Annotated in this window: 42 protein-coding genes and 3 pseudogenes; 15 read left to right on the top strand and 30 right to left on the bottom strand. The window is 54.3% G+C overall.

Annotated elements, in window-relative coordinates; all coding sequences use genetic code 11:
• Window positions 1–301: 301 nt before the first annotated feature.
• Entirely contained in the window at window positions 302–532 is a 231-nt protein-coding gene (locus NFS22_RS17035) for a hypothetical protein (RefSeq protein ID WP_251318909.1), read from the bottom strand.
• 2 nt (window positions 533–534) lie between these two features.
• Window positions 535–1,059: a hypothetical protein gene (locus NFS22_RS17040; protein ID WP_251318910.1), complete on the bottom strand. Its 525-nt coding sequence runs from the start codon at window positions 1,057–1,059 to the stop codon at window positions 535–537.
• Between the two features lie 626 nt (window positions 1,060–1,685).
• Here NFS22_RS17040 and NFS22_RS17045 point away from each other — a divergent pair.
• From NFS22_RS17045 to NFS22_RS17090, 9 genes and pseudogenes are all read left to right on the top strand, one after another.
• Window positions 1,686–2,036 (top strand): DUF2200 domain-containing protein, encoded by a 351-nt coding sequence (locus NFS22_RS17045; protein WP_023346912.1) that lies wholly within the window; start codon window positions 1,686–1,688, stop codon window positions 2,034–2,036.
• A 12-nt stretch (window positions 2,037–2,048) separates the two neighbouring features.
• Window positions 2,049–2,450 (top strand): annotated as a pseudogene (locus NFS22_RS17050) (iron chaperone).
• A 159-nt stretch (window positions 2,451–2,609) separates the two neighbouring features.
• Window positions 2,610–2,771, top strand: a complete 162-nt coding sequence (locus NFS22_RS17055) for a hypothetical protein (RefSeq protein ID WP_251318911.1) — start codon at window positions 2,610–2,612, stop codon at window positions 2,769–2,771.
• Between the two features lie 76 nt (window positions 2,772–2,847).
• A complete protein-coding gene (locus NFS22_RS17060; RefSeq protein ID WP_251318912.1) occupies window positions 2,848–3,351 on the top strand; it encodes an RNA polymerase sigma factor in 504 nt (167 codons plus the stop codon).
• Window positions 3,344–4,306 carry a zf-HC2 domain-containing protein gene (locus NFS22_RS17065; protein ID WP_251318913.1) on the top strand — a complete coding sequence of 321 codons (963 nt, stop codon included), beginning with the start codon at window positions 3,344–3,346 and terminating at the stop codon, window positions 4,304–4,306. The genes NFS22_RS17060 and NFS22_RS17065 overlap by 8 nt, the downstream gene beginning before the upstream one ends.
• A gap of 405 nt (window positions 4,307–4,711) precedes the next feature.
• A complete protein-coding gene (locus NFS22_RS17075; protein WP_251318944.1) occupies window positions 4,712–5,146 on the top strand; it encodes a helix-turn-helix domain-containing protein in 435 nt (144 codons plus the stop codon).
• 181 nt (window positions 5,147–5,327) lie between these two features.
• Window positions 5,328–5,858: pseudogene (locus NFS22_RS17080) on the top strand (site-specific integrase); the annotation flags it as partial.
• Window positions 5,816–7,237 (top strand): tyrosine-type recombinase/integrase, encoded by a 1,422-nt coding sequence (locus tag NFS22_RS17085; protein ID WP_251318914.1) that lies wholly within the window; start codon window positions 5,816–5,818, stop codon window positions 7,235–7,237. The pseudogene NFS22_RS17080 and the gene NFS22_RS17085, both read left to right, overlap by 43 nt.
• Before the next feature lie 350 nt (window positions 7,238–7,587).
• Complete coding sequence (locus tag NFS22_RS17090; protein WP_251318915.1) at window positions 7,588–9,648, top strand: hypothetical protein; 2,061 nt, start codon at window positions 7,588–7,590, stop codon at window positions 9,646–9,648.
• A gap of 381 nt (window positions 9,649–10,029) precedes the next feature.
• Here NFS22_RS17090 and NFS22_RS17095 read toward each other — a convergent pair whose 3' ends face one another.
• The 3 genes and pseudogenes from NFS22_RS17095 to NFS22_RS24140 all read right to left on the bottom strand — a co-directional run.
• Window positions 10,030–11,043, bottom strand: a complete 1,014-nt coding sequence (locus NFS22_RS17095; RefSeq protein WP_251318916.1) for a PDDEXK nuclease domain-containing protein — start codon at window positions 11,041–11,043, stop codon at window positions 10,030–10,032.
• Window positions 11,040–11,522: a low molecular weight protein-tyrosine-phosphatase gene (locus NFS22_RS17100; protein WP_251318917.1), complete on the bottom strand. Its 483-nt coding sequence runs from the start codon at window positions 11,520–11,522 to the stop codon at window positions 11,040–11,042. Before NFS22_RS17100 ends, NFS22_RS17095 begins: the two co-directional genes overlap by 4 nt.
• A 136-nt stretch (window positions 11,523–11,658) precedes the next feature.
• A pseudogene (locus NFS22_RS24140) lies at window positions 11,659–11,898 on the bottom strand (DUF1016 N-terminal domain-containing protein); the annotation flags it as partial.
• Between NFS22_RS24140 and NFS22_RS17105 the strand changes: the two are divergent.
• Entirely contained in the window at window positions 11,825–11,980 is a 156-nt protein-coding gene (locus NFS22_RS17105) for a hypothetical protein (RefSeq protein ID WP_251318918.1), read from the top strand. The pseudogene NFS22_RS24140 and the gene NFS22_RS17105 overlap by 74 nt on opposite strands.
• Window positions 11,981–12,126: 146 nt before the next feature.
• Here NFS22_RS17105 and NFS22_RS17110 read toward each other — a convergent pair whose 3' ends face one another.
• The 21 genes from NFS22_RS17110 to NFS22_RS17210 form a co-directional block, all read right to left on the bottom strand.
• Window positions 12,127–12,879 (bottom strand): metallophosphoesterase family protein, encoded by a 753-nt coding sequence (locus NFS22_RS17110; protein ID WP_251318945.1) that lies wholly within the window; start codon window positions 12,877–12,879, stop codon window positions 12,127–12,129.
• Window positions 12,876–14,531: a recombinase family protein gene (locus tag NFS22_RS17115; RefSeq protein WP_251318919.1), complete on the bottom strand. Its 1,656-nt coding sequence runs from the start codon at window positions 14,529–14,531 to the stop codon at window positions 12,876–12,878. Before NFS22_RS17115 ends, NFS22_RS17110 begins: the two co-directional genes overlap by 4 nt.
• A complete protein-coding gene (locus tag NFS22_RS17120; protein WP_251318920.1) occupies window positions 14,528–15,382 on the bottom strand; it encodes a recombinase family protein in 855 nt (284 codons plus the stop codon). Before NFS22_RS17120 ends, NFS22_RS17115 begins: the two co-directional genes overlap by 4 nt.
• Window positions 15,382–16,971, bottom strand: a complete 1,590-nt coding sequence (locus NFS22_RS17125) for a recombinase family protein (RefSeq protein ID WP_251318921.1) — start codon at window positions 16,969–16,971, stop codon at window positions 15,382–15,384. The genes NFS22_RS17120 and NFS22_RS17125 overlap by 1 nt, the downstream gene beginning before the upstream one ends.
• Window positions 16,972–17,083: 112 nt before the next feature.
• A complete protein-coding gene (locus NFS22_RS17130) occupies window positions 17,084–17,239 on the bottom strand; it encodes an SHOCT domain-containing protein (RefSeq protein WP_251318922.1) in 156 nt (51 codons plus the stop codon).
• A 601-nt stretch (window positions 17,240–17,840) separates the two neighbouring features.
• Window positions 17,841–18,410 (bottom strand): hypothetical protein, encoded by a 570-nt coding sequence (locus NFS22_RS17135; protein ID WP_251318923.1) that lies wholly within the window; start codon window positions 18,408–18,410, stop codon window positions 17,841–17,843.
• 438 nt (window positions 18,411–18,848) lie between these two features.
• On the bottom strand, window positions 18,849–19,580 hold the full coding sequence (locus NFS22_RS17140; protein ID WP_251318924.1) for an ImmA/IrrE family metallo-endopeptidase: 732 nt from the start codon (window positions 19,578–19,580) through the stop codon (window positions 18,849–18,851).
• A gap of 39 nt (window positions 19,581–19,619) precedes the next feature.
• On the bottom strand, window positions 19,620–20,219 hold the full coding sequence (locus tag NFS22_RS17145; protein WP_251318925.1) for a LexA family protein: 600 nt from the start codon (window positions 20,217–20,219) through the stop codon (window positions 19,620–19,622).
• A 138-nt stretch (window positions 20,220–20,357) separates the two neighbouring features.
• Complete coding sequence (locus tag NFS22_RS17150; protein ID WP_251318926.1) at window positions 20,358–21,320, bottom strand: helix-turn-helix transcriptional regulator; 963 nt, start codon at window positions 21,318–21,320, stop codon at window positions 20,358–20,360.
• Between the two features lie 292 nt (window positions 21,321–21,612).
• On the bottom strand, window positions 21,613–21,828 hold the full coding sequence (locus tag NFS22_RS17155) for a hypothetical protein (protein ID WP_251318927.1): 216 nt from the start codon (window positions 21,826–21,828) through the stop codon (window positions 21,613–21,615).
• Between the two features lie 236 nt (window positions 21,829–22,064).
• Window positions 22,065–23,093, bottom strand: coding sequence for a sugar kinase (locus NFS22_RS17160; RefSeq protein WP_251318928.1), 1,029 nt, complete (start codon window positions 23,091–23,093; stop codon window positions 22,065–22,067).
• 13 nt (window positions 23,094–23,106) lie between these two features.
• Window positions 23,107–24,051, bottom strand: a complete 945-nt coding sequence (gene eda, locus NFS22_RS17165) for a bifunctional 4-hydroxy-2-oxoglutarate aldolase/2-dehydro-3-deoxy-phosphogluconate aldolase (protein ID WP_251318929.1) — start codon at window positions 24,049–24,051, stop codon at window positions 23,107–23,109.
• A gap of 155 nt (window positions 24,052–24,206) precedes the next feature.
• Window positions 24,207–25,583 carry an MATE family efflux transporter gene (locus tag NFS22_RS17170; RefSeq protein ID WP_251318930.1) on the bottom strand — a complete coding sequence of 459 codons (1,377 nt, stop codon included), beginning with the start codon at window positions 25,581–25,583 and terminating at the stop codon, window positions 24,207–24,209.
• 83 nt (window positions 25,584–25,666) lie between these two features.
• A complete protein-coding gene (locus NFS22_RS17175; RefSeq protein ID WP_251318931.1) occupies window positions 25,667–27,091 on the bottom strand; it encodes an amidohydrolase family protein in 1,425 nt (474 codons plus the stop codon).
• A 36-nt stretch (window positions 27,092–27,127) separates the two neighbouring features.
• Window positions 27,128–28,657, bottom strand: coding sequence for a Na+/H+ antiporter NhaC family protein (locus NFS22_RS17180; RefSeq protein WP_251318932.1), 1,530 nt, complete (start codon window positions 28,655–28,657; stop codon window positions 27,128–27,130).
• Between the two features lie 134 nt (window positions 28,658–28,791).
• A complete protein-coding gene (gene hydA, locus NFS22_RS17185; RefSeq protein WP_251318933.1) occupies window positions 28,792–30,198 on the bottom strand; it encodes a dihydropyrimidinase in 1,407 nt (468 codons plus the stop codon).
• A gap of 3 nt (window positions 30,199–30,201) precedes the next feature.
• A complete protein-coding gene (locus tag NFS22_RS17190) occupies window positions 30,202–30,957 on the bottom strand; it encodes an aspartate/glutamate racemase family protein (RefSeq protein ID WP_251318934.1) in 756 nt (251 codons plus the stop codon).
• Between the two features lie 15 nt (window positions 30,958–30,972).
• On the bottom strand, window positions 30,973–32,139 hold the full coding sequence (locus NFS22_RS17195) for a Zn-dependent hydrolase (RefSeq protein WP_251318935.1): 1,167 nt from the start codon (window positions 32,137–32,139) through the stop codon (window positions 30,973–30,975).
• On the bottom strand, window positions 32,132–33,298 hold the full coding sequence (locus tag NFS22_RS17200; RefSeq protein WP_251318936.1) for a pyridoxal phosphate-dependent aminotransferase: 1,167 nt from the start codon (window positions 33,296–33,298) through the stop codon (window positions 32,132–32,134). The genes NFS22_RS17195 and NFS22_RS17200 overlap by 8 nt, the downstream gene beginning before the upstream one ends.
• On the bottom strand, window positions 33,295–33,975 hold the full coding sequence (locus NFS22_RS17205) for a hypothetical protein (protein WP_251318937.1): 681 nt from the start codon (window positions 33,973–33,975) through the stop codon (window positions 33,295–33,297). The genes NFS22_RS17200 and NFS22_RS17205 overlap by 4 nt, the downstream gene beginning before the upstream one ends.
• Window positions 33,976–34,169: 194 nt before the next feature.
• Window positions 34,170–34,973, bottom strand: coding sequence for a helix-turn-helix domain-containing protein (locus NFS22_RS17210; protein ID WP_251318938.1), 804 nt, complete (start codon window positions 34,971–34,973; stop codon window positions 34,170–34,172).
• Between the two features lie 448 nt (window positions 34,974–35,421).
• Here NFS22_RS17210 and NFS22_RS17220 point away from each other — a divergent pair, with 448 nt between their 5' ends.
• Window positions 35,422–35,697 carry a hypothetical protein gene (locus tag NFS22_RS17220; protein WP_148336512.1) on the top strand — a complete coding sequence of 92 codons (276 nt, stop codon included), beginning with the start codon at window positions 35,422–35,424 and terminating at the stop codon, window positions 35,695–35,697.
• Between the two features lie 7 nt (window positions 35,698–35,704).
• On the opposite strand, the gene NFS22_RS17225 is transcribed toward NFS22_RS17220, so the two are convergent.
• Window positions 35,705–36,856 carry a sensor histidine kinase gene (locus NFS22_RS17225; RefSeq protein WP_251318939.1) on the bottom strand — a complete coding sequence of 384 codons (1,152 nt, stop codon included), beginning with the start codon at window positions 36,854–36,856 and terminating at the stop codon, window positions 35,705–35,707.
• Window positions 36,853–37,530: a response regulator transcription factor gene (locus NFS22_RS17230; protein ID WP_251318940.1), complete on the bottom strand. Its 678-nt coding sequence runs from the start codon at window positions 37,528–37,530 to the stop codon at window positions 36,853–36,855. The genes NFS22_RS17225 and NFS22_RS17230 overlap by 4 nt, the downstream gene beginning before the upstream one ends.
• Window positions 37,531–37,677: 147 nt before the next feature.
• On the opposite strand from NFS22_RS17230, the gene NFS22_RS17235 reads away from it, so the two are divergent.
• Genes NFS22_RS17235 through NFS22_RS17245 form a run of 3 tightly spaced genes read left to right on the top strand, consistent with a single transcriptional unit; the run spans window position 37,678 to window position 39,681 of the window.
• Window positions 37,678–37,824: a CD1871A family CXXC motif-containing protein gene (locus tag NFS22_RS17235; protein WP_181357199.1), complete on the top strand. Its 147-nt coding sequence runs from the start codon at window positions 37,678–37,680 to the stop codon at window positions 37,822–37,824.
• Between the two features lie 25 nt (window positions 37,825–37,849).
• Window positions 37,850–38,725, top strand: coding sequence for a 4Fe-4S binding protein (locus NFS22_RS17240; protein ID WP_251318946.1), 876 nt, complete (start codon window positions 37,850–37,852; stop codon window positions 38,723–38,725).
• The gene (locus NFS22_RS17245; RefSeq protein ID WP_251318941.1) at window positions 38,722–39,681 is read left to right on the top strand and encodes a TlpA disulfide reductase family protein; all 960 of its coding nucleotides are present in this window, start codon (window positions 38,722–38,724) and stop codon (window positions 39,679–39,681) included. The genes NFS22_RS17240 and NFS22_RS17245 overlap by 4 nt, the downstream gene beginning before the upstream one ends.
• A 121-nt stretch (window positions 39,682–39,802) precedes the next feature.
• Here the strand turns inward: NFS22_RS17245 and NFS22_RS17250 are convergent, their stop codons facing one another.
• Together NFS22_RS17250 and NFS22_RS17255 are read right to left on the bottom strand one after the other, a co-directional pair.
• Window positions 39,803–40,120 carry a plasmid mobilization protein gene (locus tag NFS22_RS17250; RefSeq protein ID WP_251318942.1) on the bottom strand — a complete coding sequence of 106 codons (318 nt, stop codon included), beginning with the start codon at window positions 40,118–40,120 and terminating at the stop codon, window positions 39,803–39,805.
• Window positions 40,121–40,302: 182 nt separating this feature from the next.
• Window positions 40,303–40,518: a helix-turn-helix domain-containing protein gene (locus NFS22_RS17255; RefSeq protein WP_136890929.1), complete on the bottom strand. Its 216-nt coding sequence runs from the start codon at window positions 40,516–40,518 to the stop codon at window positions 40,303–40,305.
• 173 nt (window positions 40,519–40,691) lie between these two features.
• Between NFS22_RS17255 and NFS22_RS17260 the strand changes: the two genes are divergently transcribed.
• On the top strand, window positions 40,692–41,378 hold the full coding sequence (locus NFS22_RS17260) for a helix-turn-helix domain-containing protein (protein WP_420908887.1): 687 nt from the start codon (window positions 40,692–40,694) through the stop codon (window positions 41,376–41,378).
• The last annotated feature ends 209 nt before the right edge of the window (window positions 41,379–41,587 follow it).

Genomic DNA, 41,587 nt, shown 5'->3' on the forward strand with positions numbered 1-41,587 from the left:
TGGGCCGATTTTTCTGTCTGTGGGCAGATATGTGGTCAGGCCAAAAATGCCAAATTGAAAACGGCAGGAAAAGTGCTGATTTGCAAAAAGAATCCGGGTTTTGCAGAAGATTCTTCCCCGTTTTTGACAGTATTATTTCGACATGGGCACGTCTCTCCGTCCTTACCAACTGATTGCCAACCTCGGGAGTACCGCTTTCCGGTACTTTTGGGGCATTTTTGTTACGGAGAGCCATGGTCTTTGGCACTTTCCTGTCCATTAACTCCACCCGCTTTTTTCCGCGTGTGGGTCACGGTGTGGGTCAAGCGGATATCTCCGTGTCAAAAAAGCCACGGATGGGCTGCGCCACAGCACTTTTCTTTGCCGTCTCCCGCTCAAAATTGATGCGGGTCAGTTCCTCAATAAAGGCTTTTTGCATTTCGCTAGCCTTGAACCAGGACACCCCAAATTTCCGACACATGGAAAAAAAGATTCGATACCACAGTCTGTCCTCATCGCTCTCGTGCGTGAAATACCACTTTGCGTCATCCATAATCAGCCCTCCTCCAAGTAGGATGTGAAAATGTTTATGGCAGCCTCATCACAAATCAAGTACCGTGGAGCCGCGCCGCTCTTACGCCCCGGAATCAAGAGCGCACCAAAGTTCTGCTCGTAATGCTTCGCCAACTCCGGCGTTTTTGCGTCCAGTGTCACATCTCCATTGAAACCGGCATCCACAGATAGCTTGATACCGTAGGCAACCAGCGCCCGTCCGATCCCCCGGTACTTCGGCTCTTTACAAAGGGTTGGATTACTTTGAGCTTGGCTCTCCATGTAAACGATATGGACAGCAACAACATTTTCCTCAATCCCATAAGCACCCAGGGCCACCAATTCACCCTGCTTGGTTTTTAACGCATAGATTTCAAATCCGCTATCTACAATATACTCAGTTGTCCAGTCCGTTTGCCATACGGGTGCGGCAACAGTAAATTCCAAGTCTTCTCTTGTCGCTCTAAGCGCCTTGGCAGGGACTTTCTTTCCCAACCGGTCCCAAACAAAAAGTTCAAATCTCGCCACATTAACCGCCCCACTTTTCTTTTTTAGTATACCATAGAAAACCGAGAGATACAAGTCCCGCACCCACACAGAATTTGCTATGCTGTAAACAATATAGGGGCTACTGCTGTATGTTCGTCGGAATCCCCAACAGCGTCAACTTCTATGCGTAAGCGAATAGTACTCAAAGAGGGCCATCCAGGAAGCTGGATGGCCCTCTTTCATGGCGGCAGAAACAGAGTGCAGACAGGAAAATATAGCACCGGGAAGTACAGATTTTCTACTCAGATATTGTGTAGCAGTAAACAAGGAATTAAACCCCTTTATCAGTCCCAAAGGACTGTTCAGGGAACTACCGGCCCGGCATGAGCTTTGCCGCCAAGCGGGATTACCAACGTGCTTCTAACATAGCCGGAGGATGATATTAGCCCTATGGCTTTGACGATAACCTCCTCGTGACGGCAGAAAGCAGAGCACAGGCAGAAAAATATAACGCCGAAGGCCACAGATTTACTGCTCAGATATTGCGTAACCGAAAACAAAGAATGAAACCCTTTCCGTTGACCCACGCAAGATTCAGGCCGACTCTTGGCAAAACAATATAGGATGTGGTAAAATAGTATATCATTATCTGGAGCGCATGCATTATGAATAACGACAAAGTGTTTCAAATGAATTTCGGGAAAGTTTACGGGCTTCTGCTGGACAAGGCCACCAGGAAGGGCAGGACGAAGGCCGAGGTGGATGAAGTCATCTGCTGGCTGACGGGGTACAGCCCGGAGCAGCTGGAGGCGTTCCGCCCCGCCGGCCTCTGCTACGGGGACTTTTTCCGCAAGGCACCCCAGCCCAATCCGAACCGGGTGCTGATCAAGGGCGTGGTCTGCGGCGTCCGGGTGGAGGAGGTAGAGGACCCGCTCATGCGGGAAATCCGTTACCTGGATAAGCTGATCGACGAGTTGGCGAAGGGAAAGACGATGGAGAAGATTCTGCGGAAATAGGAGGAAGCAGCCATGTGGGTATGTCCCAAGTGCGGGCGATCATTCAAAAATGTGGACCAGAGCCACTACTGCGGGAAACCTCCGGCGACGATTGAGGAGTATATCGCCGCCCAGCCGGAAGAGGCGCAGGACTATCTGCGGCAGATCAACGCCGCCATCAAGGCCAGCATCCCGGAGGCCAGGTAGAAAATCTCCTGGAGTATGCCCACCTACTGGAAGGGCAGGAACCTGATCCAGTTCGCAGCCTCCAAGCGGCACATCGGCCTGTACCCCGGCCCGGAGGCTGTGGAGGCGTTCGCTGGGCGGCTGACGGAGTACAAGACCAGCAAGGGTGCCATCCAGCTCCCCTACAGCAAGCCCCTCCCGCTGGAGCTGATTGGGGAGATTGCGAGGTGGTGCGAGGATAACATCTGAGTACAGACGAATCATTGTGAAGCCTGAAAGAACGCCTGCCCGCCTTCCCCAGAGCGCGGGCAGGCGTTTGTTGTGCTCATAATTTCTAAAAAATATTTTGTGGGATTTTGCCATCTCCGGTGTATAGTAGGACATACGAAGAAAAAGGAGGGGGACATTGTGGAGGATGTGCAGCCGGTCCACGTCCTGCAAACCCGTCAGGACGGCGCGATGGAGCAATTCCAGACAGCGTACACCCCCTCTGCTGCGGTACATCATTTATCAGTTCTCCATATCCAGGAAGACGGACATATCGGAGGGCCTGATTCTGGAAACCTTTAAGATTTATTTTTTGGTATCATAGTGTAACGAACGGTTCCCAACAAGAACTAACAGACAGAACGAGGAGGTGAGGCACATGGCGCGCAGGGGGGAGGACCTCTACGAAAAGCACGCGCGGAGCGTATACCGCTATCTGTTTTCCCTGTCCGGGGAGCCGGACACGGCGGAGGACCTGACGCAGGAAACCTTCTGCCAGGCGCTGAAAAGCCTGGATACCTTCCGTGGGGATTGCACACCCCAGGTGTGGCTGTGCGCCATTGCCAAGCGGCTGTGGTACAAGGAACTGGAGCGCCGGAGCCGAACTGCGCCACTGGAGGAGGAACACCTGTCCAGTCTGACCGCCCCCGATAACCCGGAAGGGGAGGCCGAGCGGCGGGAGGACCGTATGGCCCTCTACCGAAGCCTGCGGCAGCTGGACCCGGAGACCCGGGAGGTCATCTACCTGCGTTTGGCGGGAGAGTTCTCTTTCCGGGAGGTTGGGGAATTGATGGGGCAGAGCGAGGTATGGGCCCGGGTGTGGTTTTACCGGGGCAAGGAGAAATTGGCGAAACTGCTGACAGGAGGGAGACCGAATGGATAAGAAATTGGACTGCTGCGTGGTGCGGGACCTGCTGCCCGCCTACATTGAGGATTTGACGGAGGAAGAGACCGCCGCCCAGGTGCGGGAGCACCTGGAGGACTGCGGGGCGTGTCAGGACCTGGAGCGAGATATGCGTTCCCAGGTGCCAGTAGAAAAGGCCCCCAAAGGTGCGCTGAACTTCCTCAAACGGGTCAAGCGCACCCGGCTCATCGCTGCCGGAGTAACGCTGGTGCTCACCCTGTGGTGCATCTGGTGGCTGTACGATGCGGAGTTCCACTACCCCAATACCGAGTCCGGGCATCTGGCGGCGGTGGAGAACTATATTGCCAAGCCGGAGGGCAGCAGTGTAAACGACAACGAAATGCAGAGTGCCACTCCTTTGGCCTGGCAGGAATCCCACGGAAAGCTGTTTATCTTTTATAAAGCGGACAACCAGGACAATGTCCACGGGATCATCCAACTCACCCGGGGGATCAACGGCAAGTACCGGACGGACCATGCCAGCATGGACCCCTTCCCCTATACCGCCGGGGTGATTGCCGAAAGGATAAATGTGAGGAAGAGTGACTGGTCCCCCATTGTAATCGCCGGGCATGACTGCCGGGAGATTTATTCCGTCGCCGTGGAGTACACCTGGTTCGATGGGACGGAGGGGCGGCAGATCACAGGACATGAGCTGATTTACCCGCTGTCAGAAGTCAACTTTTTCTGGCTGCTGGAGGAGGAGGAGGACGTTCGGGAACAGCTGGGAGCCTCCTATGAGGTACGGCCGAGGAACGTCCGGTTCCTGGACAAGGACGGGAACGATATTACCGAGCAGTACCGGGATGACAGCGTCCGGCAGAACTGGGGAGGCGGCAAGAGCACGGCGGAGCAGTTTTTGCTCTACGTGTATATTGGGATCGTAGCCGTCCTGGGGTTGGTATTCATCCGGTATTTCCTACGAAGAGATTAAAAAGAGCCTCATGTGGAAGACAGTAAAAAGACATTCCGAGGACTTGAACTGAACTGCCGAAAATGCCCTGATGATCCGCTCTGCTACAGAATGGCTTATCATCAGCCTCAACATCTTCCGTTACGATCACCCGTCAGACTTAGTTCTGGCGGGTGAGTTTTTATACATCAAAAATTTTTTCGGCACATGAAAAATAAAATGTCGTTTTTGGACTCTGGAGATTGTGGTAGATGGATGAGGGAGTCAGCGCATAAGGGCAGAGGAAAAACTGACTCAACAGAAAGGATGGGCAAGTACAACATGAAAGAATCCAGCTACAAGAGCTACGATGAACTGCCGCTGTTCCTGAATGCGGCAACGGTAGCGAAGGTGCTGGGCGTCTCGGCACACCCAAGGAGGTGCGGATTGAAGTACAAGCAGTGGCCCAAGCGTGATCCAATCAAGAACTACTTCCAACTACCCAACGAGATATTCCTGCTGGGTCTGTCACCCGGTGCGCTGACTGTCTACTCCTATCTGCTCTGCTGTGAGAACCGAAACACCTACCAGTGCTGGCCTAGCTACAGGACCATCGGAAGAGCGGTGAGGATGAGCGCCAACACCGTTCGCAAGTACGTGTGCGAGCTGGAGGAGAGGCAGTTCATCAGTATAGAGAGCACAACGGTCACCACCAGGGATGGTCTAAAGCGCAACGGCAACCTGCTCTACACCATCCGTCCGATCCAACTGGCCCTTGACCAGTTCTACGACCAACAGCTGGCGCAGATGGATGTGGCAGCTGAGCGCCAGCGAGTCGCAACGGCACTCGCACTCCGCAGTGATAGCGTGCACTCATCGTGACGACCCGTGTGCCGCTGTGTGGCCTCGCTGATGCTCGGAGGGTAACAAGCCGCAGTCCATCGCAGACGCAGCCGTGTCAAAAGTGTGTGGCCGGTGTGCACCATCCGGTGAATTCAGCACAACCGAAAGTGGCAGGTGAACCGGGGGGTCGAAAAAAGTGCAGGATAAAGGCCGGGGGTCGCTTATGTGGATCGACTTTGATGAGCGTGGCGGCGCCCTGAAAGTCTGCCGCACTCTTCACCGGGAAACGGGCGGCAGGCTGGTGGCTGGGGATACCAAAACCTACGCTGGCACCCGGAAAATTGTCCTGCCACCCAGTACAGTGGAACTGCTGAGAGAGCGAAAGTGTAAATCCTTCTCTCCCTGGATATTCCATGATCCGCTCCGGCCAGAGGCCCCTATGAATCCTGACAGTGCCTACCGGCAGCTGAAAAAATTTCTGACAGAGGCTGGATTGCCCGATATTCGATTCCATGATCTTCGTCACACATTCGCGACCCACGCTCTGGCCGGAGGAGTGGATGCCAAAACTCTGGCTGGAATCCTTGGCCACACTAAAGCGTCCTTCACTCTGGATACCTACACCCATACCACTGGCGATATGCAGAGGCGGGCTGCTGATATCGTTGGCGGTTTCCTGACTGACTATCTTGGAGAGGAGATGAAACCATGGCAAAACGCAGGAAGCGGGGAGACGGCGGCGTCAGCCTGAGGAAAGACGGTCGCTGGGAAGGACGGGTAGTTGTCGGCTACGACGATAAAGGTCTACCAGTCACCAAGAATGTTCTGGCAAAGACAAAGTCGGACTGCATCGCAAAACTCAAGGCACTGAGGGACAGCATCCAGGCTCCTGCTCCCGAACAGCCTAAACCTGGAATCCTCCTGGGGGACTGGCTGGATCGCTGGTATCAGACCTATAAGAAATCCAATCTTCGACCCAACACCCAAATGTCCTATGAGCGGCGCATCTACCAGCACATCATCCCAGCCCTGGGAAACATCCAAATGGACAAGCTGACCACCAACGACATCCAGCAGTTCTACGCTAAACTCAAGCAGGGCGGCAGACTCCTCCGCACAGAGTTATACGGGGAGGGGCTGTCCGACCAGACCGTTCGGGGCATCCACACCACCCTCCACGCCGCACTGGACAAGGCGGTTTCCGAAAAGCTCCTATTCCGCAATCCCGCTGATGGCTGTCGTCTCCCCTCCGCCAAGGCCAGGGAGATGCAGGTGCTGACCCCGGAAGAAATCCAGCGGTTGCTAATCCAAGCCAAGGAAGATAACTGCTTCGAGCTTCTCCTCCTGGAACTCTCAACCGGTCTGCGGCGAGGCGAGATATGCGCCCTCCAATGGGATGACTTCAACCTCCGCACCGGAGAACTCCGCGTACGGCGGCAGATCCATCGGATCAAAGGCAAGCTGGTGGCCTCTCCGCCCAAAACCAAGGCTGGTAACCGTAGCGTGATCCTCCCAGCTCCTGTGCTGAATGTCCTTAAGACTTACAAGGGAACCGTGAACTCCCGGTGGATGTTTCCCTCTCCAATTAGCAAGGACTCGCCCAGGGACCCAGCTGCAGTTCGTAAAAGACTGCAGACCATTCTGGAACGGGCAGAATGTAAGAAAATCAGATTTCACGATCTCAGGCACACATTTTCTACCGCCGCTCTGGAGCATGGGATGGACATCAAAACTCTGTCCACTATTATCGGTCATGTCTCCAGCAGCACCACACTGAACATCTACGCTCACGTCACCGATGAGATGCGCCGTACAGCGGCGGTAAAGATCGACCATGGTATCGGCAAGACTGAGGCACAAACGGAGAATCTATCAGCACCTCGGAAGCCTGCTCCCAGTACATTCCAGGCCCACAAAGGCCAGCGGCGCAAAGCCGGTAGAGGATGCATTACCCAGATTAACGAAAATCTCTGGGAAGGACGCTACTCTCCTATCTGGCTGGATGGCAAAAAGCACCCTCGGAACATCTACGCTCACAGTGAGGAAGAGTGCGAAAAACTGCTGGCAGAGATGATAGCAGAAATGAAAACGGAAATTGCCGTCGAGAGGAAACTGAAAAAAGCACTTTAAGAAAAACATCCCTTCGTTTGTTACTAGAAAATATTGCATATCAGAATGATACTCAACAGCTATAAGTTCTATATTAATCTTACCCCTAATTGTGGAGCTAGATTTAGTCGAATATACAGATGGAGCATGAGATTCAATCCATAGGGCTTATTGCCGCATTCTTTTTTGCGATAGTATAGCTTGACTATGATTTTCTATTTTATCTACGGTGTAATCTGTTCGATTTGCATCAGAAATTCTTTGCACACTTCAATTTTTCTCCAAGAAAACTCTAATTTCATATATAACATGGCGAGAAAAGTGATATAATGGAGGCACAGTATTAGACACAAATAACTGGAGGCTATTTAATGGATATGCTGTTGCATTACTATGTGCTGTTTCCAACGGAATACTTCGACAACAATTATAGGCCGATTGTGCCACCGGGCAGCTATGACACATCTGGAACAACGTACATCTGGGATTCTGAGTTAACCGGCGTACTTCCTGCAATCTTGTATCTCCTGCATCTGCCGCGCATCGGCTACGACGTAATCAGTTGTGATATTGATTTGCTGCTCCATACAACGGATGAAGCGCATGATATTTTGCCAATTCCCTTTCCATTACACGATATTTCCCAACGGAAACAGCTGTACAATTTCCTCTTTGATCCTACGCTGATTATCTGCCCGGATGAAATATATGAAGAGGTAGTTCAGGACCCGGACATCCCGTGTCCGCTGTTGGGAATTTGCCGGATGTCCTCCCTCAACGTTGAGCTACTGCACAAGCATTGGAAACGAATCAGCGAGTTCGTTTTGAGCCATGAAAAAGAGGAATCGGTGTGCGTGCCGGAGGCTGACTTTCCTCTCGTGGGAAAGGATGAGTGGCAGCTCCTCCCACTACTGCCGTTGGCCAATCAGTTTGGATATACGAAGCAACTCATAGATGATCGGAACTCGCTTCTTGAAGATGACAACGCAAACAAGTTCAATGTAGCAATGCATAAGCGGTTTCTTCATATCTGCCGATTATATTTTGAAAAGGAACCGGAGTTGCGAAAAAAATGCGAGTCGGAATTAATAGAAAATCGAAATTTTAATGGCGTTCCCCTTGTGCTTACGATACCCGGTGGCCCAAACGCACAGAGGAAGCTGATGAAAACTTCAAAAGAGACGCCCACCGTGGAGCACGAGGTCATCGACTTACTTGGGGTGCATCGTGCTGCGGCAAAGTGTGCGCTTTATCTCCCGTTGGATGACCTACCGTCGAAGATTTTCTCATCCTTGTCGCAACTAGAGAGGCATTGCCGTGGCAAAATCGATAATCGCTATGTTTGGAATACGCTGAAAAGTTTTGGCGAAACTTTAGCGCAACAGCTTACACCGTATCAACTCGAGTTATTGCGTAACGCCTCACAACTGACGGTATTTTCTAACTTCCCTGTTGGGCTTGCAATTCTCCCGGAAGCTTCCGCGCCGCTTTGCTGTATGAAACCTATTTCCTATCAGCCGTTGACACCGCTCACACGCGCATTTCAGAACGAACTGCCAAAACATCCAAGTATTTATTTGGGAGGCCCCTTCAAAATTGCGGTTGCAGAGTGTGTAGAGAAGGATGATCCCGTTCGCAAGTATTGTGATAGGTTTACATGCCAATTGCGGAACATGGTGCAATCAGAAACAGACGTTTTCTTCGCAAGTGAAGAGATTTGCTCGCTTGAACAATTTAAAACTTTTCTATCCCGTCACAGAGATGCGCAAATTTTGCTCATTTCCGCCCACGGGGTGTACAACGAGCGCAATAATATGGCAGGGATCAGTATTGGTAACGAAATATGGATGGCGGATGACAATGACATTCATGTGCCGCCGGTCGTGCTACTCAGCACATGCCATAATATGCCGCGTGGATATGGTGCCGTCAGCGTAGGGGATTTGTTTTTGCGCGCTGGGGCGCTGGCAGTTTTGGGCACGTTTATTCCTGTAGGCGTGTATCGAAATGCAATACTATTTACACGTCTGTTTGCAAACATGTTTGAGGTAAGGCACGGCTGGAGTCATATGCGCACGCTGGATGAGATTTGGCAGCATACCGTGGCATCAAACGCTGTTCACGAAATTATAAATAGTTCCCCGCTACTTGATCGGTGGTTTAATACCCCCAGAAATGGCGTGACGCCAAATGAGGAATTCAAGATGCATCGCTCAATCGGCCGATTGAGGATAACATGCGTTTATAAAGATACTGAACAGCTTCTGCGCGAGATGGCCTATAAGGATCATATAGGCCACCAGTTTGACGCTGTCATCAATTCGAGTAGTTATTTCCCTGAATCAGTATTTTATCAGCTGATTGGTACGCCAGAAAATGTGTTTTTGCGCAACGCCACCTTTGAAAAAGTGTTTCAACAACATGGCAGATAAGCAATGCAGGCAGTCGCACAATAAGACAATATGAATTGCGAATTTATGGGCGGAATATTCAATAGTCCCCTCAGAGAGTGGGATAGAGATTTTGATTTCTAAGACTTGTTTGAAAAATCGGTAAGAATAATACAGGCTAAGAAAACTCATGGCCCATCAAGGCAATATGCCCAGTGATCTGACGTTTTCTGTCTGTGGCTTGTTCTGTGGTCAGCACCAGGCTACGAAAATCAAAACGGCCAAAAATATACTGAAACGCAAAAAATCCAGCCTTTTCCGCAGAAAAGGCTGGATTTTTTGGAATAAGCGGTCAAAATCGATTTTTATGACCACTACATATTGTCACCGCCATAGATAAAGGTGAGCTCCCGGATTCGGCGTTTATTCTGCATCCTCATGTTCGGTGTCCAAGACAACTTCTGTTAATTCGCGCAGCTTGCCTTGAAGAATCTTTTTGTCCGGAAGATAGAGAGTATAGTCTGAAACCAGCATTGGAGACATTGTTCTGCTCAATGCGTATTCTACTACTGCATCGTCCTTGCTTGCACATAGAATCAATCCAACGCTTGGATTCTCGTTTGGCTTTTTCACATCGCGGTCAAGGGCTTCTAAATAGAAGTTGATTTGCCCGATGTGCTCTGGCTTAAACTTTCCAATTTTCAGCTCTATCGCTACGAGACAGGATAGAGTGCGGTTATAAAATAGCAGATCAACATAAAAATCGGTATTCCCTACCTGCACCCGGTATTCTTCACCGACAAAGGAAAAGTCTCTGCCGAATTCCAGAATAAACTGCTTGAGATTTTCAATGATTGCTTTTTTGAAGCTCCGCTCAGAGAACTGCTCCGGCAAGTCAAGGAACTCCAAGACATAGGTGTCTAAAATACTATTGCGTACATTCTGAGGTGCAGCTTCCGGGATTGGCTTCTGCGCAGACAGCTTGCAGCGTTCATAGTATGCGCTGTCGATCTGCCGTTCCAATTCGCGTTTGGAATAATGCTCTTTTGCGCAAAGCTGCAAATAAAAATGCCGCTCATCCATGGATTTGGCGCTGGACATGATTTGCAGGTGATTGGTCCAACTGATTTGTGTCACCAGTGGTGTCACAAATTCATCGCCCTTATAAGTTTCGTAGAATTGTTTCATGCGGTATAGTCCACGGCGATTAAAACCTTTTATATTTGTGCCGCTGCCAGCGATATAAGAGGCTACTTCATCAATAACCTTATCCCCGAAAGCCGCGTTTGCACAAAGATCAGACAGGTATTCTCCCACGTTCCAATACATTTGGATCAATTCCGCATTAACTGCCCGGAGTGCTCGGCTGCGGGATTCCTCAATAATGGAAATGATTTGATTAAAGTCATGGTTCTGAGGAGTCAACTGTCTGCTCATGATGTACCCTCCCCAATTTTTTGCTGCTGAGTATGCCATTCCAGCAATCCAGTACAGCCCTCCAGCACATCTTGCCAGGTGGTTTCAAAGTCATCCGTGTACCACGGATCGGCTACCTCGGCTTCGGGATCGCCGGCGTATTCCATCAGCAGATGTATCTTACCATCGAAATCACCGCCACAGATCCAATATATATTCCGCAGGTTGGCCTTGTCCATCCCAATCAGGAGGTCGAAGCGGTCGTAGTCCTCGTTCCTCAACTGACGGGCGGCGTGGCCGTCGGAGTCGGTCCCATGCTCGGCCAGTTTGCGGCGGGCAGGAGGATAGACCGGATTGCCTGTCTCCTCGGTACTGGTGGCGGCGGATTCGATGTGGAATTGGCTCTCCATCTTCGCCTTTTTGACCAGATCGTTCATCACAAACTCGGCCATCGGGCTGCGGCAGATGTTCCCGTGGCACACAAATAGGGTTTTCGTCATTGGCGGCACACTCAATGTTGGCAGTGTTTTCTTCAGTATAACACACATCATCCGCAAAGTCGAGAACGATTTCCAGATGAGCATTATCCGCAATTCTCTGCTGGAGTTCCAGCTTCGACCAGCCGAGCTGCCCAGCCGCTTTGATGTACCATGCTCGCTCCTGGAGAGTCAGCTCCACCTCCAGAATGACCACATTTTGCGTCCAGCCGATAGTCATGGCCTCGGCCAATATCGCAGGGGCAGCTTCATAGGTGCGGTAAAACATCCGCATCCGGCGCAGGTTCCGTGGGGAGAAGCCGGAGGTGTCAGGATACGCGGCGCACAGATACTCCGCAGCGGCAGCAGCGGCGCCTTTCTCCGACCTGCCGCTGACCAACCGGCCCATTTCGCAGTACAGTTCCATCTGCGGCAAATCTGCCGCCATCAGGGTGTCCAGCGCCTCGAACATGGCGCTGTAGTCTACAGGTTTTCTGACGTTCATCCAACTTCTCCTTTCCGGCGCGGGTGCGCCTGTTTTTATTCTCTGGGATTTGAAATCGCCAACGAGCAAGCCCTCGGATCGTTCCGAGGGCTTGCGCCTTAGCGGTATTGGGTCATTCTGTTGTTACTCCCATTGCAGTTCCACCATCTGCTCCCATTGAACGATGAAGCGGTCATCTGCCACACAGTTCCGGTGGTAGTGGCCCAGGAACCAGCAATCGAATTGGCACCGCCGCTTGACCATCTGGAGGAAATCCGTCAGCCGGTCCGGGGTGTAGCTTCGATCCAGTTTCTGCTGGATGCTGGTGGGGGCGCAGTGAGTCAGAATGCAGTCTACCCTCCAGTTGACCCTTTCCAGGTTCCTGACAGCCTCCTCATATTCCCCCTCAGACGGCAGTTCCTGGGGCCACCAGGAGACTCCCTTCACCCGGAACATCTGCCGTGTCCGGCGCTTGAACCAATATTCCTGCTCAAAGTCTGGGGATTCCGGATCGAGGATGCCGTCCTGGATGTCGTGGGAGGCAGCGCCGCCCATGGTGAAGAAGGTCACCCCGCCGATCTCGAAGACCTGCCCGCGCATCAGGTGAAGCACATGGGGCCGGATATAGTGGACTTTTCCGCCCTGACACTGATGGACAGGAAGTTCACCGAGCCTGTCGAAGTTTTCGTGGTTCCCGTCCACAAAGAGGGTGGTAAACGGTTTTTCCTCCAGCCAATCGAGCCAGTATGTCTCCCTGGGGGAATTGTCCCACACGCCCCCGAAATCGCCGGTGATGATCACATAGTCGCCGCGGCCCATCTGCTTCTGCTGGGGAAAGTTATCGGTGGCGAACCGCTGGAAGCCGCCGTGGGTGTCGCCGGTGATATAGATGCTTATGCGCTTACCCTCCCGATGTTCTCCATGGTCTGGGTGATCTCCGTCCCGTCCTTGAAGCAGATGAGCAGGGTGTCCTTGCTGACCACCTTGATGTTGCTGACCAGCTGGCGGACAGTGATCTCGTCAAACTCCGTGATCGCTCCAGCGGTCTGCTCCAGCTCTCTGGTGATCTCCTCCATCCTTTGGTCGAATGCGGCAGCGGTGCGGCCCTCACGCTCCAGCTCCGCCTTCTTTGCCATCAGGGAGGTCTTTGCTACGTTGACCCGCTGGATCTCCTCGTCATAGTCCAGGCAGTCGGGGCCGGCGCTCACCGCCAGCTGGAACAGCTCCAGCTGACGCTCCTGCAGGCTGCGGATCTTCGCCTCCAGTGCCGGCAGGGACAGCTCTCCGTCCTCCCCGGCGAGAGCGGCGGTGATGCTGGCCTCCAGCGCCTCTCTTGCGGTCTGGGCGTGGAACAGCTCGTTCATGGCGGCGATGACGGCGGCGTGGATGTCCGCCTCGTTCCAGGTGGGGGACTTCTTGCAGACTTTCTTCCCATGCTCCAGCCGGTTGATGCACCGCCAGACGATCCGCTTGCCTTCGGGCCGGCTCCACACTACCCGGCGGTAGGGGCTGCCGCACTCGCCGCAGACCAGCAGTTCGCTGAGGACATACTTGCCGCAGTATTTGCCCAGCTCCGTCTTGGTCTTGGATGAGGTCTTTCGCAGGCTGGAGCGCCGCGCCAGCTCCTCCTGTACCCGCTGGAAGGTGTCCCGGTCGATGATGGCGGGGTGGCACTCATGGACGTAGTATTGGGGCAGCTCCCCCATGTTCTTCCTCTGTTCATGGGTGAAGAGGTCCGCCATAAAGGTCTTCTGGAGCAGGGCATCGCCAATATACTTCTCATTTTGCAGCATCTTCCGCACCACACTGTCGTGCCAGGAATCGCTTCCCTGGGCGGTCTTGACGCCGTCCGCCATCAGGTCCCGGCAGATCTGGCGGACGCTCTGGCCCAGCAGGTATCGGGAGAAGATCCTGCGGACGATAGCCGCCTCATCGGGATCGATCTCCGGCAGACCGTCCGGCCCCTTGCGGTAGCCGAGGAAGCTGGCGTAGTGGTAGTAGACCTTGCCGTCCTTGAAATTCTTCCGGTGGCCCCACTTCACGTTACCGCTGAGGGACTCGCTCTCCGCCTGAGCCTGGCTCATCATAAAGGTGAGGATCATCTCGTTGTCCATGTAGAGGGTGTTGACATTTTCCTTCTCGAAGAAGACGCCGATCCCTTTCCGCTTCAGCTTCCGGACGGTATCCAGGCCGTCCAGGGTGTTGCGCCCGAAGCGGGACACGGATTTGGTGATGACCAGGTCAATCTTGCCACGGTCGCAGTCCCGGAGCATCTTCAAAAACTCCTTGCGCCGCTTCATGGACGTGCCGGTAGTGCCCTCGTCGGCGTACAGGCGGACCATGGTCCACTCCGGGGTAGCGGCGATCTTCTCGGTATAGTAGGCGATCTGGGCGTTGTAGCTGTTGAGCTGCTCCTCGCTGTCGGTGGACACCCGGCAGTAGGGGGCCACCCGGAGATGCTTCTTGCGGATATCACGCTCTGTGAGCTGGGGATTGGCGGGGATCACGGTGACCCGCCGCTGAGGGGGCTGTTGAACGGCTGTATTCATACACGTTGTTCCTTTCCTATCATCGTTCCATTGGTCAGCTCCAGTTCTATGTAATCCTGTCCGCCAATTCGGATAGCCTTTACCGCTTTCGCCAGCAGTTCCTGAAGGTCGCTGTCATTGACACAGCCGGTCTTCAGCCGCTCCCGAAGCACTTCCATGTCATGGACCGGCGTGAGATCCGGCAGGACGGCGTACTGTTCCGCAGCGGCGGCGAAAATCAGCGTTTTCATGTAGTCGGGGTTGATGTCCTGGCGGTTGAAGCACAGGTTCAGCTCATTCTGAATGCGCAGGGCGTCTGCGGAGGGGGCAGCCTCCGGGGTGGGGGGCGGCATCAGCAGGTCGGGGGTGTCTGCCAGCTGGCGGAGCTGCTGGGATACCAGCCTCTGGACGGTTTCATCGCTAATACGGACGATGGCTCCGCAATCCGGGCAGACCCAGCGGGATTGGCCATGGGACTTGGTGTCCCGTTTGATCCCGCCACCGCATACTGCACATACAGCTTTTTCACGGATTGGTTTTAGTCCAGCGGGGCAGGGGGCGAAGTCAGTCCTGTCTTTTTTCTGGAGCTGAACCGCAAGGAACTCGTCATCGCTGATGATCCGGGAGTAGATGTCCGTCCCCAGGTATTTCCCATTCTCTAAAATCCGTTTGATCATGTGCTTGTTCCACTGGCTGGTATGCTGATGATAGGGGGTGTTCCCTCTGCTCATCCTTTCTGCAATCTCGTTATAGGTAGCCCCTGCCAGGTAGCGGGTGAAGATGTCCTGAACCGCGTCAGCCTCCGCAGGGCAGGGGACTGTCTCGCCGTCCCGCACCATGTAGCCGAAGGGCGTTTTTCGCTGCCATGCCATTACCGCACCGCCTTTCCGATCCGCTCTGTCAGCTCCAGGCCGTTGAGCAGGGTGAATTTCAGGGTGTCCGCTGAGACTATCACGATCCGCCGGACCAGCGACTCGAACAGCTCAGGGCTGGGGCCGTCCAGCCACCGGGGGCCATCCTCCAGACAGTCCAGCATGATCTCGGTGTTCTGGATCTGGGCGTCCTCACTGGTGGAGTCCAGGATACGCCGGCGCAGCCTTCTCAGCGTCCTCAGCTTCTGCTCGATCTCGCCCTGCTGGGATAAATAAAGAGCAGGATCAACGTACCCCTTCGACTTCAGTCGAACCAGTACGAGATTCTGCTCAGACAGATGGGCGATTTCTTTGTCAATATCTCTGATTTTCCGGTTGGAGCGGAGTTCCCGCTCCCGCAGTTCCCGGAGCTGCTCCAGGACGGTGGCCAGGATTTTGCCGCCGTCTCTTTTCAGCTTGTGGTAGAGCCGAAGCAGGGCCGCTGTGATCTCCTCCTCCGGCACCTGGGGGACGGGGCAGTTGGATTTGGCGGCATCATGATTCCAACAGACCCAGTAGGTTTTGCTATTGGTGACCTTCCTGCGGCAGATGGAACCGCAGTCCCCGCAGACGATGTGCTTGCTGTAGACCGACGCCTCCGGCGTGGGAGCATCCCCGACAAACTGTTCCCGGCGAAGGGACATCAGGTTCTGAACTCGCTGGAAGTCCTCTCGGGACACGATGGGCAGGTGGCAGTTCTCGGCAAAGTATTTTGGCTTCTGCCCCCGGTTCAGCACCTGCCGGAAGGGGATGGTGTCGGTTGCAAAGCTCTTTTGCCAGAGCATATTGCCGGTGTAGGAGATGTTGGTCAGAATGTACTGCACTGTGTTGGGATGCCACCCCTCCCGGCCATGGCCCCTGATGGCGCCCAGTTCATTCAGCTCATGGGCGATATCCGCCGTCCCCTGGCCTTTGAGGTAGGCGCTGTAGATGTACCGGACAACTTCCGCCTCCTCGGGGATGATCTCCAGATCCCGCCCCGCCAGCCGGTACCCGTAGGGTGAGGTCGGCGGGACAAAGATCCCTTTTTCCATCCGCATCCGGACACTGACCCGCATATTGTTGGAGTGGTTGGTGGACTCCATCTGGGAGAAGGCACCGTAGATCTGGGCGATCTGCTCGGTGGTCATCTTCCCGGTGTCGATGTTCTCCTTCTCGAAACAGATGGAGATACCCAGCCGGAGCAGTTCCCGCACATACCGGATGTAGTCCGTGGTGTTCCGGGCGAAGCGGGAGGTGGACTTGACCAGCACCCGGTCGATTTTCCCATCCCGGCAGTCCGCGATCATGCGGTTGAACTCCTCCCGTTTCCGAGCCTCCAGTCCGGACAGGCCCTCGTCGGCGTAGATATCCACCAGCTCCCACTCCTTCTTGGAAGCGATGAACTTGGTGTAAAAATCCACCTGGGCCATGTAGGAGTTGAGCTGATCCGCCGAGTCACTGCTGACTCTGGCGTATGCCGCGACCCGGAGTTTTGCTGTCTCGGGCTTTCTGGGGTCAATGACGGTGATCCTCGGACGCATTTCGGCTGCTGTGTTTGTCTGTGCCATATCTTTTTTGACCTCCTTTCCGAGACACACGATATCACAAGTTTTTTGAAACAGCTATTCACCAATACCAACCAAAAACAGCCGGTCAAACCAAGCATATTAGATGGCGGTTTCAGGCGGCGATCAGGGTGGGCCGAAACCGCCGTTTCAGCTCGTCCTTGGCCCGTTCCGCCTCCGCTGGAGTCAGGAGCTCCCGCTCCGTCATGCGTTCCAGCATCCGCAGGGCAGAGAGAAACGTGACGTTATCCCGTAGTTCCTTTGTTGTCATGGTATACCCTCCTCGTCGTAATCAATTTGAGTCCAGAAACACGGAGACCGACTTTGATCAAAGCCGATCCCCGTGGCTTCCGAAATCAAAAATGGGGCCGTACTCCCCGATACGAAAAAGCATACTTGTGCTGTCTGTTTTGAAAGTACGGCTCCCACCGTTTCTGACATTTATCTTCAATTGGCTCTATTCGACACTACTTCCCGAGCCCTGGGCGGCAGTCTGGAACTGTGCTGGCGCACATCACGGGAATCTCACCCCTCCGAGGATCTCTCCGAGCTGCCCCCATTGCGTGATCCTGCGTAGCAGGGCTGTGGCTGGGCAGGAGTATCAGTTCTGACGGGGTCATTGCGAAACAGCTTGCCAGGGCTGTTTTGGGATGGATGGGAACCGCTGGGCACCTTATTTGGCCGTCTTTTATAACAGATAAGAAAATTCACTGCAATTCCTTGTCGCTACAGGTGGTCTTGGCGCATCCTCCACATCGCTTTCCGTTTCTCACACGGACCGTCAGGGAACGTATTCCAGTTGCCGGATATTTAATTTTCAAAATACACGAGAGAATTTATTCCCTCACCTCTCTTACTGGATAAATCAGAGGTCAAAACGAAACATCTCTCCAAAAAATTTTTATAAATTTCTCGAACTGACGTTTGTACTTGCGAATTATCTGGGATGAGACACCATACTTTCGGGCAAGAATATCCGTGCAGGCCCGTTTTTGACCGTTTAAATACATTTCTAGCATGTCGTTTGCCCAAGGCTTCCAGTCCGCCAGCGTTTTTTTTAATTCGTCTATCATGATCGAGTCACAGACCATAGATTCGACCTGTTCGTCTGCCGAAATCATATCCAACAAGGTTTCAGAATTCTCAGAGTCGTTCAGGGGAGTATTGAGGGAGAGATGCTGGAATTTCTGTTTAGCACACCGGTTTCTTTTTTCTGCGGATCTGCTTCTATCCCAACTCCGATACTCCTCCAAAGATGTTTCGATAACCATGCAGTCCAAATTATCTCCATCCGCTATGTAGTCCAGAATAAAATATCGCCGTTGCTCTGTTGGAATCTTCTTGTTTCCCTTCACAATAGCCATCCACTCAGCAGAGGATGCAACGCAAAGGCGCACACTGCCGTCCGGCTGTATTTTGTTTATCAAATATGTGGTTTTCATCAGTAATCTCCTTGAATTTTCGGATTTTTAAGAGCTAAAAATTCAGGTGATTACGGATAGTGGCAAAGTGCCGCCTGCCAAGCAAACAGATCCATTCCTTACTCCATTTCTGGAGCGGCAACAAAAAAGACCGGGCATTAGGAATAAGAGGGGTGTCACCCCTCGCATTCCTAATGTCCGGCCATTTGGTGACTATCGGCCTTATGGCACGATGACCCGTTGCTCGGTACTCTTAGACCTTATTCTGTTGTCACTTTATCCTTTGTGTTTGTGATATCTGAAGCTAACCGACTCGCCGGTATAATACCTTCCGGCGAAGAGCCAGATCGACCTCCACAATCTTATGACAGTGAGGGCACTTAATTTCGATTTTTCCTGTTGTAGGCGATATTTTGTCCATCACACGCCAGTTACATTCGGGGCACCTGACGGCAATATTCATAGATTCAGCCATCCTTCATCATCCTCCTTCTCAACGTCAACCAGCACATAGGGATTTTGCAAATAGTCCTTTTTCAGCAGGCTAAGTCTTTTCAGCCTGATAGACATTGCTTGTTTCGAAACACCAAGGAACTCCGCCATTTCGCAGAACTGCCCGTATTCCTTGGGCCGGTATACTTTGCTCAATATGTCGATGCCATGCTCTAAGTCAAATCTATGGAGTGCCCCATATACGATCTCAATGGGGAGCAGAAGTGCAGATGCCAGATTATCGGCCTGCCATTCACTCCAATCGCGGATGGGATGTTGTGGACTATGCCCCCGGTAATGGATAACACGATTTTGGGTCACCCTATCGGTCGGATATAGGCCAGCTAAGATTTGATGCGCTGTTTCGTGCGCCATGGTGAAATGATATCTTCCATATAGAGTCGGATTATTCTTTAGATCCGTTTCTATCAGGAGAGTTTTTACGTCAAGGTAGTATAAGCAGGGTTGCTTACTATCGTTGTAGATTTCAACAGCAACCTCCTTAAATGCGGTCATTCTAAGGGTTAGTCCGTCTTTTGACAAATGAAAATAGTCAATATGGAAGCCGAAAAGCCCGCAGGCCAGGATTTCCGGGTCAACGTAATCAACCTGCTGACTCATAAGGCCGGGTAAATGTTTATAATCATTGAAAATACGAGTTGCTATTCTTTCAAGGTCATTCCGAGACAAGTAGCCCATTTTAGGTCGCCTCCTGTTCATCTTTTCAGGCAAAGCGACTCACAGCGCTTTGATGATAAACTTTGCCACACCCTGGATGACAACATCCCTGACATAGATCGGCTCCATTCTGTCGTTTTCCGGAATGAGCTTGCAGTACTTCCAATTTTTGTCATAGCCCAGCCGTTTCAGTGTGTTAGCATTTTCGTGGAGTGCAACTATAATTTCGCCCGGTTTTGCATCGCACCGCTTCTCTACCACTACTAGATCGCCAGACTCTATCCCCGCGTTTATCATAGAGTCTCCAGTAGTACGAATGATATAGAAGTCACCGAAACCAAAAATAGTGGTTGGCAGTTTCGCGTATTCGTCGGCGGACGCCTCCACCGTTTCTAAGGAGCCGCAAGGGATAGCGCCAGTAAATATCTTTGCGCAAGAAGTAGGCGACAGACGGCGGATTTTATCGGTCTCAATGCTTTTCCCATCATAGTCGATATGGCCCTTCTCGCTCATCTCGACAAGATAGCGGTGGGCGGTCCCCTTGGCAATACCTATGGCCTTGCCGATCTCCGATGTACTAGGGGAGCGCCCCTTCTCAAAGTAGAAATCCTCCGCAAATGTCAGTATTCGTTTCATCAATTCCGGGTCTTTGTGACGCATAGAGTTCCCTCCGTTCTATCCGATACAATCTGTCCTTGATAGAAAAAGTATAGCATGGCTGGATACGAAAGGCAATAGAGCAGAAGGGAGGTGAGCATCTGAGTGTCCACCTCCCGAAAAGTTTGCTGATATACGAGTTTATATCGAGAAATTATCAATGATGGCCCTGAAATCTTCCACCGCCTTTTCTGGGCTTAGTATCCGCATCTTCCCACCAGAGGCAAACACCCAGCCATAGAAGTTGTTGCTCAAAGCGACGGTGGCATTTACCTTGAAATGCTCTCCATCCACCACCTGAACGGCAACATCCTCTCCGAAACGATCAATAATACTGCCCATCAGGGCGTTCTTGCACAGTAGCTCTACCTCGGCTTCCTCACCGAGATACATGGAAAAGGTCTGTCCGAAGTAGTCGGAGACGGTGAAATCTGCTGGACGCTCCTGCGTCGGCTCGTCCGTCACGGTCAGGTGACTAATCCTGTCCACCCGATAGGTGGCGACCAGCCCTCTCGCCTCGGAGTAACCCACCATGTAATATTGGTCGTTGTTCCAGAGCATAGCATAGGGGGATACTGTATAGAACTGCCCGCCATGTCGGTGGACTTTCTTTTTCTCCGGCGTGTAGTCGAAGTATTGGAATGTGACCTTTTTTCGCTCGATAATGGCAGTATAGAGGTGATCCACGATTAGAATCACAGATTCGTTGGTCGACTTAGTTCGATGATCTATGTAAAGCTGGCGTTTCAAGAGCTTTTTTTGCTGCGGCTCTATGAACATGCCCAGTTTGTGGATCAAAACCTTGCTTTTTTGGGGCGTGATAAATCGGGAGGACTGAACGGCATCAATCAGCAGTTTGACCTCTGCTGTGTCAAAGTGACGGGAACCGATAAAATATTGATTTTGCACTTTACGGTCAATGATGATGTCCAAACCGAACTCGATAAGCTGGTCTATGTCGGCCTTAATAGTGCGGGAATCAGGACGGGGCAAGCTATAGGTTTCCAAAAAGTCTTTGATCTGTTCCAAAGATACTGTATATTCCTCGCCCGTATACATCCACAGGTACTGGAAAATCAGGAGTGTTCTGTTTTTTCGTGTCATAGCCGGTTACCTACATTTCATAGGGTGTTTTTTGTTCGCAAAGACACGGTCAGTGGATTATGGGTACTCAACCTTCATTATCCTGCAAAAGCCCGATAGAGAAAGATTATAATCTGTCCTTTGGGGCAGATTTGCTCTGGGTCAAAGGTGTCCGTGGACATGCTGTAGACAACCTTTTCCTCGTTGTTGTATAGCCGTGTCGTTGGAACAGAAATCCAACATCGTAATTCTTCTGCGCCAGGGCTGTCCAGAGAGAAAGGTCTCCCAGCGGTTCTTGATGGGCGTAGAAGTCCTAGGGATTTGCGCCGCCGCCGGCGCGGCCGTAGGGGGTCCACGCAGTGCCCTGGGCGCTGGTAAACCGAACCCGGTCGCCATAGCAATAGTTCAATTTGCTGAGACAGATATCATAGCCTATCTCCAGAAAGTAGATGCCCAAGCGGTGGGTGGGAGTTTCCTCCCGGATGGAGAGAATTGCCAGAGTGCAGTGGACATCGTTGAAACGGAGCATCCGCACGACGCTTTTGCTCAGTGAGTTTTGGAGATGACGCTACTACCTCTAGGTTGGCCAGGGCAATGTTGGCCACTCGAATCTTGTCGTAATTGAGGGGCGTCAGGCGGAGCATGATCTCCGAAGGTAATAAACCGGGGGGCGAAGCTGGAGGTCAGAAGCGGGTTGGAATGTTCCATAAGGTGCCTCCTTTTTAAAGATTCCCGCCCCGAAGGGGGCGGGAATTAGTTAAAATGTTACCGCTGGATTCTGCCGGAGCCGTCGCCGCCGGCCAGCTTCTCCACCTCGGCCACGGTGACCATGTTGTAGTCCCCCTCGATGGAGTGCTTCAGGGCGGAGGCCGCCACGGCGAACTCCACCGCCGCCTGGGTGTCCTTGCCGTTCATCAGGGAGTAGATCAGACCGCCGCCGAAGGAGTCGCCGCCGCCTACCCGGTCGATGATGTGCAGGTCGTACTTCTTGGAGAAGCAGTACTCGTCCTTGGCCACGTTGTACAGCATGGCGGACCAGCCGTTGTCAAAGGCGGAGTGGGACTCCCGCAGGGTGATGGCCACCATCTCAAACCCGAACTTGTCGGCCAGCTGCTTGGCCACGGACTTGTAGCCCTCATGGTTCAGGGAGCCGCCGGTGATGTCGGTGGCCTCGGCCTCAATGCCGAACACGTCCTTGGCGTCCTCCTCGTTGGAGATGCACACATCCACGTACTGGCACAGGTCGGTCATGGCCTCACGGGCCTGGGCCCGGGTCCACAGCTTGCCCCGGTAGTTCAGGTCGCAGCTGATCTTGATGCCCTTGGCCTTGGCGGCCTGGCAGGCCTCCCGGCAGATGTCCACCACGTTGGGGCCCAGGGCCGGGGTGATGCCGGTGAAGTGGAACCACTCCACGCCGTCGAAGATCTTGTCCCAGTCGAAGTCGGCGGTGGAAGCCTCCTGGATGGCGGAGTGGGCCCGGTCGTAGATGCAGACGCTGCCCCGCTGGGAGGCGCCCTTCTCGTTGAAGTAGATGCCCACGCGGTCACCGCCCCGGACGATCATAGAGGTGTCCACGCCGTAGCGCCGCAGGGAGTTGACCGCCGCCTGGCCGATGGCGTGGGCGGGGAGCTTGGTGACGTAGGCCACGTCCATGCCGTAGTTGGCCAGGGAGACGGCCACGTTGGCCTCGCCGCCGCCAAAGGTGAACTCTACGTGGTCGCACTGGACAAACCGCTCGTAGTTGTAGGGCTGGAGCCGGAGCATCAGCTCACCGAAGGTTACTACTTTAGCCATAAATTTTTCCTCCTTACTTCTCTACCAGATGGATGGCGAAGCCGCCCACCTCGCCCTTGAGGTAGATGGCCTTGGGCTTGCGGGTGGACTCGTCGAACTCCACGCCCTGGCGGCCCAGGTGGTAGACGGCCCGGTCCAGGTTGTTGGTGCCGATGGCGATGTGGCCGTTTTTGCCCAGGTAGGGGGCCTTCATGCACTCCACGGCGTTGCCGGCGAAAATGGAGCTGTTGCCCGGCTTGTAGTCGAAGCCAAAGAAGGTGCATAGGGTCTTGGCGGCCCGCTGGGCCTCCACCTCGTTCTCGCAGTTGATGCCCACATGGGCCAGGGAGAAGCCCAGCATGGTTTTGACGGCCTCCTTGCACAGAGCGGTGATCTTGTCCCACTCGCCGGCCTTGATCATGTCGCTCTTGCACATCCAGGTGCCGCCCACAGCCACGATCTGGGGGTAGCCCAGGTAGTCGTTGACGTTTTTGGAATTGACGCCGCCGGTGCACATCCACTTGCAGGTCTTCAGGGCCGCACCGATGTTCTTCAGCATGGCCACGCCGCCGTTGGCCTCGGCGGGGAAGTACTTCACGATCTCGCAGCCCTGGTTCATGGCCTGCTGCATCTCGCCGGCGGTGGCGGTGCCGGGCATCATGATGCCGCCCTTGTCGATGACGTGCTGGGTGACCTTGGGGTCGTAGCCGGGGGCCACGATGAACTTGGCGCCGGCGGCCATGGCCTGGTCGGCCTGGTCGATGGTGAGCACGGTGCCCGCGCCCAGCAGCATCTCGGGGACCTCCCTGGCGATGGTGCGGATGCACTCCTCGGCGCAGGCGGTGCGGAAGGTGACCTCGGCGGCGGGCAGGCCCCCGGCCACCAGGGCTTTGCACAGGGGAACCGCCTCCTCCGTGCTGTTGAAAGCGATGACGGGGATAATGCCGATGTTGGAGACAGTCTGCAAAACTTTACTCATAATTGTTTTTCCTCCCCAAATTAGTCATATTATTGTTTTCGCATCCTTTTTGAAAATAATAGCGCTTTATAGATGCTCTATAATTAAGGGATATGGTCCGAATAATTTCGCTGAAGCGGAGCCAATACTATCTTTCTGTAGGTCATGAATTACAGCTATACCAATTTTTTTAGAAGTTGTTTTGTGAGATTTTCACACAAAACGCCGCGGAACATCAGGTCAGCGACCATAGCCACCCATACGCCGGCCAGCTCCATATGGGCATAAAACAGTAGGACAGATGTTAGGATGACCCGCACGCCCCACATGCCGCTCAGCACCACCAGGAAGGGCAGCTGGGTATTGCCCGCACCCCGCATTACACCGGACAATACGATAGAGAGGCCGAACAATGGCTCAGAGACAGCTACGATCCGCAGCATATCAGCTGCTAGTTTTATGACATCAGAATCTGGAGAAAAGATACCAGCAAGGGGATTGGCGCACAAAAACAAAATTATTCCCGCTGCTCCCCCTGACAGCAGGCCAATCCAACCGGAGATTTTACCAAATTGCCGGGCCAGAGGATACTCCCCGGCCCCGTAAGCCTGCCCTACCAGGGTAGTAGCAGCAAAAGACACCCCCGTAGCGGGCAGATAGCTGATAGCCTCCGCCGTCACCGCCACATGGTTGGCGGCCAGAGCCACATTCCCCAGGGAAGCCACCATTCTGGTAATTAGCAGTTGGCCACTGCAAATGGCCCCCCGCTCCAGTGCTGCCGGGATTCCCAAATGGACAGCCTGTCGAATAATGGCAAAATCCGGGCGATAAGGGGTTTTCAGTTCCAGATTCACTGGACCCGAGCGGCGGAACAGCAGCAAAATGCAGCAGAATCCCATCAGACTGGCAGAAAAAGCGGTTGCCCCTGCCGCCCCTGCTGCGCCCCATCCCGCCCCCCAGATATGCAGGGTACGCTCTCCAATTTGGACCGTGCGGTTTGGAAAAATCAGAAAGAAGTTTAGGATAACATTGAGTATATTGGCACCTGCGTTCAGCTGTAAGGGGGTTTTGGTATCTCCTGCGCACCGGAGCACCGCAGAAAAAACCGCCAAGGCAGTCTGGAACGGAATGCCCAGGGCATAGAAAAACAGATATTTTTGGGCATCGCCTAAGATAACCGAATCTGCACCCAGCAACCTTGGAACCCAAGGCGCCAGTATAAGGGTGACCAGCATAATAACAGTCCCTGATATCAACGAACCCAGCAGGGCCTGCCGGGTAATATTACGGGCCAGCTGTTCCTGTCGAGCCCCCAGACTGTGGGCAATCTGAACGGAGTACCCCACCCCCACTGCGGTCAAAAGTCCCACAATAAAGAAGACCGGCGTGGAATTGATGGCTACGGCAGCGGTGGCGTCAGTGCTCAAGGCTCCGATCATGGCCGTATCCACATAGTTGGTCATGGTCAGTAGCAGCTGCTCTGTGATGGCGGGCCAGGCCAGTACCAACAACAGTCGTACGTTGGATTTTAGAGTTTCAGAGGGGCGCCCCATAAGTATCACCTACATTATTTGGGACGCCCCGGGGCCTTGTCGGTTCCCGGAGCGCCCCATGTGAAGAAAGGTTGGCAGTAAGGTTATAGTTTCCCTTCCCGCATAAAACGGGCGTTGGTGCCGTCAATTTGGAAAAATTCCTCTGCGGCCCTGTGGCCGATTTCATCCGGATACTGGGGAATGGCGGAGAGGTATTCCTGCTGATCCACCTTTGTAAATACGCCATCACGCATGATAATCTCGCCGTCCACTGCCACCAGCGCGACCTCGGGACCTCTGGCACTGTAGACCAGATTGGGGATCATGTTGCGCATGGGATAGGTATAGACCGGCAGCATGGAGGGACAATTCAGGTCAATCGCGATAAAGTCCGCCTGCTTGCCTGGCTCCAGAGAGCCCACGCTGTCCCCCAAACCGATAGCCTGGGCTCCCTCAATGGTGGCCATCCGCAGGGCCCGCCAGGCGGGCATGACTTCTGGATTGCCATACTTGATTTTGTTGAACAGCGCCACATTTTTCATCTCGTTGATGATATTGTGGCAGTTGTTGCCCGGGGCCTGGTCGGAGCCCAAAGCCACATAGCCGCCCGCCTCTTGGAAGGCCACGCTGGGACAAACGATGCCGTCAATGATGCCGATGGAGCCGGGGTTGACGATCATGGAGGCACCTTTACGGGCAATGTGGGCGGCCTCCTCGTCGGTGCAGTCGGTGAGATGGACAGCAATCAGGGAGGAGTCCAGATAGCCCAACTCATCCAAAAACGCGGTGGGCCGCTTCCCGTAGCGCTTTTCGATCTGATAGGTCTCCCGGTCGCCCTGCTGAACGTGCATATGGATTTTGGTCCTGCGCTCTTTGACGATTTTCTGAATCTTCAGGAGCATTTCGGGACTGACAAAATCCGCTCCCTGGGGCCCGAACAGAATCTTGATCCGGCCCCCCGCTTGGTTGTGCCACTTGTCGTAGAGCTGGATGTTGCGCTGGAGGCTCTCCTCGCCCATCTCGTCGTCGAACTCATAGAGCTCGCCCGGCTGATAGACCCGCCGTTTGGCGGCTCGGATGGTCTGGGCAATATTGCCTCTGGCCCCCACCTTTTCGATGAAGCTGCACACATTATCCATCTTTGACTCATAGTCGCCCAGGGTGGTGGTGCCCGCCCGGATGGCCTCCAGAACGGCCACCCGGCTGCCCGCGTCCCGCTCCTCGTCAGTGACGGCGTTGTCAAAGGGCTGCAGGCCGAACATCATCCAGTTGTTGGTGTCCTGAGCCAAACCGCGCATGATGTTGCAGGCGGTGTGCATATGGCCATCGATCAAACCGGGCAGGACCATGTGGTGGGGCAGGTCGATGATTTCCTGGGGGGCGTACTCCTTCAGCATGTACTCCACAGGGCCGACCTCTAAAATCTTGCCGCAGTTGATAGCCATGGCAGAGGCGGTGCGATAGCCGACCCCTTCTCCTTCCATGGTATAAAAATGAGGGGCAGTAACCAGCTTGTCAATTTTTTTCATATCAATCTCCCGCTTGTGCAAAATAAGTCCGTAACATCAGACCGCTTTCACGGCCCGGGCACTGTCCACCTTCGTCATAACGAACATAGCCGCATAGAGGACTACAGCGGTCACGGCAATGGAAAGCATGTATTGGCCGGTCAGTCCTCCGAACAGGAAACCTACGAAAGCGGATGCGCCTACTGTAAGTCCGTAAGGCAACTGCGTCATAACGTGGACAATGTGGTTGCAGGAGCCGCCGGTGGAGGAGAGAACGGTGGTATCGGAGATGGGGGAGCACTGGTCGCCGAACATGCCGCCGGCGATGACGGAGCCCACCACATAGGCCATGGGCAACTTGAAGGCAACGGCCATGGGGAAGGCGATAGGCATCATGATGGACCACACGCCCCAGGAGGAACCGGTAGCGAAGGAGATGAAGGCGCCGAACAGGAACACCAGGGCGGGAACCAGACCGGGAGTAAGGTACTGCTGCACAATTCCCACCATGAAGTCGCCTGTGCCCATGGATTTGACGATGGTGCCCAGAGACCAGGCGGCAATCAAAATGAAAGGGACGTTAATCAGCTCAATCATACCATCAATGAAGGTATCAAAGGCTTTGAGGAGCTTAAACAATCCGGTGGCAATGCCCATGATGCCGGCGCCGATACCGCCGCCCAGGAAGGCCATGCAGATTGCCAGAGTGATGTTAGCAGAACGGAAACAGCCCACCAAGCCGTTGTTAGCCAAATCGCCGCTCCAGAAGATGGTGGCAAACAGAGAGATGAACAGGGCGGCCATGGGGACGATGAAGTTCCAGATGGACAGCTCGTAGCCCTCGGGCAGCACATTCTTTACCTCGGGGACCAGGGGGTCCACACCGTCGCCCAGCAGCTTGCCAGTTTTCAGAGCCCGCTCCTCCTCGGTGCGCATGGGACCGAAGTTCAGGCCAAACGCGGCGACCACAACCACTGTGACCATGGCAAAGAGGCTGTACAAATTGAAGGGCAGCATATTCAGCCAGATGCCCCACTCGCTGGCCTCCACCCCGGCAGCCAGAAGCTCCGCAGCAATCAGGCCGGTAATAAAAGGACCGTAGCTGCTGATGGGGGAAAAGCAGGCCAGGTTACAGCCCATGGAGTCCAGAATGTAGGACAGCTTAGCCCGGGACACCCGCACAGTGTCGGTAACGGGGCGCATAATGGTGCCCAGCATCAGGCAGGGCTCTGTGTAGCAGAAGATAAACGCGCTCAAGCAGGTGACGATCTGGCCCTTCTTGGCCGTATTGATCACCTTGGTCACCCGGTTGGCAAATGCCTCAGCCGCGCCGGTATTGCGTAGCATGGCGATCAGTCCGCCGGACAGGGTGACCAGCACCAGAAGGGAGGCGTTTCCGCTGATAGAAGGCATGACATAATCAGAGATAATTTTCACAAAGCCCACCAGCGGATTCCATCCGTTAATGATGGTGGAGCCCACCCAGGTGGCAATCAGCAGGGAGAGGATGGTCTGTTTGGTGATCAGGGCGAGGACGATGGCCAAAATAGGCGGTATTAAACATAATACTCCAAATGTGGTTTCCATGCAATAGTTCCTCCTTTACTTGATACACTTTTTGTAAGACTCTGATGTTTTGCAGCGCGGACAAGCCTCTAGTTTTTCCCTCCTCTGCTGCATCAATTTGATCCACACCACTGAAAGAGTCAATACGAACTACGTCAGCCTCTGTTTTCGTAGCAGGAGCCGTACATCTTTGCAGGGATGAACTGCCCCTGGCCGTACTCTCCCACAAATTGAGCGTCCCGGACCACCACTCGGCCCCGGAGCAGCACCGTCTCCACCCGGCCCAGCTGTTCCCGGCCCTCGTAGATGTTATAGTCCACCCCGTTGGGATTGTCCTCCAGATGGATCACTCCCCGGTAATCCGGGTCCAGGATGACCAGGTCAGCGTCACAGCCCACGGCGATGTGGCCCTTCCGGGGGTAGATACCGTTGATCTTGGCAGGCTGGGTGGCCGTGATCTCCACAAACTTCTGCCGGGAGATGCGGCCCTTGGCCACACCCTCTGTCCAAATCATATGCATCCGGTCTGCCGCGCCGGGGGCGCCGTTGGGAATCTGAGTAAAATCGTTCCGCCCCACCTGCTTCAGATTGGCCACATCGATCCCGCAGTGATCGGAGACTACTGCATTGAGCAACCCGCTGTTCAGCGCTGCCCACAGTGCGTCGCAGTCCTCCTGGTCCCGCAGGGCAGGGGAACAGACAAACTTTGCCGCTTCATCGAAGTCTGGGTTGTCCAGCACCTCTTTGGTGGTAGTCAGATAGTGGGTACAGGTCTCTCCGTATACCCGCTGTCCCGTCCCCTTGGCCTGGAGCAGCGCTTCCAGAGCCGGGCGGCAGGTCATGTGAGCGATGTACAGAGGGGTATCCGTCTGCCCCGCCAGGTAGATAGCCCGGCGTACCGCCTCCGCCTCAGTGAAGGGCGGGCGGGAGACATAGTGATAGTGAGGGGTGGTCTGCCCGTTCTTCACGCACTGACGACGCAGGAAATCCAGGATCTCACCATTTTCCGCATGGACGAACACGGTGACCCCCGCCTTGCGGCTGCACTCCAGAATACGGAAGAAGGTCCCATCATCTACAAGGAGAGGAGAGCCGTTGTAGGCCATAAAAATCTTGATGCTGGAAATCCCCTTCTCGGGAAATTGGGCGATCTCGTCAAACATGCTGTCCATGATCTCCGTTACCATGCCGTGCAGGGCAAAGTCCACACAGGCTTTGTCCTTGGCCCGGACGTTGATGCGGTAGTCGATGGAGTCCAGCAATCCCGTCTTGGGGTCCTGGGGGGCATAGTCCACAACGGTGGTGGTCCCGCCCACCACAACGGCGTCGGTGGTCTCATAGCCTGCGGTGTCCTGGTCCCCCACGTTGCACAGAGCGGAGAAGTGGGTGTGCTGGTCCACGCCGCCGGGCAGCACATACTTGCCCGCAGCATCAATTACCTGATCGGCGGGGAGGTTCAGGTGCTGCCCTACGGCCCGAATGGTCTCTCCCTCCACCAGAACATCACCCTGAAATTCTTCGCTGGCGGTTACAATGGTCCCGCCCTTGATTAAAATACGCACAGCCTAGTCCTCCTCAAAAATTAAATCAGTTTCAGAAAAGAGTGGATATCCCAAAAACTGTTTTTTCTCCGGCCAGCTCCAGGTAGACACCTTGCTGGTTCCCAGGCCCATATCCACCAGGGCTTCGGCCAGCTTGACCGCGGGGGTGACCCCCTCCAGTACCGGCACGCCCAGCCGTCGCTCCAGGTCCTGGGCAAAGTCTACAAAGCCGGCGCAGCCCAGCAGAATGCACTCCGCTCCGTCCTCTCGGACGGCCTTCTCTCCCTCCAGGGCCAGGGCCCCCATCCCTCGCTCCGGGTCCCGGCCAAAATCCAGCACGCTCAGTCCGGTGGAGCGGATGGACCGGCAGAACTTCTCCGCACCGTAGGCGGACACCACATCCTCGGTGACCTTGCGGGCCCGGTCCAGCACAGAGACAATAGAGAAATAGGGCGCCAAAAACTTGGCTGTGGTGATGGCGCTCTCGCAGATACCCAGCACCGGTTTGCGGGTGGCCTCCCGAGCCGCCTGGAGCCCCGGGTCGCCGAAGCAGGCGATGACAAAGGCGTCTGCCCCCTCCTCCCGATCTCCTTTGATGACCTCCTTGAGTACACCGGGAACTGCCAAATACTCGTCTACATAGCACTCAATGCTCTCCGGTCCCCACTGGGGGCTGACGGAGTAGACTTGGGTGCCCGGTCGGGCGGCCCGGGTCGCGGCCTCCTGGATACTCTGGGTCATGGATAAAGTAGTGTTGGGGTTGATCAGCTTGATTTTCATAGTCCGCATCCCCTCCTAATTCATTTGATCCGTCTTTTGGATCAGCTCCATGAGTACGCGGTTCCCACGTTCCAAATCTTCGGGAGCGCTATACTCGTCAATCCGGTGGCTGATGCCGTCCTTGCTGGGGATGAACACCAGAAGGGACGGAGCCAGCAGGGCTATATTGATCAGGTCGTGTCCTGCACCGCTGAACATATCCCTTCGGGTATAGCCCAGGCTGTCGCAGCAGTCCCGAGCCAGTTGCAGCAGGGCGGGGTCGCATAGGGTAGGGGGCTGACGGATCATCTCCTCCATAGTTAGCCCCTCCGGGCCGAAACACTCCAGCAAAAGGGCCGCGATCTGCTCCATCTCCTCCATAGAGCGGTTTCTCAGCTCAATGACAAACTCTGTTTCGCCTGGGATCACGTTCACCGCGCCGGGAGATACCTTCAATGTCCCCACAGTACACACCATTTCAGGGTAAGATGTACGCACCTGCTCCATCAGCCATGCAATGAGCCGACTGGTTTTTTCCAGCGCATCGTCCCGCAAAGACATAGGCGTACTGCCCGCGTGGTTGGCCGCTCCCCGCATCACTGCCTGGTAGCGCAGGATGCCTACGATTCCGCCTACCACGCCAATCTGTTTTTGCTCCGCCTCTAAAATGCCGCCTTGTTCAATGTGCAGTTCCAGATAACAGAGGTAATCCTCCGGGTTTTGCTGACAGGCGGCAACATCCGCCAGACTCAGACCGTATTGGGGCAGCTTGGCCTCTATGGCCGAATCTATGGAGGCGCCTGCAAAGGCTTTGCTCCCAAAGGTCCCCCCAATCACATTGCCCTCCTCCTCTGTGAAGGCCACAATCTCCAGAGGATGCCGATTGACCCAGCCCGCCTCCCTGAGCCGCCGAACACAGTCGATGGCGGCCAACACTCCGTAGGCGCCGTCGTAAATCCCGCCGCCGGGGACGGTATCAATATGGGAGCCGATACACAGTCGGCTTCCCTTGCCGGGCAACAGGCCCCGCAGGTTGCCCACCGAATCAATGCTGGTCTCCAGACCGACCTGTTCCATCAGAGCGCGGACATATTTCCGGCCTTGGTCATATTCCGGGGAGTATGGCAGACGAGTGGTCCCTACCCCCTCCTGGAAGCCGATCTGCCCCAACTCATGGAGCCACTGCTCTAACCGCTTACCCATGGCAGCGCCCCATAAAAGCCGCAATCCGGTCAAAACCCTGCTCCAGACTCTCCATCGACGCGGCATAAGACAGACGTATGTACCCCTCGCCAAACTCACCAAAAGCGGTTCCAGGCACCAGGACCACCTGCTCCTCCTCCAGCAGTCGCATGGCAAAGGTCTCACTGTCCAGTCCGGATTGGCGAATATCCAAGAAAGCGTAGAAGGTCCCCTGGGGCTTGGAGCAGGACAGGCCGGGAATGGACGCAATCTGATCCATCACATAGTCCCGGCGGATGCGGTACTGTTCCCGCATATGCGCCAGATGTGTCTGGGGCCCGTTTAGCGCCTCAATCGCGGCCCACTGACAGGGTGTGGAGGCACAGGCGCTGGTATTTTCCTGGAGCTTGGTCATCTGACTGATGACCTCAGCGGGCCCAGCGGCAAAGCCTACCCGCCAGCCGGTCATGGCGTAGGTTTTAGACAGGCTGTCGATGACCAGAGTACGCTCCACCATGTCAGGCAGGGAGGCCAGACTGGTATACTCCGCGCCGTCAAAGAGAATGTGCTTGTAGACCTCGTCGGCCAGCACGGCCAGGTCAAATTCCTTAGCTACCTGAGCCAGTGCATCCAGAGCTTCCCGGCTGGCCACTGCACCGGTGGGGTTACAGGGAGAGTTCAGGATAATGGCCCGGGTACGGTCCGTCACGGCAGAGCGGATGGCCTCCACGTCCAGGTCAAAGCCTCGCTTGGGGTCAGTCTGGACCGAAACCGCTGTGCCGCCGCACATCTGAATCTGCTGTATGTAGTTGGTCCAGCAGGGCTCGCTGACGATTACCTCGTCTCCGGGGTTCAGGATCGTTTTCAGGGCCAGGTAGAGAGCCCCCATCGCCCCGGGAGTCACTATAATTTGGGAAACAGGGTCGTACTCCAACCCCTCAGTCCGTTTTAGGTAGCTGGAGATAGCCTCCCGTAAAGTCAGCAGTCCCGCGTTGGCGGAGTATTTGGTCTGTCCCTCACGAATGGCCCGGCATCCGGCTTCCACTACATTTTCTGAGGCGGTGAAATCCGGCTCGCCCAAGGTAAAACTGAGTACCTGGTCATACTCTAACGCCTTGTTGAACATCTTACGAATTTTGGAGGGTTGGATCAACTTTGTGCTTTCTGAGATTTGAATCATGGTAAAGACTCCTTTCTAGATTTTGCCTGATTTTTACGCTCACGCAATTTTAAAATGGTCATTAAAACCCCAAACACCAAGGATAGCATAGCGGCAAAAACAATCCGGTAGTCTACCGGTAACAAAAAGCCCACGGTGTTGATGGGAATCCAAAACAAAGGGATAGTCTTAAACAGTGTAAAATCTACCAGTTCTCCCCAGTCCACCGAGTTTACCGCTTCCCGGACAGTTACCTGCCTGTTCTGAAGAAAATGTAGGTCGGCATAGTTGCCGCAGATCCTCATCAGTGCAGAGTGGAGTGGGGCAAAAAACAGGTTGTTAGTGCAGCTGGTAAAGAACGCGGCGGCCAGAGCGCTGCCATAGAAGGGCAGAAGGCCAACCTCCATAGCCCGGACAGTTCCCTCACTGAACACCCGGAACGCCAGGGTCACCCACAGCCCTCCAAATCCCCAGCTCGCCGCCTTAAACCAAGTAGCACGATTTACCGCCCATACTCCTTCCAGTATCCGGATAGAGAGCAGTTCCCCTGCAGTGGCATATATTGCAAATTGCACAAAACCGGCTATATAGGGAAACATTTGGTTAAAACGAGAAAACCCTCCCGTTATAGTTAAAAAAACGGATACTATTCCTAGAAAAGCATATAATATCATCCAAATTTTGTCATTTTGCTTCATAGAAGTCTTCCCTCCGTATGTGGCTATTATAACAAAATAGGACCCGCACTGATATTCAGCGCGGGTCCTATTTTGCTTCAACCTTCCGCTATAAAAAAGCTTCTCCTGGAGAATTATATACTTCTTTTGTGCCTGGAAATAACACTTTTATATAATGGACAAGAAACAAAAAAACAGAACTTAAACTTTGGTTTTTACTGCAATTCGTCAAAATTGACTTTGCTGGTGGAAATGGGCAAACATTGAAGCATTTGTACCCGATTACGAACATGCATCTTGGCATAGATACTCTGGAAATGCTTTTTCACCGTGTGGATGCTGATACTCAGTTGCTTAGAGATGTCGTCGTTGGACCAACCTTGTACGGCTAAATCCAGCATTTCGCCTTCCCGAGCAGTTAATCCATATTGGCGGCACAATTTTTCCTGATAGCCTTTTGCATAGAAATACCGGGAATCTCCCTTTTTTGCTTCATAGGCCAGCCGGTACGCAAAGTGCATACGCAGCTGTTCCAGAACAAACAGGTCCCTGGGAGAAAACGGGGTGCTGCCGCTTTTACGGTAGAGCCGGAGAAATCCCATAGGTTCTTCCCGAAACGCAATACACAGCCCCGCGGAGCAGCTTAAATCATTCGGTTCCCAAAAGGTGTGGTAGATCTCGCTGTCCTGAAGCCGGCTGCCTGGCTGGGAAATATCCTCCGCAAAGGTACTGCGGTTTGTACTGTAGATCATCCATCGGAACGCATCATCCTTCCGAGTCTGATTTTTCCAAACCTGTATCGACTGGAGGGAGAGATTGTATCCCTCGGTATCCATAAACTCGAAGTCTCCATCCTCTGTTACAGACAAACGCGAAAAAACAGCTGCATCGTAGGAAATTAAAAAGGGAAGCCAGCGGTTGAGAATGGCTTTCTGCATCTCCTCAACAGTGTAGATAAAGCTGATATTGTAGGCCACTTCATTGAGTAAAATCCACTCATTTTCCTCTAAAAAAGCCATCGTGCATCTCCTCACCAAAACAAATGATGAAGTAGTATATCACATGAACTGAAATTTGAATACTACGATTTTATGAGCGGTTATCGCTCGCCATAGGTATTCAATAAAGTCCTCCAAAAGCCTTGAGAACAAAGGATTTTTCGTAGTGTGTTCGCCTTATCTCTTTATTCGGTTTCACACAAGTTTACCCTTGCCCTGACCGCTCATAAGGGCAAAAGCAAGGGCAAGAAAATCCAACAACAGGATATGACAACGTGTGGCAATCGGGGAACTGTGACGTATGTGCGAATATATTATAGCTGAGGATTTCAATATGGACAAGTACATTTTTAACGAGAAAAACGGTTTGCGGTATGAGCTGATTGGCGATTACTATTTTCCATGCCTGACTGCACCTGCTGAAGAAGAACAGCCTATTGCGTGACAGAGCCGCAGAAAGGATAAGCCTATGAGAACAGGACCTACCAAGCAGGAAAAGACCACCGAAATCTATTTTGACGAGAAAGACCCCACCATCTTCATCCGCACCCACAACACCGACCTCAAAAACAGGCTGACCGCATACAGCCGCAAACACCCTGCCGTCTGCAAGCTGACGGACGTAGACCCGGACACGGGCTGCAAGGAATTTGAGATTGAAAAGGGACGCTTCTCTTTCCGGCTGACCGCCCCATACAGAGAGGAACGCCGCAGGGCGGCAAGCGAAGCGGCGAAAAACGAATAAAAGGGTTTTAGGGCTTCGTTGATTGTTGCGTTGGCAACCCCACCGCAATGGTAGTGCCCTTCTCCGAACTTTTCTCTACCCAAACGGAGCCGCCGTGGAGATCGACGATCTCCCACACCAGAGAAAGTCCCAGTCCCGCGCCGCCGTACTCGCGGCTGCGGGACTTGTCCACCCGGAAGAAGGGCTGGAAGATACTGCGCTGATACACCTCCGGGATGCCGCAGCCGGTGTCGGAGACGCGGAGCAGGAGCTTTTCCAACTCCTGAGTGACAGAAACCCGTACCGAGCCGCCCGGCCGGTTGTACTTGACGGCGTTCTCCGTCAGGTTGAAGATCAGCCGGTAGATCAGTGCATCGCTGCCGGTCATAATGCCGTCGCCCTCCGCCGTCAGCGTGACGCCGAGCTTATCTGAGAGCGGCGCAAGATCTGTGAAGATCTCCTCAATCATGGGAGCGAGCTGGATCCGCTCGTTCCGCGCCACCTGCCGCAGATTGCTCATCTCCAGCAGTGTCCTGGTCATCTGTATCAGCCGTTCCGTCTGCTCACGCAAAAGCGTGAGGAACTCCGCCGTATCCGGTCGCACATCAGGATGCTCCGCGGAAAACAGCTCCAACTGCGCCTGCATTAGTGCCAATGGCGTACGCAGCTCGTGGGCGGCGTTGCCGGTGAACTGCCGCTGGGCGGAAAAGGCGTTGTTCAGCCGCTCCAGCATCTGGTTGAACGAGCGGCTCAGCTGCCGGAACTCCGAAATAGCATCTTCATCGATCCTCATATCGGCAAGATTGTTCAGCTGCACCTGCTCCACCTGCGAGGTAAAGCTGCGCAGGGGCTTGAGAGCGCGTCCGCTGACGAAATAGGCGAGGATGCCGCTGAGCAGCGTTACCGCCGCCGTGATGTACCAGTTGGTGGTGCGGAAGCGCCCCTGCACCCCATCGACGACGATGATCAACTCCTCGTTGGGCGCTATGAGCTGCGGGTCAAAGCTCGCCGCTCCGCCATCATTCAGGATCACCGTGCCGCCGCCTTGTAAACTGTCCGCAATGGTGTCCATATAGTACACACCGGAGGAGCACAGCAGCAAATTCATGGCCACGCAGGTGATGCCGATGAGCAGGACGGACATCAGCGTGATGCGCCACTGCAGGGAAAGCCGCTTCATTCCTCCTCGCCTCCCATCAGATAGCCCTCGCCGATGCGGTTGCGGATGGGGTCATAGCCCAGCACGGCGCGGAGCTTTTTGCGCAGAGCGGAGATGTGGACGCGAATGGAATTGCTGAAGCTGTCCACGCTGTTGTCCCAGACGTGATCCATCAGCTCCTCCTGACTCACGGGCCGCCCCTGATGCACCATCAAATATTCCAGAATACCCGTCTCCTTGCGGGTCAGTGTCAAGGTCTGTCCGTTGACGGCGGCGGTGCGGGAGCGGGTGTCGAAGCTCAGGTCTCCGCAGCTTAGCAGCACATCCTGCTGGGTGAACTGCCGCAATGTCAGGCTGCGGATGCGGGCCTCCAGCTCAGCCAAGTGGAAGGGCTTTGCCAGATAGTCGTTTGCCCCGGCGTCCAGCCCCGCAACCTTGTCCTCCACCTCACTGCGGGCGGAGAGGATCAGCACCCGCGTCTCCCGGTCAGTCTGCCGCAGGGTGCGCAGCACCGTCATGCCGTCCTTTTTCGGCAGATTCAGATCAAGAAGCACCAGATCGTATCGTTCCACGCCCAGAAGCGCCAGCGCCTTTTCGCCGTCATAGCAGTAGTCCACGCTGTAGGCCAGCCGCCGCAGGCTGCGAACGATGGTCTCGCACAAGGCGCGTTCATCTTCAATTACTAAAAGGTGCATGAGAGCCCTCCTTTTTATTTCTTCGTTTTTGTGTTGCTTTCATTATAGCAAAAACAGATAAAGTTTGCGTTAAGTTTTCGTTCTTAACAGAGACTTTAACTCTCCCGCGCTATGATGGGGGCAGAAAATCGAAAAGGGTGATGAAAAATGAGCTGCGAGAAAAAGGCCGCGGCGCAGATCGTGCTGCTGATGGCCGGAGCCGCCATGCTGTGCTTTGGTGTCTGGCGGGGCGAGGCGGCGACAGTGCTGAGCAAAGCAATCAAATTATGTCTGGAGTGTGTGGGCATTGGGTAAAAAGTTTTCAGGCGTTTCACAGACCATGTCCCGCTTCCGGGGCTGGATTCAGGCGGGGGCGACGCTGCTGACCAACCTGCATCTGCCGAACTTTCTCAAGGGCGGACTGTATCAGGGGGCGGGGAAGACCGTCTGCGTGCCGGGGCTGAACTGCTACTCCTGTCCGGCGGCGTCCGGGGCCTGCCCCATCGGGGCGTTTCAGGCGGTGGTGGGGTCTTCCAAGTTCAGCTTCTCCTACTATATCACAGGCTTCCTCATTCTGCTGGGCGTGCTGCTGGGGCGCTTTATCTGCGGCTTTCTATGCCCCTTCGGCTGGTTTCAGGAGCTGCTGCACAAAATCCCCACTAAGAAGCTTTCCACAAAGAGGCTGAAGCCGCTGACATACCTGAAATACGCTGTCCTGCTGGTGATGGTTTTCCTGCTACCGGCGTTCCTTGTGAACGATGTAGGCATGGGTGACCCGTTCTTCTGCAAATACCTCTGCCCCCAAGGCGTGCTGGAGGGAGCCATCCCGCTGTCCCTTGCCAATTCCGGCATCCGGGCGGCGCTGGGCAAGCTGTTTACATGGAAATTCAGCATTCTGCTGTCGGTGATCGTGCTGAGCGTGCTGTTCTACCGTCCCTTCTGCAAGTGGCTCTGCCCGCTTGGCGCATTCTACGCGCTGTTCAACCGGGTGTCCCTCTTCCAGATGAAGGTGGACAAGAATAAGTGCGTCTCCTGTGGAAACTGTGCCAGAGCCTGCAAGATGGATGTGGACGTGACGAAAACGCCCAACCATACTGAGTGTATCCGCTGCGGGATGTGCATCCGCGCCTGTCCAACGAACGCCGTGTGCTTCCGCTACGGCTTCGGCAGCGGGAAAGAAACAACAAAGAAAACAACGATGGAGGAATTAAAATGAACAGGAAGAGAATTTTTGCACTGGCTTTTGCCGTGCTGATGGTGCTGTCTCTGGCAGCCTGCGGCACGCGAGACAACGACAAGATGGCGAATGGAAGCGGCAACGGCTCCGCCATGACTGGCGAGCCGAAAACCGCCGAGGAGGCGCTCGCCCTGCACAAGGAGCTGCTGGAGCGGGAGAACGCGCTCCTGTCGGAAAATACCGAGCTGTGGGAAAAGGTCTTTATGGAGGCCGACAAGGGCATGGCCATGATCGAGGACGGGAAAAACTACGGCGACTTCCTGCTGGACACCGTTGAGGCCGCTAAAGAGCAGTTCACCGACAAGGAGTATGAGTGGCTGAAGGAGTCAGCCACGGAGATCAGCAATATCGAAAACAAGCTGACCGCGCTGGAGGAAAAGTACCCCGAGATTGTGCAGCAATCCATGGACGGCGATATGAGTATGCCCGCGGGCAGCGACACGAGCAACCCTCCCGACGACGGCAGTATGCAGAAGTTCCCCGCCTTTGAGGGCAAGGACCTGGATGGCAACGCGGTGAAAAGCGACGAGCTGTTCTCCGGCAACGCCGTCACCGTGGTGAATTTCTGGTTCACCACCTGCAATCCCTGCGTGGGCGAGCTTTCCGAGCTGGACGCACTGAACAAGGAGCTTGCGAAGAAGGGCGGCTCCCTCATCGGCGTCAACACCTTCACTCTGGACGGCGACGAAGCGGCAATTTCCGAGGCGAAGGATGTGCTTGCCAAGAAGGGCGCCACCTATCAGAATGTGTATTTTGACTCCGACGGTGAGGCGGGAAAGTTTACCACCAACATCCTTGCCTATCCCACCACCTATGTGGTCGACCGCAGCGGCAATATCGTGGGTGACCCCATCGTAGGCGCCATCACGGAAAAGAAGCAGGCGGAGACGCTGCAAAAGCTCATCGACCAGACTCTTGCCGCCGATATGGGCTGACAAACGAATTTATCCTGGGCTTTGACCTGGACGACCCCAGCTAACCTGATATGCCTAAATGTGATACCTTTATGTACGCACCGCATGGCCTTATGGCTGTGCGGTGCTTTTTCATCTGCCGTCAGTCCTTCGTGTAAGCGTCCACGATACGTACTTCCAGTTCCCGGTTCCGCTCCATCGCCCTGCGGAGTTCCGGCACTTCCAGCAGGCCCCTGGCGTTGGCGATAATGAGGATTCGATTGAGGCTGGCTCCCACCCTGCGGACTTCACAGATCAGCTTCGGCACATCGACGGAGGGGGCCTCCCGGATGGCAGCGCCGCTGATACACTGCCGGATGAACCGCTCACGGGAACCCCGTACCCTGCCAACCTTTTCGTTGAGGTCAGCCAGTTCCTCGTCAGACAGACGGATGATGATTTGGTTCGTTCTGCTTCGCATGGATTCTCCTTTCTCCGGGGTCATAGGGGCGGCAAGCCCCTGTCAAGCGGTATTGTGATATCACAATACGTTGCTTGCTAAGACTGTACCACTTCCGCCCCGACGTATTTTTCGGGTGCGTCCCCGATACCCCGGCTGTTCTTTTCAGCCGGTGAATTTTGGGAGAACACGCCCAAGGTACGTCACTCGACCCGGCGGACGTCACCCTCCCGGAGCAGGTTCCGCCCCTGGTTGACGGCCATAAACCGTTCCAGCGTGTCCCGCCGAATGATGGCTTTCCGGCCCACCTTCAGCACCGGCAGCTTGCCCCAGTCCACCAGCTTTCGCATGGTGTTACGCCCAATGCCCGTACACTCGGCGGCTTCCTCGATGGTCAGCCCCATTTTAACTGCGCTCATTCTGCACGCTCCTTTCTGATGCGCTCGTTTCGCAACCGCAACACCGTTATTATACCTAATTCGCCGCTGTTTGTCAACTCGTTTTAAGGAGTCTTAAAAATTCTTTTTGAAAATATATGAAAAATAGGGTTGCGATTCAAATTCGATTGTGTTATACTCATACTCAATAGGAGGTGAACTTCTTGGATAACGCAGAAATGCTCACTCCAAAAGAGGTCGGCAAACGTATCAAAGAGCGCAGAAATGAAATCGGTATCTCCATGCCGGAACTTGGGCGGCGGGTGGGGGTCAACAAATCCACCATCCAGCGGTACGAAACGGATGGGGTCAATCCCAACCGCAGTATGATCATCAACGGCTTGGCGGACGCCCTGCAAACCACCCCGGAATGGTTGACAGGACTATCCGATGAAAAGGAAGTCAAGGAGAGTGGCGACAGCCGCACCGTCTGCGAGGGAGAGGTTTTAGACCATCTGAACAGCTTTTTGGACGCTGTAAACAGGACAGTACAGCCGGAAGTCCAGCGGCGGTTCCTCACGTCCACGCTTTGCCTGCTGATCGACCTGTTCTCTGTCACCGCCCAGCACTACGGCAGGACACTGAATGAGATCGACCGGCTGGCCGGGGATGAAGCCCTCAAAAAATCCATCCAGCAGTACACCATCGACGTGGACGACATCATTACGCCTGTCTATCGCCGGGAGATGGAAGCTCCTATCGAGGATATGAAGCGGTTTCTGGACGGGCTGCTACATATCTTCGACAAAGGGCGTACCAGGGTTGATACAGCCTATCTGTATAACATCCTGCATGACGCCCAGGCGCGGCTGAACGCCGCCAACGATTCCGTGGCACCTTGACAACATAATATGCCGGAAATAACCGGCAGAAATGATGTAACGCACATCATACGTCACAGGCCCGATTGCCACGGATAGAAAGGAGTATTTTATCTATGGCAAAAGGTTCTGTACGCAAAAAGGGCAAAAAGTCAATGTCAATAAGTTAAGCAAGCAATAGACAACCGGAAGCGTGAATTGTTAAAAAAAGGGGGGCAACAAAGGAGGAC

Origin of the sequence: Flintibacter muris, assembly GCF_943192995.1 — a bacterium.
Classification (GTDB): Bacteria; Bacillota; Clostridia; order Oscillospirales; family Oscillospiraceae; genus Lawsonibacter; species Lawsonibacter muris.

Excerpts from the sequence above, each read along its gene's own strand:
- NFS22_RS17065 (WP_251318913.1), top strand. The coding sequence starts at position 3,344 with ATGGATAAGAAATTGGACTGCTGCGTGGTGCGGGACCTGCTGCCCGCC.
- NFS22_RS17085 (WP_251318914.1), top strand. The coding sequence starts at position 5,816 with ATGGCAAAACGCAGGAAGCGGGGAGACGGCGGCGTCAGCCTGAGGAAA.
- NFS22_RS17210 (WP_251318938.1), bottom strand. The coding sequence starts at position 34,973 with ATGGCTTTTTTAGAGGAAAATGAGTGGATTTTACTCAATGAAGTGGCC.
- NFS22_RS17130 (WP_251318922.1), bottom strand. The coding sequence starts at position 17,239 with ATGACAACAAAGGAACTACGGGATAACGTCACGTTTCTCTCTGCCCTG.
- NFS22_RS17160 (WP_251318928.1), bottom strand. The coding sequence starts at position 23,093 with ATGGCTAAAGTAGTAACCTTCGGTGAGCTGATGCTCCGGCTCCAGCCC.
- NFS22_RS17045 (WP_023346912.1), top strand. The coding sequence starts at position 1,686 with ATGAATAACGACAAAGTGTTTCAAATGAATTTCGGGAAAGTTTACGGG.
- NFS22_RS17125 (WP_251318921.1), bottom strand. The coding sequence starts at position 16,971 with ATGGCACAGACAAACACAGCAGCCGAAATGCGTCCGAGGATCACCGTC.
- NFS22_RS17100 (WP_251318917.1), bottom strand. The coding sequence starts at position 11,522 with ATGACGAAAACCCTATTTGTGTGCCACGGGAACATCTGCCGCAGCCCG.
- NFS22_RS17240 (WP_251318946.1), top strand. The coding sequence starts at position 37,850 with ATGTCCCGCTTCCGGGGCTGGATTCAGGCGGGGGCGACGCTGCTGACC.
- NFS22_RS17090 (WP_251318915.1), top strand. The coding sequence starts at position 7,588 with ATGGATATGCTGTTGCATTACTATGTGCTGTTTCCAACGGAATACTTC.
- NFS22_RS17250 (WP_251318942.1), bottom strand. The coding sequence starts at position 40,120 with ATGCGAAGCAGAACGAACCAAATCATCATCCGTCTGTCTGACGAGGAA.
- NFS22_RS17245 (WP_251318941.1), top strand. The coding sequence starts at position 38,722 with ATGAACAGGAAGAGAATTTTTGCACTGGCTTTTGCCGTGCTGATGGTG.
- NFS22_RS17155 (WP_251318927.1), bottom strand. The coding sequence starts at position 21,828 with ATGCTCCGTTTCAACGATGTCCACTGCACTCTGGCAATTCTCTCCATC.
- eda (WP_251318929.1), bottom strand. The coding sequence starts at position 24,051 with ATGAGTAAAGTTTTGCAGACTGTCTCCAACATCGGCATTATCCCCGTC.
- NFS22_RS17170 (WP_251318930.1), bottom strand. The coding sequence starts at position 25,583 with ATGGGGCGCCCCTCTGAAACTCTAAAATCCAACGTACGACTGTTGTTG.
- NFS22_RS17120 (WP_251318920.1), bottom strand. The coding sequence starts at position 15,382 with ATGGCATGGCAGCGAAAAACGCCCTTCGGCTACATGGTGCGGGACGGC.
- NFS22_RS17145 (WP_251318925.1), bottom strand. The coding sequence starts at position 20,219 with ATGCGTCACAAAGACCCGGAATTGATGAAACGAATACTGACATTTGCG.
- NFS22_RS17095 (WP_251318916.1), bottom strand. The coding sequence starts at position 11,043 with ATGAGCAGACAGTTGACTCCTCAGAACCATGACTTTAATCAAATCATT.
- NFS22_RS17220 (WP_148336512.1), top strand. The coding sequence starts at position 35,422 with ATGAGAACAGGACCTACCAAGCAGGAAAAGACCACCGAAATCTATTTT.
- NFS22_RS17150 (WP_251318926.1), bottom strand. The coding sequence starts at position 21,320 with ATGACACGAAAAAACAGAACACTCCTGATTTTCCAGTACCTGTGGATG.
- NFS22_RS17035 (WP_251318909.1), bottom strand. The coding sequence starts at position 532 with ATGGATGACGCAAAGTGGTATTTCACGCACGAGAGCGATGAGGACAGA.
- NFS22_RS17200 (WP_251318936.1), bottom strand. The coding sequence starts at position 33,298 with ATGATTCAAATCTCAGAAAGCACAAAGTTGATCCAACCCTCCAAAATT.
- NFS22_RS17060 (WP_251318912.1), top strand. The coding sequence starts at position 2,848 with ATGGCGCGCAGGGGGGAGGACCTCTACGAAAAGCACGCGCGGAGCGTA.
- NFS22_RS17225 (WP_251318939.1), bottom strand. The coding sequence starts at position 36,856 with ATGAAGCGGCTTTCCCTGCAGTGGCGCATCACGCTGATGTCCGTCCTG.
- NFS22_RS17255 (WP_136890929.1), bottom strand. The coding sequence starts at position 40,518 with ATGAGCGCAGTTAAAATGGGGCTGACCATCGAGGAAGCCGCCGAGTGT.
- NFS22_RS17235 (WP_181357199.1), top strand. The coding sequence starts at position 37,678 with ATGAGCTGCGAGAAAAAGGCCGCGGCGCAGATCGTGCTGCTGATGGCC.
- NFS22_RS17135 (WP_251318923.1), bottom strand. The coding sequence starts at position 18,410 with ATGAAAACCACATATTTGATAAACAAAATACAGCCGGACGGCAGTGTG.
- NFS22_RS17230 (WP_251318940.1), bottom strand. The coding sequence starts at position 37,530 with ATGCACCTTTTAGTAATTGAAGATGAACGCGCCTTGTGCGAGACCATC.
- NFS22_RS17175 (WP_251318931.1), bottom strand. The coding sequence starts at position 27,091 with ATGAAAAAAATTGACAAGCTGGTTACTGCCCCTCATTTTTATACCATG.
- NFS22_RS17190 (WP_251318934.1), bottom strand. The coding sequence starts at position 30,957 with ATGAAAATCAAGCTGATCAACCCCAACACTACTTTATCCATGACCCAG.
- NFS22_RS17205 (WP_251318937.1), bottom strand. The coding sequence starts at position 33,975 with ATGAAGCAAAATGACAAAATTTGGATGATATTATATGCTTTTCTAGGA.
- NFS22_RS17140 (WP_251318924.1), bottom strand. The coding sequence starts at position 19,580 with ATGGGCTACTTGTCTCGGAATGACCTTGAAAGAATAGCAACTCGTATT.
- NFS22_RS17115 (WP_251318919.1), bottom strand. The coding sequence starts at position 14,531 with ATGAATACAGCCGTTCAACAGCCCCCTCAGCGGCGGGTCACCGTGATC.
- NFS22_RS17180 (WP_251318932.1), bottom strand. The coding sequence starts at position 28,657 with ATGGAAACCACATTTGGAGTATTATGTTTAATACCGCCTATTTTGGCC.
- NFS22_RS17195 (WP_251318935.1), bottom strand. The coding sequence starts at position 32,139 with ATGGGTAAGCGGTTAGAGCAGTGGCTCCATGAGTTGGGGCAGATCGGC.